This window comes from Microbispora sp. NBC_01389 (assembly GCF_045040095.1).
In the GTDB taxonomy this organism is placed as follows: Bacteria; Actinomycetota; Actinomycetes; order Streptosporangiales; family Streptosporangiaceae; genus Microbispora.
In genome coordinates this window covers 5,639,974-5,697,644 of record NZ_CP109552.1, presented here as the reverse complement: position 1 = coordinate 5,697,644, position 57,671 = coordinate 5,639,974, and the positions used below count along the sequence as shown (strand labels likewise).

Genomic DNA, 57,671 nt, shown 5'->3' with positions numbered 1-57,671 from the left:
GACTGACCAACGCTACAGCCCACGGAGGTTCAAGGTCCATCCCGACACAGGCATCCCCCACATCCCATCCTGATCACGAAAGAGGGAGCAGAGGTTAGCAGGGGTCAGCAGGGCTCAGCAGGAGCCGGCGGCCTGCTCGACCACGTGGGCCCAGCGTTCCAGGAGGGCCTGGGCGCCGTCCACGTCGTGGCCCTCGGCCCACAGGTGGGTGACGGCCTCGGCGGGGTCGGGCAGCACGAGCGCCCAGCTTCCGTCCTCCTCGACGACGCGGACGCCGTCGGTGGTGTCCAGGCGGTGGCCCTCGGCGGCCTCGACGACCGAGCGCATCACGGCCCCCTTGTGCGCCCACGGCGTCGGCACGGTCCGCTTCAGCAGCCTGGCCTCCGGGATGCGGGCGTCGATCTGGCTGAGCGACAGCCGGGTGCGCGCGACCAGGCCGAGCAGGCGCAGGAACACCGCCAGGCCGTCCAGGGTCGGCCCGAACTCCGGGACGATGAAGCCGCCCCGCCCGTCGCCCGCGAAGATCGTGTCGGGGTGCCGGGCCGCCCGGGTCAGCGTGTCGAGGCTGGTGGCCGTCCAGTCGACCTGCACGCCGTGGAAGCGGCACACCATCTCCGCCACCCTGGTCGTGGTGACCGGCAGCGCCACCCGGCCGCCGCGCCGCTCGGCCGCGACCAGGTCGAGCACGACGAGCAGCGCCCGCTCCTCGCTGATGAGCTGGCCCATCTCGTCGACCAGCGAGACCCGCTCCCCCACCGGGTCGAACCGTACGCCGAAGGCGGCCCGGGCGGAGGCGACCAGGTCCGCCAGGCGCTGCAGGTCGCGGCGGCGCTCGGCGAGGGTCTCGGTGGGCGAGGCGTCGTCGAGGCGGTTGTTCACGGTCAGCACGTCGACCCCGGCCCGGCCGAGCAGGCTGGGCAGCACGAGCGAGGACGTGCCGCCGGCGCAGTCGACCACGACCTTCATCTCGGCGTCCTTCACGCCGTACATGTCGACGCAGGCCAGCAGTTCCCTGGCGTAGGTGTCGACGGCCCTGGCCGGGAACGTCAGCTCGGCGATCTCGCCGGGGAAGGCCCGCCGGTACTCCTGCCGGGTGAAGACCCGCTCCAGCTTGCGCTGCGCCGCCTGCGACAGGTCAGAGCCCGTCTCGTCCATGAACACGATGTCCACGCTCTGCGGGTCGCCCGCGGTCGTGCGCAGGAAGATGCCGCCCTTGACGTTCTCGCGGGAGGTGTTGAACCGGGCCACCGGCAGGGCGGCGGCCTCCAGGTCGACGACGTTGATCGCGCTGGAGTTCAGCGCGCTGATCACCGCGCGCTTCAGCGCCCGCGCCGCGCGTGAGGCGTCGCGGGCGGTGACCACCGTGTCGCCCTTCTTCAGGGTCGTCGCGTACGCGCTGGCGAGCCGTACGCACAGCTCGGGGGTGATCTCCACGTTGACCAGCCCGGAGACGCCCCGGGGGCCGAACAGGCTGCGCTGGCCGCGCGACTCCCAGATCACGCTGGTGTTGACGACGGTGCCGGCCTCGATCGTCTTGAACGGGTAGATCTTCACCCCGGAGGAGACGTACGCCTCGGCCTCGATGACGCAATCGTCACCGACGACGGCGTTCTCCTCGATCCGGGCGCCGGTCATGACGTCGGTGTTCTTGCCGATCACGCACCCGCGCAGGTGCGCGGCGGGGCCGACGTACACGTTGTCGCTGACCACCGCGCGGTGCAGGAAGGCGCCCTCCTTGACCACCGCGTTGCTGCCGAGCACGGTGTACTCCCGCAGCTCGGCCCCGGCCTCGACCTTGGCGTAGTCGCCGATGTAGAGGGGCCCCTTGAGCACCGCCTCGGGGTCGACGGAGGCGCCCTCGGCGACCCACACGCCCGGGGCCAGCTCGAAGGCGTCGAAGTCGACCTTGACCTTGCCCTCCAGCACGTCGGCCTGCGCCTTGAGGTAGCTCTCGTGCGTGCCGACGTCCTCCCAGTAGCCCTCGGCGACGTAGCCGAACAGCCGGCAGCCCCGCTCCAGCAGGAGGGGGAAGATGTCGGACGACCAGTCGACCGGCTGGCCGGGGGCGATCTCGTCGAGGACCGACGGCTCCATGATGTAGACGCCGGTGTTGACCGTGTCGGAGAACACCTGCCCCCAGGTCGGCTTCTCCAGGAAGCGCTGGATGCGGCCGTTCTCGTCGACGATGATGATCCCGAACTCCAGCGGGTTGGGCACGCGCTTGAGCCCGATCGTGACCAGCGCCCGGTTCTCCCGGTGGAAGCGGAGCATGTCGGTCAGGTCGATGTCGGTGAGCGCGTCTCCGGAGATGACCAGGAACCGGTCCTCGCGGAGCTTGTCGGCGGCGTTCTTCACGCTGCCCGCCGTGCCGAGGGGGACGTCCTCCGTGGCGTAGTGGAGGGTCATGCCGAGCTCGTCGCCGTCGCCGAAGTAGTTGCGGATGAGCGCCGCGAGGAACTGCACGGTCACCACGACCTCGGTGTATCCGTGCCGTCTGAGCAGCCGCAGCACATGCTCCATGATCGGCCGGTTGATGATGGGCAGCAGGGGCTTGGGCTGGTTGGCGGTCATCGGCCGCAGCCGTGTCCCCTCCCCGCCCGCCATGACGACGGCCTTCACGGGTCACCCCTTCGTTAGCTGGCGCACCTGTACGACATACAACACCCCCGCCCACCAATACAGACCAGTTCCCCAGATGGCGAAGGCCCATCCGAAGATCGCGGCAATCTCGGCGTACCAGCCCTCGTGGGAGGCGAGGAACAGCAGCGGGAACGCGTACATGAGGGCGGCGGTGCCGGCCTTGCCGAGGAAGTGGACGGGCAGGGCCGGGCCGTAGCCGTGCCGCCGCAGGACGGGCGGCATCCACAGCAGCAGGATGTCGCGCAGCGGCACCGCGAGCGCCAGCCACCAGGGGATGACGCCCCGCAGGACCAGGCCGACCAGCGTGGCGAGGATGTAGAGCCGGTCGGCGAGCGGGTCGATGAGGCGGCCGAGCCTGCTGGTCTGGTTCCACGCGCGGGCGAGCTTGCCGTCGAGCCAGTCGCTGAAGCCCGCGAGCATCAGCAGCGCGACGGCCCATCCGTCGGCCCGGGGGCCCAGCACGAGCCAGAGGAAGACGGGGACGCCGAGCAGCCGCAGCGCGCTCAGCAGGTTGGGAACCGTCCAGATCCGGTCCTCGGCAGCGTTCACGCCCCAGACCCTACATGCCGGTATCCCGGCCGTTCCGCGGAGCGGCGGCCGGGGCGGGGGCCGTCTGCGCGGCGACGAGCCGGGTGTAGCGCCCGCGCAGGGCCAGCAGCTCCTCGTGGGTGCCCCGCTCCACCACCGTGCCGCCCTCGACGACCAGGATCAGGTCGGCGTCCCGCACCGTGCTCAGCCGGTGCGCGATCACGATGCGGGTCTGCGTCAGGCGGGACAGCCGCGCCTCGATGCCGGCCTCGGTCGCGCTGTCCAGGTTGCTGGTCGCCTCGTCGAGCAGCAGCACCCTGGGGCGGGGCAGCAGCGCGCGGGCCAGGGCGAGGCGCTGGCGCTGCCCACCCGACAGGCCGCCGCCCTCGACCAGGATCGTCTCGTAGCCCATCGGCATCGCCATGATCTCGTCGTGCAGGCCCGCGGTCCGGGCCGCCTCGGCGATCCGGTCCAGGCCGGCCTCGGGGAGGTTGAGCGCGATGTTCTCCCGGATCGTCCCGGTGAACAGCGACGGCTCCTGGGTGACCACACCGAACTGGCGGCGCAGCGATCGCGGGTTGAGCTCGGCCGCGGGAACGCCGTCGTACCGGATCTCCCCGGCCGTCGGCTGGTACAGGGCGAGCAGGAGGCGGGCGAGTGTGCTCTTGCCCGATCCCGAGGGACCGACCAGCGCGACCTTCTGCCCCGGCCGCACGACCAGTGAGACGTCGCGCAGGGTCCACGAGCCGCGCGGGTCGTGGCGGAAACACACCCCGCGCAGCTCGATGCCGCCGCGCAGCCGCAGCACCTCGATCCCCGTCGACGGCTCGGGCTCGGCGGCGAGGATGTCCGACAGCCGGTCGAAGTGCGCCCCGGCCTGCTGAAGGCCGCGCAGGCTGGTCATCAGCGAGCCGATCGGGGTGAGCGCGGCGGTGGCCAGGGCGTTCAGCGCGAGCAGCGTCCCGAGGCTCAGCGACCCGTCGAGCACCCGCCACGCGCCGACCCACAGCAGCCCCAGCGGCGCGAGATGGCGCACCGCCCCGAGCGCCGCCTCGACGAGCCCCCGGACGAGCCCTCCCCGCACGTCGGCGTCGAGTTGCCGGGCGAACAGGTCCGACCAGCGCCGCATCGCCCGCGGCTCGGCCCCGGACGCCTTGAGCGTCTCGATGCCGCCGACGGCCTCCATCAGCCGGCCCTGGGTGACGGCGAGAGCGGCCAGCTCGTGCCTGGTCAGCTCGCCCACCCGGCGGGCGGTGCCGAGCAGGAGGGCGGCCTGCCCCGCGGCGAGCAGCGCGAGGAAGGCGCCGAAGACCGGGTCCCGGGCGAAGACGAGCAGCAGGTAGACCAGGGCGAGCGGCCCGTCGAGCAACGACGAGAGGATCTGCCCGGTCAGCGTCTCGCGCAGGGCGATGACGCTGTTCGACCGGTTCACCAGATCTCCCTTGCCGCGCACCGCGAAGTACCGGTACGGCAGCGCGACAAGGTGCGACACCAGATTCCGCGTCACCTCGCCGTCGGTGCGCGAGCGGAGCGCGACGAGCAGCACCGAACGCAGGTAGCCCACCGCGAACTGGGTGACCACGGCGACCAGCACGGCCACGCCGAGGAGCGCGAGAAGCCCGGAGTCCCGGCGTGGGAGGACCCGGTCGACGACTACCTGGAACGCCGTCGCGAGCCCCAGGCCGAGCACCTGGAGCAGCACCGACGCCGCGAGCACCTGGGTGAGCAGGCCCTTCCTGCGGAACACCAGGGTGCGCAGGAAGTCGCGCCGCCACGCCCGCGCGGCGCCGGACCGGCCGCGGCGGAACCCGGGCTCCGGCTCGAACGCCAGCAGCACACCGGTGAACCCGGCGTCGAACTCGGCGGGCGTGAGCCGCCTGCGTCCCTGGCCGGGGTCCACGATGTCCACGTGATCGGGGGTCCACCGCTCCACCACCACGAAGTGCTGGAACTCCCAGTGGACGATCGCGGGCATGGGCACCCGCCCGAGGCCGGCCGGCTCCAGCGAGAACGCCCTGGCCTTCAGGCCGAACTCCCGCGCGGCGCGGACGACGGCCAGCGCGCTCAGGCCGTCCCGGCCCACCTGGAGGCGGTCGGCGACCTCCTGCACGGTGGTGCGGTGGCCGTGGAAGGACAGGATCACGGCCAGGCAGGCCGCGCCGCACTCGGTCGCCGAGCTCTGCAGAAGGACCGGGACCCGTCTCACCCGTCACCCCCCAGGACCGCAGCGGTGAGCACGGCCAGCCCCGAGGCGAGCACCGCGACCGCGCACCAGAGCAGGACGAGCGCACGGTCGCCGACCTCCTTCGCAGCGGCCGGGGCGGACGGCGGGGCGGCGTGGCGGCGCAGCGCCTCGGCGCGAAAGATCCGCCTGTTCACCGCGTGCCGGTCCGCGCCGTGGTTCCCCAGAACCATTCGATCTTCGCGGCCCGGCGGCGTTCGTCGATCCACAGGTCGAAGACCCGCCGTTCGACGCGGCGGCGCGTGCCCGCGTCGAGCTCGGCGCCGGCCACCGAGAGCACCTTGAGCAGGACGTCCGGGGCGGGCGAGACGACGTCGCCGGGGCGGGCGCCGCCCGTCTCGGCCGCGGGCACGTCCTCGACGACCAGCCGGGCGCCGCGCGCCCCCTCCGCCAGCGCGAAGAAGCCGGCTCCGGCGTCGATCTCGGCCGCCGCCCGCCGGGCCGCCTCGGAGCCGGGAAAGGTGAGGCGGGCGACCCGGGCCGTGCCGAACTCCTCCCGGTGCTCCTCGAAGTACGGCTCGACCCGTCCGGCCGTGACCCGCTCGCGGACGCGGGCGGCGGCCACCTCCCCCGCGACCAGCTCCTGGAGATCCACCGCAGTGAGGGAGCGGCGGTCCATCCACTCGCGCGTCCGTTCCGCGGTGAGCAGTCCCCGGGCGCGCCGGAACGCGTCCACCGCCTCCTGGACCTCGTCGCCGGAGAGCTCTACCGGCGCCTCCTCCATCTCCGCCTGGACAAGGGCGGCGGCGACGATCCGGTCCACCAGCCGGGCCTCGTCCCACAGGAAGTCGAGCCAGGCGACCGCGTCGGCCACCTTGACCCCGACTCCGTCGATCCGCAGCAGCAGCATCTCTCCGGCTCGCTGCACGCCCCGCAGGGGCCAGGGCAGGGCGCGGTCGGGGCACCAGGACAGCGACACGGTCCCCTCCCCCGGCCGTTTGATCAGAAGGTCGTAGTGGAGCGAGTCGTCGTAGTCCTCCCGCTGCCACAGCAGCCGGAAGCGCACACCGGGGTGGCGCTCCCGCAGCTCCCGCAGGCGCTCCCGGGCCTCCGACGGGTCGACGCCGTCCAGGCCGCGGAGGGTTTCAAGGGCGTCCGGCAGCATGCGCGGTCTCCTCTCCGACCGTGCCGTACATCAACAGATCACACAACGCCGCGCCGATCGGCAGGCCCGTGGCCTTCTCGATCCAGAGCCACTGGCCACTGGGGTTGACTTCGAGGAAGACGTAGCGCCCGTCGGGAGTGAGAATCAGATCGATCGCTCCGTAGCGCAGGCCGAGCCGCCGCACGATCCGCACGCAGCGCCCGGTCACCTCCGGCGGCAGCTCGTGCACCTCATGGCGGGTGCCGCCCGGGTCGTAGCGGCGCCAGTCGAGCCTCGTGTGATTGCTCTCCTGCGAGTGGATCTCCGCCGCGAAGACGGCCCGCCCCACGACGGTCACCCGGAGTTCGACCCGCTTGGGCACGTACTCCTGGATGACGACCGGGCCGAACCTGATCGCGTCCGCGTACGTCACGTCCCGGGTGGACACCGGCTCCGACATCCGGGCCACGCCCTCGCCGTCGGCGCGGGACCTCGTGGGAACGCCCAGGGGCTTGGTGATGACGCGGCCCCGGTGCCGGTTGTAGAAGTCCAGGAACTCGCCGGGGTCGTTGGTGATCAGCGTGTCCGGCAGCTCGAATCCGAGACGACCGGCCAGGACCAGCTGTGACGACTTGCGCTGGGCCAGCCTCACCCGCTCCCTGGGCGCGGGGACCATGCGGCAGCCGAGCTGCTCCCACAGGTCTCCGGCGAACGCCGCGCACTCCTGCTCGATGTGCGCACGTGCCACCGGGTCGGCGATCTCGGGGTGCGCGACGGGAGCCTGGGGACGGCGGAACCACAACGCCGTCAGGTGATCGAGATCGACGTCCGCCGTCTCCGTGCGCAGCCGCCGCCGCACCCGCCCGTCGCGGTGGTAAGCCGCGTCGAGCACCGCGCGGACCGGATAGCCGGCCGGGTCGAAGACGACCGCGGCCGCCCCCCGCGCGGTCAGCAGACGGGCCACGTGCTCCGCATGGGAGTCTCCGTCGATCGTGAGGATGAGTATTTCGCCGGACATCTCTCGCCCTTTCTGGGCCGGTTTCCTGATCGGGCTTCCCGATCGGGCGCGGGGCGCCGGAAGGGCGCCCCGCGCGGTCACTCGGAAACGGTCATTCGGAAGCGGTCGCTCAGAAGTCGAGGTCCTTGGCGTCGATGCTGCCGTCCGGGGTCATGACCTGGCTCGACCACTCGAACTTCCGGCCGCCGTTGACGAAGCGGAGGTCTCCCTCGTCGAGCTCCGGCCCGGCCGCCGCGATGTCGTCGATTCTGATCTTGGACATGGTGATCCCTCCCGCCGTCCGGGGACGGCGCGTTCTGCGATGGGGAGGCACCCGATCGGGCGCCTGACACAGACGCTAGGAGGGCCCTCTCGACGCCCGCTTCACACGACCTTGGGAGCGGCTAAACGGTCGCTTGTGGCCGATCACCGGCGGGGGCCCTCCCGCGAAGGAGCCACGGGGGTGAAGGCGGCGTCCACCAACCCGAACCGGTGCGCCATCACCGCCGCCTGCGCGCGGTTGCGCAGGCCCAGCTTCTCGATGAGCGCGGCGACGTGGCTCTTCACGGTCGTGACGCCCACGTGCAGCCGCCCGGCGATCTCCGCGTTGGACAGGCCCACACCGATCAGCGTCAGCACCTGCGCCTCGCGCTCGGTCAGGGCCGCGGGCGGCGGCAGCGTCTGCCGCTCGGCGGCCAGGGCCCGCTCGACGACCCGCCGCAGGACCGACGGCGCGAGCGGGGGCTCCCCCGCCGCGGCCCGCCGCACGGCCTCGACCATGTGGGCGGGCGGGTCGTCCTTGACGAGGAACCCGAGCGCGCCCGCGCCCAGCGCGGCGTAGAGGTTCTCGTCCTCGGCGAACGTGGTGAGCACGACGATCCGGGCGGACGGCCGGGCGGCGAGGATCCTGCGGGTGGCCTCCAGCCCGTCGACGCGCGGCATGCGCAGGTCCATCAGCACGACGTCGGGACGGTGCCGCTCGGCCAGCCGCACGGCCTCGGCGCCGTCGGCGGCCTCGCCGCACACCTCCATGTCCCCGGCCGCCTCCAGCATCATGCGGACGCCGGCCCGAACGAGGGCCTGGTCGTCGGCGACGACGACGCGGATCACGCGAGTCTCCCCCTCATACGGCGGTCGGGCGGGCTCTCACACGCACCTTCGGGCGGGATGGGCAGCGAGGCGGTCAGCCGCCACCCGCCGTCCCCGGCCGGGCCGGCGGTGACGCGCCCCCCGAAGGCGCGGGCACGCTCCCGCATGCCCGCGATGCCCTGGCCGTGGGACGGCAGCGCCTCCGGCGGGCGGGCCGGACCGGGGCCGTTGCGCACCTCCACCACCAGCGCGCCCTCGCGCGTCCGCACGCCGACCTCGGCGCGGGCGCCGGGCCCCGCGTGTTTCAGCACGTTGGTGAGCCCCTCCTGGACGATCCTGGCCGCCGCCGCGCGCAGCACCAGCGGGGCCAGGCCCGCCTCGGGCGACTGCCGCAGGTCCACCTGCAGGCCGGCCGCCGACATCCGCGCCACCGCGTCCCGCAGCACGTCGCCGGGGTCGGCGAGCATGTCCGCGAGCGGGAGGTCGTCGCGCAGCGCCTCGGCGGGATCGCGCAGCACGGTGAGCAGCCCGCGCAGGTCCTCCAGGACGCGGTGCCCGGTCTCCCGGATGTCGGCCAGCGCCTCGGCGGCCGGGCCGTCCGCCCCGGCGTACTGCGCCGCGCTCGCCCGCAGGACCATCGCCCCTACGTGGTGGGCCACGATGTCGTGGACCTCGCGGGCGATCCGCTCCCGCTCGGCCAGCCGCCCGGCTCTGGCCCGCTCGGCGGCCAGCTCGGCCGCGTGCCGGGCCTGCGCCTGCCGCGCGCCGGCGTACCGGCCGATCGCCACCGGTGCGGTCACCATGGTCATCAGCGCCACCACCCGGAACGGGGTGACGTCGGCGGGGTCGTCCACGGTCACGACGGCGGAGACCAAGCAGGTCAGCGCGTACGCCGCGGCGAGCCACGGCCAGGCGGCGCGGGTCGCGAACACGCCGAGGGCCACCAGGGCGAGCAGCTGCAGGCTGTTGCCGGTCCTCGGGACGTAATGGTCGGCGGCGACCAGCGTGAGGCTCTCCAGCAGCAGGACCGCGCCGGGCAGGTGCCGCACGACGCCCAGCGCGAGCCCCGCGAGCATGACCCCGAGCGCGACCGCCCACACCGGCGGCACCCCGCTGTGCCAGTACGGCCAGGTGGTGAGCACCGCCAGCGCCACCCCGCCGCCGGCGAGGAGGAGGTCGAGCAGCGGGGCCGGGTCCTCCCGGCGCCGCCCCGCCTGCGTGCGCAGATAACCGCCGATCAGCACCGGGGCGGCGATCAGGCCGACCGAGTAGAACCAGGTGTTCGCGGTGAGCGCGATGCCGGGGTCGGCGAGGTTCACGGCCGTCGCGGCGACGGCGAGCACGGCCACCGGCGCCGTCCAGCGCCGGCCGCGCCCCCGGGCCAGCACGCCGACGGCGATGGGCAGCAGGATCTGGACGGTGTTGACGGTGAACGCGCCGACCTGGTCGCAGACCACCAGCAGCGCGGCCAGGTAGACGGCCACCGGGCCGGGCCAGCGGCGCACCAGCCCCATCGGCAGCCCGGCCAGCAGCGCGAGCCCCAGCCCCACCCACACCGGGGCCGGACCGCTCTGGCCCGTCCAGGATCCCGCGCTGACCAGCACGTCGAGACCGGTCCCGCTCACCGCGAGGAAGACGTCGAGGACCGGGCCACGCGAGAAGGGCCGCCGCATGGGGGAACGCTACCGAACTCCCGGGGTGGCGCCGCTCCTCCGGCCGGAGGATCACGCCTCCTCCTTCTGGCCGCTCTCCGTACGCCGACCGGCCAGCCAGGTCGGCCCGTACCGCGGGCCGATCGGGCCGTGGCCCGGCCTAGCGTGACCGGCATGAACAGTGAGTCAGCGGTCCTCCTCGGCCAGTTCCTGCGCTCCCCGGCCGCGACCGGAGCGGTCGCGCCCAGTTCGCGCCGGCTGTCTCGGGCGGTGTGCGCACCGGTGCCCGAGGGGGGCGAACCCGTCGTGGTGGAGCTGGGACCGGGCACCGGGCCCTTCACCGCCGAGATCCGGCGGCGGCTCGCGGGACGGGGACGCCATCTGGCCGTCGAGATCAACCCGCTCCTGGCGGGACGGCTGTCGGCCCGCCACCCGGAGGTCGACCTGGTCGTCGGCAGCGCCGCGGACCTGCCCGCCCTGCTCGCCGAGCGGGGGCTGGCCGCGGCCGACGTGATCGTCAGCGGGCTGCCCTGGGCGGCGTTCTCCGCCGGTCACCAGGCCGCGCTGCTACGCGCGGCGGTCGGCGCGCTCGCCCCGGGCGGCGCGTTCACGACCTTCTCCTACGTCCACGCCCGCGCGCTGCCCGCCGCACTGCGCTTCCGCCGCGCGCTGACCGCCTCCTTCGAGGAGGTGGTGGCGGGCCGCACCGTATGGCGCAACCTGCCGCCCGCGTTCGTCTACCACGCCCGCCGCCCGCGGGCGGACGCCGCCCTCCGGTGACGGATCTACAGTGACGGCATGGACTTCACCCTGCCGGAGAGCGCGCAGGCGGTGCGGCGCGGCGTCGCGGACGTCTGCGCGCGGTACGACATGGCCTACTGGCAGCGCTGCGAGACGGAGAAGCGCTGGCCGGAGGAGGTGTGGGCGGATCTCGCCAAGGGCGGCTGGCTCGGCCTGGCCGTCCCGGAGGAATACGGCGGGGCGGGCCAGGGCCTGCTCGAACTCGCGGTGGCCACCGAGACCCTGTCGGCCTCGGGCTCGGCCGGGGGCTCGGCGTTCATGTACGTGCTGACGCCGGGGTTCGGGGCGCTCACGCTGGCCAGGCACGGCTCGGCCGGGCAGCGGGCCGCCCTGCTGCCGAAGCTGGCGACGGGGGAGATGGAGACGTGCTTCGCGCTGACCGAGCCGGACGCCGGGTCCAACTCCCTGGCGATCTCGACCTTCGCCCGGCGCGACGGCCCGGACTTCGTGGTCAACGGCCAGAAGGTGTGGATCACCGGGGTGCAGCGGGCCGCCCGGATGCTGCTGGTCACCCGGACGATCCCGGCGGAGCGGGCCCGGCCCCGCACCGACGGGCTGACGGTGTTCCTGGTCGACGTGCCCGAGGCGGTGCGGGCGGGCAGCCTGACCTACCGGCCCATCCCCAAGATGGGCGCGAACACCACGCCGTCCAACATGGTTTTCATCGACGACCTGCGGCTGCCCGCGTCCAGCGTGCTCGGCGAGGTGGACCGGGGCGTCGCGGTGCTGTGGGACGTGCTGAACCCCGAGCGGATCCTGCTGGCCGCGAGCGCGCTCGGCGCGGCCGAGGTGGCGTTGCGGGTGGGGGTGGACTACGCGAAGCAGCGGGAGGTCTTCGGCCGCCCGATCGGCGCCAACCAGGCGGTCGCGTTCCCGCTGGCGCGGGTCAAGGCCGAGATCGAGCTGGCCAGGCTGATGCTGTACAAGGCGGCCTGGTCCTTCGACAACGGGCTGCCCTGCGGCACCGAGGCCAACATCGCCAAGCTGGCCGCCTCGCGGGCCGCGTGGGAGGCGGCGGACGCCGCGTTCCAGACCCACGGCGGCATGGCCTACTCCCTGGAGTATCCCGTTGCCCGGCTGCTCGCCGACGCCAGGATCGGCAGGATCGCCCCGGTCACCGAGGAACTGCTGCTGAACCACCTGGCCACCCAGGTCCTCGGCCTGCCGAGAAGCTTCTGAGCGCTCGCGGGGGCGCGGGTCAGGCGAACGCCTCCTTGAGGCGCGCGGTGAGGAGGTCGCGGCCCTCGACCGCCTGGTCGAAGAACCCGGGCAGGCCGAGGAAGCCGTGCAGCGCGCCCTCGAAGCACCGGTGCTCCACCGGCACACCGGCCTCCGCGAGCGCCCGCGCGTAGGCGGCGCCCTCGTCGCGCAGCGGGTCGTACTCGGCCGTGATCACCGTCGCGGGCGCGAGGCCCGACTTGTCCGGCAGGTGGAGCGGCGCCAGACGGGGGTCGCGCGGATCGGCGCCGCCCGCGTACTGCTCGACGAACCACCTCATCTCCGCGGCTTCCAGCCCGAACCCCTTCTCGTTCGCCCGGTAGCTGGGCGTGTCGCCGGCGACGTCGGCGATCGGATAGATCAGCACCTGGTGGCGGAGACGGAGGCCCGCGTCCCGGGCGAGCCACGCGGCCACCGCCGCGAGGTTGCCGCCGGCGCTGTCGCCGACGACCGCGACCCGGCCGGCGTCGCCGCCGTAGAAGCCAGGCCGGTCGTGTACGTCGCGGACCACCGCGAAGGCGTCGTCGGCCGCCGCCGGGAACGGATGCTCGGGCGCGAGGCGGTAGTCCACGGAGACCACCACGGCGCCGGTGCGCGCGGCGAGATCCCGCGCGAGGGCGTCGTTGCGCTCGACGCTGCCGAAGACCCAGCCGCCGCCGTGGAAGTAGACGAGCACCGGCAGCGGGTGCCCGCCGGGCTCCGGGCGGTAGATCCGGACCGGGACCCCGGCCGCCGTCTCGTCCCTGACCACCGGCAGGCCGATCCCCGGCCCGCGCTGCTCGGCCACCCCGTCCGCCGTCCGCATTTCGGCGATCCGCTCGCGGGTGAGGGAGGCGAGGTCGGCGCCGAGGTCGGAGGGGAACAGCGCGAGGTAGGCCGCGGCCTGGGGATGCAACGCCATTCCCGAACAGTAGTCAGGGACGGGCGGCGTCCACCAGAGCCTCGATGAGGCGGTTGTCCGCGCCGCGCTCGGGGTGCCACTGGACGCCGACGGCGAAACGGTGGCCCTGGAGTTCGACGCCCTCGACGATCTGGTCGTCCGCCCAGGCCACGGCGAGCAGGCCGGTGCCGAGACGCCGTACGGCCCGGCCGTGCGCGCCGGTCACCTCGGCGCGGTCGCCGACCGCCTTGCCCAGCCGGCTCGTCACGCTGATGGTCACGACGTGCCTCGCGGTCGCGTGCCGGTCGTGGCCCACGGCCGCGGGCAGGGAGGTGATCAGAGTGCCGCCCTGCGCCACGTTGAGGACGTGCATGCCGCGCGAGATCCCGAGCAGCGGCACGTCGGCCTCCACCGCCGCCTGGGCGAGCGCCACCTCGAACCGGTCGCGGTGCGGCTGCGGCGCGGCGAGCGCGTCGCCGTCGTCCGCCTCGGCGGCGGGCCCCTCGCCGTACAGCGCGGGGTCGACGTCGACGCCGCCGGCGAGGATGACGGCGTCGACGCGGCGCGCGTGGTCGCCGGCGGACACCGGGCTCACCGGCGGCAGCAGGACGGGCGCGCCGCCCGCCTTCTCGACCGCACGCGCGTACGCGTGCGGCGACACCGCGGCCTCACGGACCCACGTCCCCCAGCGCGCGGCCTCAAGGTAGGTGGTGATGCCGACGATCGGACGCGCCATGGCGACTCCTGATGGTTCATGGGCGGGGCTGGGCCCATCATGGCGCAGCTTCTTTCCTGTTTGTCGATTTTTTGATCAGTAACCTCACCAGTCACACCAGTCACAAGGGAAGGATTACGAAAAATAACGAAGCGTTCACAGCTGGTCGCTGTGCCGTGAATCGGTTGTGACGCACCGGAGTGAGTGGAACACTCCGCAGTGAGCGCCCGGTCGGGCCGGGGCCTCCGGCGCTCGTCACCCGGAGCCGTCAGGGAGGTGGATCGACAGACCGGAGCACGCTTCCGGTCCCTAGGGTGGGACACAACCGATGTCGCCGAACACGCGCCTGATCAAGGAAAGCTTCGCGCTCGTCGAACCCGTCGCGGGGCGGGCCGCCGCGTACTTCTACGGACTGCTGTTCGCGCACTGCCCCAGCCTGCGCGGGATGTTCCCGCCGGACATGGCGGCGCCGCGCGGCCGGCTCTTCGACGTTCTCCGGAGGGTCGTCCGGGAGCTCGACAGCCCCGAGAGGCTGACGCCCTATCTCGCCCGGCTGGGCCGCGACCAGCGCAGGCACGGCTTCTCCCCCGAGCACCACACGGCCGCCGGCGCCGCCCTGCTCGCCACCATGAGGCGCTTCGCCGCGCGGATCTGGACCGAGGAGACCGAGGCCGCCTGGACCGAGGCGTACGCCATGGCCTCGCGGATCATCACGGACGCGGCCGCGGCGGAGACCACTCCCCCGTGGTGGCTGGCGGAGGTGATCGGCCACGAGCCGCGCTGCCGCGACCTCGCGGTCCTCACCCTCCGGCCGTCGCAGCCGATGGACTTCGTCCCCGGGCAGCACGTCACGGTGCAGACCGCCAGATGGCCGCGGGTGTGGCGGCGCTTCTCCATCGGCAACGCCCCCCGCGCGGACGGCACGCTGCGCCTGCACGTGCGGGCCGTGCCCGGCGGCTGGGTGAGCTCGGCCCTGGTGCGCCACACCCGCCCCGGCGACCAGCTGCTGCTCGGCCCGCCCGCGGGCGCCATGGCGCCGCCCGAGTCGGACCGCGACATCCTGTGCGTCGCCGGCGGCACCGGGCTCGCGCCGCTCAAGGCCGTCATGGAGCACGTCATCGCCTCCGGCCGCCGCCCCAACATCCACCTGCTGTTCGGGGTACGGCACGCGGGCGACCTGTACGACATGCCCGACCTGGCGCGGATGGCGGCGGGCTTCCCCTGGCTGCGGGTGCTGCCGGTGGTCTCGGACGACCCCGCCTACCGGGGGCTGCGCGGCCGGCTCCCCGACGTCGTGGACGCGTTCCCCTCCTGGGCCGGGCACGAGGTGTACGTCTGCGGCCCGCCCCCCATGGTGGACGAGACCGTACGTCGCCTGCGGTGCTCGGGGGTGCCGTTCGCGCGGATCCACCGCGACACCGATCCGGAGCGGGACCGCGACTGGAGGGACCCGACCGAAACGGCGAGCACGCCGGACCGATTCCTGGCAGGATTCGAATCGAAAACGTGATCGATATCCGGACAGGGAGGGCGCATGCCCACACTACTAGCGATCGGCACCCGAAAAGGATTGTTCCTGGCACACTCCTCGAACGGGGGGCCGTTCGAGGTCGACCCCGTGCGCTTCTCGACCATCGGCGTCCCCTCCCTCGCCGTCGACACGCGCGGGCCGGCGCCCCGGATCCTGGCCGGGATCGAGTACGGCCACTTCGGGCCGTCCGTCCTGTGGTCGGACGACCTCGGCGACACGTGGCAGGAGGCGGCCACCCCGCCGGTCGCCTTCCCCGAGCGCACGGGGGCCGCACTCGCCCGGGTGTGGCAGCTCCAGCCGTCGCCGGCCGAGCCGGGAGTGGTGTGGGCGGGCGCCGAGCCGGCCGCGCTTTTCCGCTCGGAGGACGGCGGGGCCACCTACACGCTGGTCGAGGGCCTGTGGGACCACCCCACCCGCCCTCGGTGGCAGGCGGGCGGCGGCGGGCTGTGCCTGCACACGGTGATCGCGCACCCCACCGATCCCGGCCGGCTCGGTGTCGCCGCCTCCGCCGTCGGCTTCTTCCGCAGCGACGACGCCGGGGCCACCTGGCGGCCGTCCAACTCCGACATCCGCGCGCCCTTCCTGCCGGAGGAAGCGCAGTATCCCGAGTTCGGGCAGTGCGTGCACAAGGTGGCCCAGCATCCCGCACGGCCCGAGCGGCTCTACCTCCAGCACCACTTCGGCGTCTACCGCTCCGACGACTTCGGCGGCTCCTGGACGGAGATCGGCGCCGGGCTGCCCTCCGACTTCGGCTTCCCGATCGCGGTCGGTGCGGACGACCCCGACCGGCTGTACGTCTTCCCGCTGCACGGCGACCTCGACCGCACCCCCGTCGGCCACCGGTGCCGGGTGTTCCGCAGCGACGACGCGGGAGCCACCTGGCAGGGCTTCTCGGAGGGCCTGCCCGAGGGCCCGGCGCACGCCACCGTGCTCAGGGACGCCCTGACCGCCGGGCCCGCCGGGGTGTTCTTCGGCACCCGGGACGGCGAGGTGTACGGCTCCGCCGACGCGGGCGAGACCTGGACGCTGATCGCCCGCCACCTGCCCGACGTCCTGTGCGTGCGGGCCGCCGTGCTGTGACTCCCGGGACGGCCACCCTTGGGACGGCCGCTCAGACCTTGCGGTAGCCGGGGATCCAGGCGCCGTCCTCGACCGTGTAGTCACCGAACAACGCCGGGGCCTCCGCCCGCATGATCTCCCCGATGTGGTTGAACACGAGGCGGATCTCCTCCTCCGCCCCGGCGGCCGTACGGGACTCGATCGTGTGGCGCAGCGTGCGCATGTTGGCCGTCCAGACCAGGCCCGTCGCGACGCCCTCGGGGGCGAAGCGCCGCATGAACGAGGTGCGGTGCTTCTTCTCGGAGAACGGCACGCCGTCGGCGTCCAGCCCGAAGTGGGCGGACATCCAGTTCTGGAACTCCTCCATCCGGTCGAGCATCTCGGTCGCCCGCTTCATCAGCTCGGCGTCCTCGCGCGCCCACTCGGGGAACCAGAACGGCAGGTCGTTCAGCCGGACGAAGCGCAGCGACTCCTGCGAGATCGCCACCCCCGGCCGGTGCCGGACCAGCTCGTGAGTCATCACGCGCGAGACGTTGTGCAGCACGAAGCTGAAGCTGGCGTGCTCCAGGACGCTGCCGTGCGCGCTGGCGAGGATGTTGCGCAGGTACGCCTCCTGGTCGGCGCGGACCCGCACCACGTTGGGGTTCAGCCCTGGCTCGAAGGAGCGGTAGCACAGCCGGCCGGCGAACTCGGCGAGGTCCTGCGCGTCGAACTCGCCGCGCTCCAGCCGCTCCAGCCAGCTCTCCCCGCCGACCTCCCGCAGATAGCGGGCCAGCTCGTCGTAGTCGACGGACGGCTTGGCGACGAGGAAGACCTCGGGCTCGACGCTGCGCATTCAGATCCCCGTTGAGTCGGTGCCGGTTGTGACGGGTCCAAGCAAACCAGCTCAGGCCCCACGATCGCGACTCGGGGGTGGGACCCGGAACCGACGCCTTTACCTTGTAGATTCGGTTCAGAGGCGGTAGACGCGGCGGGCGTTGGCCGAGCCGATCATGTGGGCGATCCGGGCCGCGTCGGAGACGCTCCACTCGCCGTCGGCGATCCGGCCGGCCAGCAGCCGGGCCAGGCCGCGGCGGTGATAGAGGGCGGCCAGATAACACAGCTCGGCGGCGCCGTGGCAGCCGGAGCCGTACATCTGCTTGTGGAACGGCGCGAGCTCCAGCAGCTCGCGCAGGATGTGGGCCGAGCCCGCCCCGGTGAGCGCCACGGCGAGCCCGGCGTCCACGTAGACGTGCGGGAAGACGCTCGCGAGGTACGCCGCCTGGCGGTGGTGGGGATAGCAGTGCACCAGCACGACCGGCACGCCGAGCGGGGCGAGGGCGCGGACGAACCCCGTGAGCCCCGCCGGGTCGGACGTGTGGATCTGGATCGGCAGGCTCCGCTCCCTGGCCACGTCGGCGGCGGCCCACAGCAGGTGCCGTACGAGGACCGGGTCGGCCAGGTGGGCCTTGGGGTCGGCGAGCCTGCGGCCGGCCGCGGCGATCACACTGCCGCGGGAGGGCCGGGACGGGTCGGACCCGGGCCAGCGGCGGTGCGCGGCGAGCGTCTTCAGCCCGGCGGCGCGGGCCGCGCGGGCCGTGAGCTCGTCCCGCAGCGCGCCCGCGTAGTCGACGGCGGGCAGGCCCGCCTCGGCGACGTCCCGCTCGACCTGCTCCAGCCGGACGATCTCGTCGGCGGCGGCACCGCCGAGCCGCCCCATCTCGGCGGGGCCGAGCAGGTCGGGGGCCTCCGGGCCGGTGTCCACCAGGAAGGCCGAGACGCCGGCGCCGCGCAGCAGCCGCCGGTTGACCTCGACGGCGCCGAGCTCGGTGCGGCGGGACAGGTACACCGCGGCCGACGCGTGCGGTTCCAGGCCGAGGACCGGCGCGCACCAGCGCCGGATGGCCGCGCCCGCCGGGGTGTCGAAGTGGGTGGTCCCGGGCGGCGCGGGCGCGCCGCCCTCGGCGACCAGCTGCTCGAACCCCGAACGCGGCGGGTCGTCGCGCCGCACGCCGTGGCAGTGCTGGTCGACCATCGGCGCGAGCAGGGCCGCGCGCACCGTGTCGGGCACGGGCACGGGCAGCGGGTCCCCGAAAAGCAACGGGTCCGCGGGAAGCGGCGGGGCATCGGGTCGCGTCTCCGGCACGGCAGAGGACTCTACGGCTCCCCCGCCGCACCGGCGCCGCCCGAGGACGGCTCTTTACCCGCCGTCTACCGGGCGCAGAGACGCAGCACGTTGGCGATGATCCGCGCGCCCGCGCGGCCCTCGGTAGTCAGGATCGACTCAGGGTGGAACTGGACGCCGAAGCGCAGGTTCTCGGTGTCCTCCACGGCCATCGCCGCGCCGTCCGGCGTGAACGCCGTGACGCGGAAGCCGGTGACCCCCGGCTCCTTGGCGTGCAGGGAGTGGTAGCGGGCCGCGACGAACTCGCCGGGCAGGCCGTCGAGCAGCGCGCTGTCGCCCTCGCGCCGGACCCGCCCGCGCTTGCCGTGCTCGGGGTACGGCAGCAGCTCCAGCGTGCCGCCGGCCTGCTCGACCATCGCCTGCAGGCCGAGGCACACCCCGAAGACCGGCAGCCTCCGGGCGTACAGCGCCTCCAGCAGGGCGGCGCAGCCGAAGTCGGACGGCCAGCCGGGGCCGGGCGACAGCACCACGAGCGTGGGCGCGATCTCGTCGAGCTTCTCCATCGGGAAGCCGTGCCGCAGCGTGACCACCGACGCGCCCTGCTGCCGGAAGTAGTCGGCGAGCGTGTTGACGAAGGAGTCCTCGTGGTCGACGATCAGCACCCGGTGGCCCTCCCCCGGCAGGTCGGCGGGGGGCGCCGCCGGGGCGTCCTCCCGCGGGCGGGTGGCTGCGGCGAGCGCGCCGAGCAGGGCGCTGGCCTTGAGCTCGGTCTCCCGCTCCTCGGCCTCGGGGTCGGAGTCGTAGAGCAGCGTGGCCCCAGCGCGCACGGTGGCCACGCCGTCGCGGATCTGCGCGGTGCGCAGGGTCAGGCCGGTGTTCATCGAGCCGTCGAAACCGATGAAGCCGACCGCCCCGCCGTACCAGCGCCGGGTGGTCTCCTCGTGGTCCTCGATGAACTGCATGGCCCACGTCTTGGGGGCGCCGGTGACCGTGACCGCCCACATGTGGGTGAGGAACGCGTCGAGCGCGTCGAACTCGGGGCGGAGGCGGCCCTCGATGTGGTCGACGGTGTGGATCAGCCGGGAGTACATCTCGATCTGCCGGCGGCCGATCACCCGGACGCTGCCGGGAACGCAGATGCGCGACTTGTCGTTGCGGTCCACGTCCGTGCACATGGTCAGCTCCGACTCCTCCTTCACGCTGGACAGGAGGGTGCGGATCGCCTCGGCGTCCTCGACCGGGTCGGCCCCGCGCGCGATGGTGCCGGAGATCGGGCAGGTCTCGATCCGGTCGCCGGTCACCCGAACGTACATCTCGGGCGAGGCGCCGACGAGGTGCTCTCCGTCGCCGAGGTTCAGCAGGAACTCGTACGGCGCGGGGTTGGCGGTGCGCAGGGACCGGTAGAAGGCGGCGGGATCGGTGCAGACCGAGTGGAAGACCTGGCCGGGGACGACCTCGAACAGGTCGCCGCGCCGGAACCTCTCCTTGGCCTCGGCGACGACGCGGGAGTAGGTGCCCAGGACCGGGTCGGGCGGGACCGCGCCGGGCGTGACGAGGGGCGTCGTCTCGCCGGAGCGCTCCATGCCGTGGGTGGAGGCGCCGTCCACGGTGAACTCGTAGCGGTACTCCATGGTGCTCTCGCGGACCCGGTCGATCACGACGAGCCGGTCCGGGAGATGGAGCACCAGGTCGCGCTGATCACCCGGGCGGGTGAGGCGGTAGCGGATCGGCTCGAACTGGAAGGCGAGGTCGTAGCCGAAGGCGCCGTACAGGCCGAGGTGCGGGTCGTCGCCGCGGAAGGCGGCGATGACCTCGCGAATGGCGGTGAAGACGGTGGGCCGGCGGCTGCGCATCTCCTCCGGGAGCAGGTCCTCCGACTCGGGGACGTGCACCTCGACGAAGCCGGGCGTCGGCTCCGACACCGGCTTGCCCGCCGCCAGCAGGCAGGAGGCGACCACGGGCAGCACGACCTGGCCGCGCTCGTTGAGCGCCCGCGCGGAGATCCGGCGCCCCCGCGCGACGATCTCCAGGCAGGGGTCCGCATAGCCGAAGGCCCATCGGCTGTAGCGCCCGGGGTAGTCCATGCCGGAGGAGAAGGCTCCGCCGCGCCGCTCGGCGAGCGACGTGATGATCTCCTCCAGCGCCTCCTCGGGCACCTCGCGCACGGTTCGCTCGACCGCGATGCCGCCCGCGGTGGTATATCCGCTGATCTCCACTGTCCACGCCCCTTTTTTCGTATGCCCCGGGGCGGACATACAGAAGGCCGCCACTCACGGGGCGGCCGGTCTCCTCGATGCGAAGAATGCGAAAACGCCGCCAGCTAGCGGCGCCACCACTGGGAGGGTGCAGAAGTTCGCATGGGAAAAGCGTAGCGGCGCGGACCGCGATCATGCAACGCGACGTGGCTGGAAGCACGGCTACCGGATAGATATTCTGTTACTGAGCAGGAAACCCGCTCTCGGCTCGGCCGGGGAGGGAGGTCGGCATGGTCCGGGTTCCGGTCAGAGCGCCGGTCAGAGTGCCGGTGCGGACACCGGTGGGCCGCCGCGCTCCCGGAGACCCGTACGGGCCGCCCGGCCTGCGGGTCCGGGTCCGCCGCGACGTGCCCGTGCCGATGCCGGACGGCGTGACCCTGCTGGCCGACCACTACGCCCCGGTCGGCTCCGGCCGGCCGCCGACGATCCTGATCCGCACGCCGTACGGGCGGGCCGGGGTGGTCGGCTGGATGTACGGCTGGACCTTCGCCCGGCACGGCTTCCAGGTCCTGCTGCAGAGCTGCCGGGGCGGCTTCGGCTCCGGCGGCGTGCTCGACCCCCTCGTCCACGAGCAGGCGGACGGGCTGGCGACGGTCGAGTGGATGCGGGCGCAGTCGTGGTACGGCGGCTCGTTCGCCATGCACGGGCCCTCCTACCTCGGGTACACGCAGTGGGCCATCGCCGCCGACGCGCCGGACCTGCGGGCGATGGCCGTCCAGGTCACCGCCTCGTGCTTCCGCGACGCGGCGTACGTCGGGGGATCGTTCGCCCTGGAGTCCACCCTGATCTGGACGACACTCACCGCCCACCTGGAGGGCAGGCTGGGCGGCGCGGCCGCGTTCGTCGCGCCCCGGCGCACGCGGCGGGCCGTGCTGTCGGCCCTGGCGGGCCACCCGCTGCCAGAGCTCGACCTGCTGTCGGCGGGCCGCCCGCTGCCGTTCTTCCGGGAGCTGCTGGCCCATCACGGCGAGGCCCTCTGCGCCTACTGGGACAAGAGGGACTTCTCGGCGTCGGTGGGCGAGGTCGGCGCGGAGATCACGATGACCGGCGGCTGGTACGACGTGTTCCTGCCCTGGCAGCTCAAGGACTACGCGGCGCTGCGGGCGGCCGGGCGGCGGCCGCACCTGACGATCGGGCCGTGGTATCACGCCGACATCCGGCACGGGCGGGCGGCCAACGCCGACGCGCTCGCCTGGTTCCGCGCCCATCTGCTCGGCGACCCGTCGGGGCTGCGCCCCTCCCCTGTCCGGCTGTACGTCACCGGCGCCGGTGAGTGGCGGGACGAGCCGGACTGGCCGCCGCCGGGCATGCGGCCCGAGCGCTGGCACCTGCAGCCGGATTTCGCCCTGTCCACCGCGAACCCGGCGGGCGGCGAGCCGGACCGCTACCGCTACGACCCGGCGCACCCCACGCCGGTGATCGGCGGCCCGGTGCTGATCGGCAACTCCGAGCCCAGGGACAACCGGCGGCTGGAGGCCCGGCGGGACGTGCTCGTCTACACCTCCGGCCCGCTCGGCCGGGACACCGAGATGATCGGCCCGGTGACCGCCGAGCTGTTCGTCCGCACCGGCAGGGAGCACACGGACTTCGTCGTACGGGTGTGCGACGTCCATCCCGGCGGCGCGTCGATGAACGTCTGCGAGGGCGTGCGGCGCCTGACCCCCGCCGACCGCGGCGACGAGGACGGCGTGCGGCGGGTGGAGATCGACCTGTGGCCGATGGGCCACCGGTTCCGCCGGGGGCACCGGATCCGGGTGCAGGTGGCGAGCGGGGCCTATCCGCGCATCGCCCGCAACCCCGGCACGGGGGCGCCGCTCACCGCCGGCAGCACGATGGTCGCCTCCGACCAGGAGGTGCTGCACGACCCCGCCCACCCCTCGGCGGTGATCCTCCCCGCCGTCACCCCCACCTGACCACACCTCCCGACCACACCTCCCGACCACACCTCCCGACCGCCTCTCCTGACGACGCGCCTGACCGGCTGTCACTGGGCGCGCCGACACGACCGTTCGCCGATCGGTGATCCCCCCTGTGACTCGCGCGTCCCTAATCTGCCGCGGAGTAACCGTCCCGCTGATCCCCGTGACCGGCCGTCGCGGGGATCCGCCGTGCACCCCTGGTCCGTGTCCGACCGGAGAACGCCGTCCGACCGGAGAACGCCGTCCGAGAGAAGAACGCCGTCCGAGAGAAGAACGTCGTCCGATAGGAGAACGTCTTGACGACTCCCGATCGCCGCGATGGTCGCAGCGGCGCCCCCACCGGCGACCGCAGCCCGCTGAACTGGCTGTTGCTGCTCCCCATCGCGATCCCGCTCCTGCCGCCCCTGTTCAACGCCGTGGAACCACGCCTGTTCGGCATCCCGCTGTTCTACTGGCTGCAACTCGCCTTCATCGTGCTCGGCGTCACCACGACCACCCTCGTCCACCGCGCGACGAGGAGGAACCGGTGAAGACCACCGAGATCGTCATCTTCACGGTCCTCTTCCTGCTCGTCAGCGGCCTGGGCTTCGTGGCCGCGCGCTGGCGCCGCCCCGACGACCTCGCGAACCTGAACGAGTGGGGCCTCGGCGGGCGCGGCTTCGGCGGCTGGATCACCTGGTTCCTGGTCGGCGGCGACCTCTACACGGCCTACACGTTCGTGGCCGTACCCGCCCTGATCTTCGGCGCCGGCGCCATGGGGTTCTACGCCGTGCCGTACACCGTGATCGTGTATCCCATGGTGATGCTCGTGCTGGTGCGGCTGTGGTCGGTCTCGCACGTGCACAACCTCGTCACCCCGGCCGATTTCGTCCGGGTCCGCTTCGGCTCCCCCACGCTGGCCCTGCTGGTCGCGATCACCGGCATCGTCGCGACGATGCCGTACATCGCGCTGCAGCTCATCGGCATCGAGGCGGTGCTGAAGACGATGGGCGTGACCGGCGATCTGCCGCTGGTCATCGCGTTCGCGATCCTCGCGGCCTACACCTATCAGTCCGGGCTGCGGGCGCCCGCGCTGATCGCGTTCGTCAAGGACTCGCTGATCTACCTGGTGATCCTGGTCGCGATCGTCTACATCCCGGCGAAGCTGGGCGGCTGGGCGTCGGTCTTCGACGCCGCCAGGGCGAAGTTCGACGCGACCCCCGCGCCCAGCGACGGCATCACGCTCAACGCCAACAACCAGCTGCAGTACGTCACGCTGGCCCTCGGCTCGGCGCTGGCGCTGTTCCTCTATCCCCACAGCGTCACCGGGATCCTCGCCTCCCGCGACCGGAACGTGATCAAGCGGAACATGTCGGCCCTGCCGGCCTACAGCCTGCTGCTCGGCCTGATCGCGCTGCTCGGCTACATGGCGATCGCGGCCGGGGTCGCGCCGATCGGCAAGGACAACAACACGATCACGCCACAGCTGTTCGACAAGCTGTTCCCCGACTGGTTCGCGGGGGTGGCGTTCGCGGCCATCGGCATCGGCGCGCTCGTGCCCGCCGCCATCATGTCGATCGCGGCGGCCAACCTGTTCGCCCGCAACATCTACCGGGAGTACCTCAACCGGGACGCCACCCCGGCGCAGGAGGCCAGGGTCAGCAAGATCGCGTCGCTGGTCGTGAAGGTCGGCGCGGTGCTGGTCATCCTGGGCATCGACCCGCAGTTCTCGATCGACCTCCAGCTGATCGGCGGTGTGATCATCCTGCAGACCCTGCCGTCGGTGGGTCTCGGCCTCTACACCCGCTGGTTCCACCGCGGCGGCCTGATCGCGGGCTGGGCCGCGGGCATGGCGGCCGGGATGCTGCTGCTCTCCACCATCGCCAACCCCGCCACCAAGCACGAGCACTTCGGCGGCTCGGCCTTCCCGCTGGAGAAGCTCGGCTTCGACACCAAGATCACGATCTACGCCGGGTTCCTCGCGCTGGTCGTCAACCTGGTCGCCGCCGTGCTCGGGACCCTCGTGGCCCGCGCGCTCAGGAGCGCCGACGGCCCCGACGGGACCCGGCCGGAGGACTACTTCGCCGACAAGGGCGACCCGCGCGTCCACGAACTGGAGACCGCCGCGCCCGCGTCCTGACCGGTCGCGTACGAAGCATCACCGCGAACAGCAGGGGCCGCCCGCTCCGGATGGCCATCGCCGGCGGCGCGGCGGTGGCCGGTCTCGGGGCAGAGGGGCACCCGGCGGGTGATCAGCAGGGGCGGATCAGCGGCCGGGCCGCACGGCGCGGAAAAGGATTGCCCGCCGAGCAGTGCGGCGGTGAGGCGGGTGCCCGGGAGGATGCCTCGCGGCCGGCCGGGCGGCCAGCCCGGAAAAGGGTTGCCCACCGAGCGGGCCAACCGTGAAACTTTCAGCGCCGCCCGGCGGCGACGAGGCGGCGACACCCGGCAGGACGCCGCACGCCCGCCCGCGCCTCATCCCGGCATTGACAGATCCTCACGGCGTCGTGTTTTCTCCCATCCACCACCACCCAGACCCGGCAGAGGGTCCGTCCGGTCCTCTGTGTTAGCGCTAACACCTCCCTCCGCGGGCCCTTCCGGTTGACTCGCGGCGGCGGATGTCAGCGCTAACCGAGGATGCCCGGCCGCCCCTGCCGTGACCTTCAGGAGGCCTCATGCCGTCCCCGTCGCTCAGCCGCCGTCAGCTGCTGCAGGCGGCCGGTGTCGCCGTCGTCGCGTCCACCGCCGGCGGGGTCGCCGGCGCCTCGGCGGCGGCCGCCGCGGTCGCGCCGGCCCGGCCCGACATCGGCGTCTCGGCGTACCCGTTCGAGCTGGGCCAGGTGCGGCTGACGACCAGCCGCTGGCTGGACAACCAGAACCGCACGCTCTCCTATCTGCAGTTCGTCGACGTCAACCGGATGCTGTACAACTTCCGAGCCAACCACAGGCTGTCCACCAACGGCGCCGCCACGAACGGCGGGTGGGACGCTCCCTCGTTCCCGTTCCGCACCCACATGCAGGGCCACCTCCTCACCGCGTGGGCCCAGGCGTACGCCGTGCTCGGCGACACCACCTGCCGGGACAAGGCCACCACCATGGTCGCCGAGCTGGCCAAGTGCCAGGCGAACAACGGCGCCGCCGGGTTCAACACCGGCTACCTGTCCGGCTTCCCCGAGTCGGACTTCACCGCCCTCGAAGCCCGCACGCTGAGCAACGGCAACGTCCCGTACTACTGCGTCCACAAGACCCTGACGGGCCTGCTGGACGTGTGGCGCCTCATCGGCAGCACCCAGGCCCGCGACGTGCTGCTGGCGCTCGCCGGCTGGGTCGACTGGCGGACGAGCAGGCTGAGCGGCAGCCAGATGCAGAACATGCTGGGCACCGAGTTCGGCGGGATGAACGCGGTGCTGACCGACATCTACCAGCAGACCGGCGACGGGCGCTGGCTCACCGTCGCGCAGCGGTTCGACCACGCCGCCGTGTTCAACCCCCTGGCGTCGAACCAGGACCAGCTGAACGGCCTCCACGCCAACACCCAGGTGCCCAAGTGGATCGGCGCGGCCAGGGAGTACAAGGCCACCGGCACGACCCGCTACCGGGACATCGCCGTCAACGCCTGGAACTTCACCACCGGCGCGCACACCTACGCGATCGGCGGCAACAGCCAGGCCGAGCACTTCCGGGCGCCCAACGCGATCGCCGGGTATCTCAACAACGACACCTGCGAGCACTGCAACAGCGTCAACATGCTCAACCTGACCCGCGAACTGTGGACGCTCAACCCCGACCGGGTCGCGTACGTGGACTTCTACGAGCAGGCGCTGCTCAACCACGTCATCGGCGCGCAGAACCCGGCCGACGGCCACGGGCACATCACCTACTTCACCCCGCTCAAGCCGGGCGGCCGCCGCGGCGTGGGCCCGGCGTGGGGCGGCGGCACGTGGAGCACCGACTACAACTCGTTCTGGTGCTGCCAGGGGACGGGGGTGGAAGTCAACACGAGGCTGATGGACTCCATCTACTTCTACAACGGCACCACGCTGACGGTGAACCTGTTCATGCCGTCGACGCTGAACTGGACCCAGCGCGGCATCACGGTCACCCAGACGACCTCCTATCCGGCGAGTGACACCACGACGCTGCAGGTCACCGGCAACGTGAGCGGCTCGTGGTCGATGCGCGTCCGCATCCCGTCGTGGGCCTCCGGCGCCACGATCAGCGTGAACGGCGCCCAGCAGGACGTGGCCGCCACCCCCGGCACGTACGCCGTCATCACCCGGTCGTGGACGTCCGGCGACACCGTCACCGTGCGCCTGCCCATGCGCGTGGTCATGAAGGCGGCCAACGACAACGCCAACGTCGCGGCGGTCACGTACGGTCCTGTCGTGCTGTCGGGCAACTACGGCAACACCTCGCTGTCGGCGCTGCCCTCCCTGAACACCGGGTCGATCACCCGCACCAGCACCACGGCGCTCGCCTTCACGGCCACGGCCAACGGCTCGACCGTCAACCTGGGCCCGTTCTACGACGCGCACGGCTACAACTACACCGTCTACTGGAGCACCAGCGGGCAGGGCAACGGCGGAGCGGGAAGCTACCGGCTGGTCAACGCGGCCAGCGGCCTGGTCCTCGGCATCCAGAACATGTCCACGGCGGACGGCGGTCTCGCGCTGCAGTGGACCGACAACGGCACCGCGGACCACAACTGGGTGATGGTGACCGACGGCAACGCCGTGCGGTTCCGCAACGTCAACAGCGGCAAGGTGCTGGGCGTGGAGAACATGTCCGCCGCCGACGGCGCCCGCGTCCTGCAGTGGGCCGACAACGGCACCGCCGACCACCGGTGGACTCTGGTCGACAACGGCGACGGAACCTACAAGATCCGCAACGTGAACAGCGGCAAGCTGCTCGGCATCCAGAACAACTCGACCGCCAACGGCGCCCAGGCCGTCCAGGACTCCGACAACGGAACCGCCGACAACCGGTGGCGACTGGTGGCCAACAACTAGAACCCGACCGGCAGGCCGCCGCCGGGACGCGGAACATGCCCGCCGCCGGCGGCGGCCTGGTGGGCCCGTCAGGGCCGGGGCTCCCGCGTGTCCGGGGCGTCCGCCCGGCGGGCGTCGAACTCCTCGTCCGGGATCACCAGCTCGTTGCCGGCCAGGCCCGCCTCGCCCGAGACCGCGGCCAGCTCCGAGCCGAGCGTCTCGTGCGCGGCGGCGCGGTGGCCGCGGCCGAGGCGGCCGGTCAGCAGCGACGACAGAGCGGCCACCAGGCACGCGGCCACGGCGAACCAGAAGGCGATGACCAGGCCCTGGTGGAAGGGACCCGCGATGAGGTGCGGGAAGAACTCCTTGCCGGTCAGGTGGGCGCCGCCGTCGGGCAGCCGGTCGAGGACCCCGCCGAGGAGCTCGCGGAACGGGTTGTAGCCGAGGAACGCCGCGAACAGCACGGCGATCGGCGGCAGCTGCGCGATGCCCTCGGCCTGCGCCGCGGGCACCCCCTGGGCGACGAGCTCGTCGTGCATGGTGTGCGGCAGCGACTGCGCCAGACCGGCGATCATCAGGCTGAAGAAGACGCCGATCGACAGCACCATCGAGGAGTTCTGGAAGGTCGCGGTCATGCCCGCGCCCACGCCGCGCGACTCCGCCGGGACCGCGTTCATGATCTCCGCCCGGTTGGGCGAGGAGAACAGGCCGGAGCCCACCCCGTTGATCAGGATCAGCAGCGCGAACACGCCGTAGCCGAAGTCGGTCGGCAGGGTCATCAGCGCATAGAAGCTCGCCGCCGTGACCAGCGCGCCGCCCACGGTGAACATGCGCGGGCCGAACCGGTCCGACAGCCAGCCGGAGACCGGCGCCGACAGCAGGAAGCCCACGGTCAGCGGGATCATGTAGATGCCCGCCCACAGGGGCGTCTCCTCGAAGCTGTATCCGTGCAGCGGCAGCCAGATGCCCTGCAGCCAGATGATCAGCATGAACTGCAGGCCGCCGCGTCCGAGCGCCGTGAGCAGGCTGGCGATGTTGCCCGCGAGGAACGCGCGCTGCCGGAACAAGGTGAGCCGGAACAGCGGCTCGGCCACCCTGGTCTCGATCCAGGCGAACAGCGCGAGCAGCAGCACGCCCCCGCCGAGCGCGGCGATCACCCAGGGGTTGCCCCAGCCCATCACGCCGGTCCCGTACGGCTGGATGCCGTAGGTGATGCCGACCAGCAGTGAGATCAGGCCGACGGCGAAGGTCGCGTTGCCCCACCAGTCCATCCGGGCCCGGCGCCGCACCCCGTTGTCGCGCAGTTTCAGGTACGCCCAGATCGTGCCGAACACCCCGAACGGCACGGAGACCAGGAAGATCGCCTTCCAGTTGACCGGCGCGAGGACGCCGCCGACGACCAGGCCGAGGAAGGAGCCCGCGATGGCGGCGATGGAGTTGATGCCGAGCGCGGTGCCGCGCTGGCGCACGGGGAAGGCGTCGGTCAGGATCGCCGTCGAGTTGGCGAACAGCAGCGCGCCGCCGACGCCCTGCACGATGCGCCAGCCGATCAGCCACATGGCCCCGGCGTCGCCGTCCATCCAGCTCAGCGACAGCATGATCGAGCACAGGCTGAAGACCGCAAAGCCCAGGTTGTACATGCGGACCCGGCCGAACATGTCGCCCAGGCGGCCGAACATCACGACCAGGACGGCCGTGACGACCATGAAGCCCATCATCATCCACAGCAGGTAACCCGTGTTGCCCGGGTCGAGCGGGTTGAGGTGGATGCCCCGGAAGACGTCCGGGAGGGCGATCAGGACGATGGACTGGTTGATCGTCACCATCAGGACGCCGAGAGTGGTGTTGGACAGCGCGATCCACCTGTACCGCGAGGACGACGCCGGCTGCGGCGACGCCCCCGCCCGGGACTGGTTCGCTACGGCCACGGAGTGGTTCCCCTCCTCGTGTTCCCGCGCGCGCACGGCGGAAGAACAGTTAGTTAGAGGAACTAAGTTACCCCCACCGGATGTACTTGATGTTTCCCGGCATGGTCGACATGCGTAACCGGGGTGCGACCCCTACTGCCAAATCAGGCCGTGAGCGGAGATCAGGCCGTGAGCGGAGATCAGGACGTGAGCGCCCCGGCGATGACGTCGGCGAGGCCGTCCACGACCGTGTCGCGGTCGAGCCCGGGGTCCTCCAGCCACCAGTCGCCGATCGCCTGGACCATGCCGACGAACGCGTGCCCGAGCACCCGTGCCCGCGCCGCGTCGGCCACCCCCGCCTCGGCGAGCACCGCACCCAGTTCTTCCCCGACGCCGCGGACGATGGCGGCCATCCGCGAGTGGGTGCGGCTGTCCTCCGCGCTCGCCCGGTGGAAGAGGAACCGGTAGAGGTTGGGGTTGGCCGAGATGGTCTCCAGGTAGGCGTCGACCGTGGCCCTGGCCCGCTCGCGGGGATCGGCCACCGCCGAGGCGAACTCGGGGCGCAGCAGGTCGATCACGACGCGGGTGTGGCGCTCCGCGAGCGCCTGGTAGAGGCCGCTCTTGTCGCCGAAGTGACGGTAGAGGATCGGCTTGGTGATGCCCGCCTCCGCCGCGATCGCGGCCATCGACGCCTGCGGGCCCTCCCGGCGGATCACCCGGTCGGCCGCGTCGAGCAGGTCCCTGCGCCGCTCCGGACTCCGGCCACGCTCCCCCGTCCCGCCCTCCCTGCCGCCCGTCATGGGGACCAGGATAGGGCGGCCGGTCACGCTCGGGCCGCGTCCTGATCACGAGGCGGACCGCCGGGCGATCACTCCGGTAGTCTGCCGCACGCGGGCTCTCGGGCACTTTCAGCCGAGGCCATCGAGAGGGGTCCGGAGGCGCCGGGTCTGGAGGTGTCGGGTGGGCGAGGCGGGCGGGCCGCTGGTGCCGGGCTACGAGATGCTCGGCATCCTGGGCCAGGGCGGCTTCGGCGTCGTGTACCGGGCCAGGCAGCTCGCGGTGGGCCGGGAGGTCGCGCTCAAGGTCGACAACCGGGTGCTCGTCTCCGACCGCGACCGGCGCAGGTTCATGCGGGAGGTCACCTCGGCCGGGGCGCTGTCGGGCCATCCGCACGTGGCCGACGTGTACGACGCCGGGGTGCTCGGCGACGGCAGGCCGTACATGGTGCTGGAGTTGTGCCCGAACGGGTCGCTCGCCGACCGGCTGCGCGACGGCGGGCCGCTCGGCCCCCGTGAGGTGCGCGACATCGGCGTCCGGATCGCCGACGCGCTGGCCGCCGCCCACGCCCTGGGCGTGCTGCACCGCGACGTCAAGCCCGCCAACATCCTGGTCAACTCGTACGGCATGGTCGCGCTCTCGGACTTCGGCCTCGCCACCATGCCGGGGGCGGGCGGAGCCGTCCCGGGCGAGGTGTCGGTGACCCGCGAGTCCCTCACCCCGGCGTACGCCCCTCCGGAGGCGTTCGACCTGACCGAGCCGACGGCCGCGGGAGACGTGTACTCGCTCGCCGCCACGCTGTACGCCCTGCTGCACGGCAGGCCGCCGCGGTTCCCCGAGCACGGCGTGGTGAACATCGCGGTCGTCATGGCCCTGCACCGGCTGCCGATCCCCGACATTCCCGGCGTGCCGGCCGCGCTCACCGCCGTCCTGCGCCACGGCATGGCGAGCGATCCGGCCCAGCGGATCAGGTCCGCCGCCGGACTGCGCGACGCGCTGTCGGCCCTCGCCCCCGACGGCTCCGCCGGAGACCCCCACCCCCCGAACGTTCACCCCCCGAACGGCCACAACGGGAACGACCACCCCGGGAACAGCCAGCCCGGGAATGCGCAGACCGGGAACAGCCATTATGGGAGCGCCCGCCCTGCGAATGTTTACCCGGGGATCGCGCAGACGGGGAACGCGCAGACGGGGAACGCGCAGACGGGGAACGACCGCTTGGCCTACGGCGGGCCGGGCCACGTCGCGCGTCCGCACGCCCACCCAGGCGTCCGCACGCCCACCCAGGCGCCCGGCTCCCTGCCGGGCCCAGGGCCGGGGGTCGGGCCGGGCGTCGGGTCGGCACCGGTGCCACGCGGCCTCCACCAGGCTCCCACGCTGCCGCCGCGCCCGGCACCGGCGGTGTCGCGGCAGTCGATGGTGTTCGGCATGGTCGCCGCCGTCTTCGCCCTGCTGCTGGCGGCCGGGCTCGTGGCCCTGCTGCTGGAGGGCGGCCAGGGCCCGGGAACCTTCCCCCGCCCCGGCAGCGCCCCCGCCAGGAGCGTCCAGGGGAGCGCGGTGGGCGGCGCCGGCTGACAGCCGCGGGTGACGCCGCCGGGTGACGCCGGGTGAGGCGGCCGGGTGACGTGGCCGGGTGACGTGGCCGGGTGACGTGGCCGGGTGACGTGGCCGAGCCACGGCTGTGACGGCCCCCTTCGGGAGGTCGGGAGACTCCGTGCGGCGGGTCAGCCGGCCGCCTTCCTGGTCCTGGCGCTCCTGCCTGCTTTCGGGGGCCTCTCGGTCTTCTCAGTGCTCTTCTCGGCGGCCTTGTCCAAGGCCTTCTCCGCGGATTTCTCCGCGGACTTCTCCGCGTCCTTCTTTCCCCGCCGGCGTGGTTGGGGGACGGGCGGTTCGGCGGGGCCGGCCATCGCGCCGTAATCGGCGAGCGAGTCCCGCAGGTAGTCGATGAGGTTCCAGACGTCGGGCACCATGTCGCGGTCGGCGACGATGCCGAAGTCGAGCCGGCCGTCGTAGGAGAACACGGTGATGTTCACGCCGCCGCTGACATCCGTGATCACCGACATCGGATGGAGCGCGACGACCCGCGCCCCGCACACGTACAGCGGTGACTGCGGGCCCGGCACGTTGGAGATCATCAGGTTCATCGCGGGAGCCCGGCGCGAGGCGATCCGGAAGGCCGACCTGGCGGCCAGCGCGCTCAGCGCGGCCGGCATCGCCTGGCTGAACTCCAGGAGCCAGGCCGCCGGCGCGGCGGCGAGCCGTTCCTTGACCAGTCTCATCGAGCGGTTCACCGACCGCAGCCGCTCACCGGGGTCGGCCGTGTTGGTGGGCAGGCTGGTCATGGTCAGCATGACCTCGTTGGCGGCCGAGCCGTTGAGCGCCTGACCCCGGGTGGAGACCGGGATCCCGGCCACCAGCGGCTGACGAGGCAGCTCGTCCCGGCTGGCCAGCCAGCGCCGCAACGCCGTCGCGCACATCGCCATGACGACGTCGTTCACGGTCACGCCGAAGGCGTTCTTGACCCGCTTGACCTCGTCCAGCGGCAGCTCGCCGAAGGCGAAGCGCCGATGCTCCGAGATCGGCCCGGAGAAGGGCGTGCGCGGCACCACCATCCGGGGCAGCTCCGGCGGGTTCACGTCGGCGTCGGAGCCGATGCTCCGGACGAACCGCGAGACCCGCCCCGCCCCCGGAAGCTGGGAGACGAACGGCACCTCGTCCAGCCGGGGCACCGCCTCGGCGACGAAACGCAGCAGGGCCAGCGGGTTGTCCAGCACCCGCGCGACGCCCCTGACCACCATCTCCACCACGTCGGGGGCCCGCTGCGGCTCGGCCGCGTCCTCCGGGGGAGGCGTGTCGGACACCTGCGGCCCGAAGTCCATCAGCGCCGCCAGCACCTCCGCTCCGGTGACCCCGTCCACGGCGGCGTGATGGACCTTCGTGTAAACCGCCATCCGGCCCTCGGCGAGGCCGTGGATCAGGTAGAGCTCCCACAGCGGACGCCCCCGGTCGAGCCGCCTCCCGTGCAACCGGGCGACCTGCTCGGCCAGCTTGTGCTCGTCGCCCGGAGGAGGCAGCGCCAGCTCGCGCACGTGGTAGTCGAAGTCGACCTCCCGGTCCTCCGCCCAGTAGGGGTGGTCGAGCCCGAAGGGCACCTCGACCAGCCGCCTGCGCAGCGGCGGCGCGAGGTGGAGCCTCCGCCGGAGCAGCGCGATCAGTTCCTCACGGGTCGGCGCGCCGCCCGGCCTGTCCGACGGGTCGAGAATCGTGAGCGCCGCGATGTGCGCGAGATTCGTGGGCGTCTCGAAGTTGAGGAACTGCGCGTCGAAGGCGCTGACTTGCTGTGCCATGTCTACTCACCTGCCCCGAAACGTCCAGGTCCGACCACCGCGCGACCGGGTGGTGCGCCCCGATTCGAGCCTGGTGGCTATGCCGCCCTTCTGGAGATTAGTCGGCGGGCGGGCCGATGCGGACGCGCGGTCAGCGGCCGCCGCACGCGCAGCCGGACGCGCCGCACCCTGTTTCGCCGCACCCTGTTTCGCCACACCCTGTTTCGCCACACCCTGTTTCGGCGCCCCGCGCGGCGGCCGTGGTCCTGCGCCGGTGCAGCCACCACATGCCCCCGGCGGCGGCCGGCAGCAGCGCGGCCACGGCGAGGAGGGTCTGCTCGGCCAGCGCCGCGCCCGCGCCGTTCAGCAGCCCGCCGCCGATCAGCATCGGCAGCGCGCAGCAGGCCGCGCAGGCGAGCACGGCCAGCGCGGCGGCGACCTTGCTGCGCAGCGGCGGCTCGCCCTCCCCGGCGGTGCGGTTCTTCGACACGTGCGCGGCGGCGGTGAGCGACACCGCGACCGGCGTCGCCGGACCCCTCGCCGGACCCCTCGCCGGAAGCGTGGAGGGGCCGGGCGCCGGGACCGGGATGCGGTGGTCGTCGTGGGTGCTCACGGGTCAGCTCTCCCTGGGAGGGCGGCCCTCGGCCAGGTCGGCGAAGGGCAGCGGGCAGTCGGGGCAGGTGCAGTGGGTCAGGCTGTCGCATCCGGCGCTGACCACCTGGGCCAGCGCCTGCCGGATGGTGGTCAGATCGGCGATCTTCGCGTCCACTTCGACGATCTTGGCTTGGGCGCGGGCCCGCAGATCGGGGGTGGGGTGGCCACGCCTGCCGGTGTCGAGCAGCTCGGCCACCTCCTCCAGCGTGAAACCGAGCCGCTGCGCGGCTTTGATCACCGTCAGCAGGGCGACGGTCTCGGGCGGGTAGGAGCGGTGCCCGCCGGGGCTGCGCCCCGGTTCGGCGATCAGGCCGCGCCGCTCGTAGTAGCGCAGCGTCTGGACGTTGACCCCGGCCTGCTCGGCCACCTGCCCGGTGCGCAGGCAGGGTCCGCCCTGACCCCGCAGCTCGACGTCCTGCTTCACGCCGGCCGCCCCGCCTCGGCCGGTGCCGTGGATCGGGCGGCCGCGCCGGCGCGGGCCTGCAGCGCGTCCAGCACGCCGGCATGCCCGGGCGGGACCGCCACGTCCAGCGTCAGGCCGCCGCCGGCGATGGTGAGCGTGAAGGTGAAGAAGGAGCAGCAGCCGTTTTCCCGCGCCGTCAGCTCGGCCGCCCGCGCCGCGTGCTCCGGGCTGAAGGCGAGCTCCAGCCGCAGGCGCGCACGCTCCTCACGCCGTACGGCCCGGACTGTCTCGGCGAACAACGCGTCGAACTCGGCCACCCGCAGCGGCCGTTCGGCGGTGGGCAGCGTGCACGCCGGTGGCGCCCACCCCTGATCGAGGACGATGTCGTGGGTCATGCCTCGACGGTAAACCTGTACCCGGGTACCGGATGCAACCCCCAATCCTGCGTGCCGCGCGTGGCCCGGGGTGGCGGCCGTGAAAGTTTCCAGACGTACGGCTGGTGACGCGTGTCCGTAGGTGGCGTCGGTTGACCCGAAAATCCCTTGATTCCTACGGTCAGCAGGAAGATGAGGGAGGACCCATGACATCCCGGCTGAGATCCCCGTGGATCATCGCGCTCGTGACGCTGCTCGCCGCGGCGCTGGGCGTCGTCCCCGCCGCCGGCCGCGGCGTCGCCCGGGCGGCGGATGCCCCCTACAAGGATCCGAGCCTGCCCGTGGCCACCCGGGTGGACGACCTGTTGTCCCGGATGTCCCTGGACGACAAGGCCGGCCAGATGACCCAGGCCGACCGGGGCGCCCTGACGACGGTCTCCGACGTCGCGGCGTACCGGCTGGGCTCGATCCTTTCCGGCGGCGGCTCCGCGCCCTCCCCCAACACCCCGTCGTCCTGGGCCGACATGTACGACAACTTCCAGCGGCAGGCGTTGTCCACTCCGCTCGGCATTCCGATGATCTACGGGATCGACGCGGTGCACGGGCACAACAACGTCGTCGGCGCGACGATCTTCCCGCACAACATCGGGCTCGGCGCGACCCGCGACCCCGACCTGGTCGAACGGGTCGGCCGGGCGACCGCCGAGGAGGTCTCCGGCACCGGCATCGACTGGACCTTCGCCCCCTGCCTGTGTGTGGCCCGCAACGACCGCTGGGGCCGCACGTACGAGTCGTTCAGCGAGGACCCCCAGCTCGTCACGCAGATGACCACGATCGTGGACGGCTTCCAGAAGGCCGGGAACGCCTCCATCCTCGCCACCGCCAAGCACTACGTGGGTGACGGCGGCACCACGGGAGGCAGGGACCAGGGCAACACCGAACTGAGCGAGGCCGACCTCCGGGCCATCCATCTCGCACCGTTCAAGGCGGCCGTACAGCGCGGCGTGGGCAGCGTGATGGTCAGCTACAGCAGCTGGAACGGCGCCCGGATGCACGGCAACAAGTACCTGATCACGGACGTGCTGAAGGGCGAGCTGGGCTTCAAGGGCTTCGTGGTGACCGACTGGGCGGGCATCGACCAGCTCGACGGCCAGACCGGGTTCACCGCGAACGAGATCACCACAGCGGTCAACGCGGGCGTCGACATGGTGATGGTGCCGAACGACTACAAGAAGTTCGTCTCGCTCCTGAAGCAGGAGGTGCAGGCGGGCCGCATCCCGACGTCCCGGATCGACGACGCGAACCGGCGCATCCTGACCAAGAAGTTCGAGCTCGGGCTGTTCGAGAAGCCGCTGACCGACCGCTCCTACACCTCCACCGTCGGCAGCGCCGCGCACCGGGCCGTGGCCCGCGAGGCCGTGCGCAAGTCGCTGGTGCTGCTGAAGAACGCGGGGAACGTGCTCCCGCTGGCGAAGACAGGCGGAAAGATCTTCGTGGCCGGCAAGAGCGCCGACGACATCGGCAACCAGAGCGGCGGCTGGACGATCAGCTGGCAGGGCTCGTCGGGGAACATCACCACCGGCACCACCATCCTGCAGGGCATCCGCGACCTCGTCGGCTCCGGCGCCCAGATCACCTACAACCGCGACGGCAGCGGAATCGACTCCTCCTACCGCGCGGCGGTCGCCGTCGTCGGCGAGACGCCGTACGCCGAGGGCCAGGGCGACCGGACCGGGTCGATGGGTCTCGACTCCACCGACCTCGCGACGCTGCAGCGGCTCAAGGCGTCGGGCGTGCCGCTGGTCGTGGTGCTCGTCTCCGGCCGCCCGCTGGACATCGCGGGCCAGCTCGACCAGTGGAACGCGCTGGTGGCGGCCTGGCTGCCGGGCACCGAGGGGCGCGGCGTGGCCGACGTGCTGTTCGGCGACTCCGCCCCGAGCGGGCGGCTGCCGATGACCTGGCCGCGCAGCGCCGACCAGCAGCCGATCAACGACGGAGACGGCAAGGACGCCCTGTTCAAGTACGGCTACGGGCTCGACTACACGGTGCCGCCGCCCCAGTCCCCTCCCGCGTCCCCCAGCCCCTCGCCCAGCCCGTCGCCGTCGCGGTCTCCCTCGCCTTCGCCTTCGCCCAGCCCGTCGCCCAGCCCGTCGCCCTCGCCGAGCGCCAGCCCACCGGCCGGCGGATGCCTGGTGACCTACCGGACGAACGACTGGGGCGGCGGATTCACCGCGGACGTTACGATCACCAACAGGTCGTCCAGCGCCGTGAACGGCTGGCGGCTCCAGTGGACGTACACGGGGAACCAGAAGATCACCGGCTACTGGAACGCGACCGTCACCCAGTCGGGCCAGCAGGTCACGGCGTCGAACGCCTCCTACAACGGGACGATCGGCGCGAACGGCGGCACGGCGAGCTTCGGCTTCCAGGGCACCTACAGCGGCGCCAACGCCACCCCTGCGGCGTTCACGCTGAACGGCGCGGCCTGCGCCGTCGGGTGACAGGGTGACCGTCGGGTGACAGGGTGACCGGATGACCGGCCCCGCCGCGCCGTAGTCCGGCGCTCCGGCGCTCGGGACCCAGGTGGACGTCTCTCCCTGGGTCCCGAGGGGCGGGGCACGACGGTGAGACGCGGCCTTCGGGGTGTTCAGAACGTCTGCGCGAGGGCGACGCCCGCTCCCACGGTGAACAGGACGACCCCCACCGCGAGGAAGATCCCGCCGAGTAGCGTGCCGCTCCCCGCCACGCTGTCGATGCGGATCCGCGTGGGCTTCGCCGGGTCGTACAGCACCGGCACCTCCTGCCCGGGCCTGGCCGGCGGCGGGTTGCTCCCGTAGATGCTCTCGGCCTCGACCTGCTGGCCGTACAGAGTGACGAAGCGAATGGTCGGGTAATAGACGGTGCCGTCGTCGGAACGGCTCGCCCGCAGCCGCACGACCAGGCCGCTGGCCCGCTGCGCCCGGCGGCGGAACTCCCGGGCGTTGACCAGGATCCCTCCGCCGATGAGGCCGAAGACGAGCCCGAGGCCGGACAGGATCAAAGTGATGAGAGCGGTTTGTGACACGCCCCGGACTCTAGGACGCCCAGCTTGACATCGGCTTGCACCTCTTTTGCCGGCTTTCCCAGAGCGTGCGCGGCCCGGGCCGGCCGACGCGCCCGGTCACGTGCGCACGGTCACAGCAGGTGCGTGAGCACGGTCACAGCAGGTGCGTGAGCACGTCCGCCGTCCCCAGGGCCACCGCGAGGACGCCGATCGCGAGGCAGATGCCGCCGTGCATCGTCCCGTCGTGGGCGGCGCCACCGAGGCGCACTCGCGCGGGCCGGGCGGGATCGTACACGACCGGCACGAACGCGCCCGGCCGTCCGGGCGGAGGGTTGCCCCCGAACCGCGCCTCGGCCTCGACCTGCCGGCCGCACGCCGTGGTGAAGCGGACCGTGGAGTAGTACACCGTGGTCCGGCCGGACCGGCGGATCCGCAACCGTACGACCTGGCCCCGGGCGCGCGCGCCCCGCCTCCGGAAGCGGCGGGCGTCCAGCACGAGCACCGCTCCCGGCAGCGCGAAACCCGCGCCGACGCCGAAGAAAACCAGTGCGATCGAGACCGAGTTGGACACGTCCGTACCGTAGTGTCCGCGGCCGGGGATCCGCATGCCGGTTCGCCGCGAAGCGGCCCGCGAGCCGGGCCGGTCGCCCGGTCAGGGGCGCAGCCGCATGAGCGCCTCGGCCACGGCGACCACGGGCTCGCCGAGGTCGTACCGGCTGAAGAGGTGGATCTGCTCCCCGGCGTCGATCTCCAGCAGTTCGGTGGTCAGGCCGTACCTGCGGTTGGTGTTGACCCGGATGCGGTCCACGTCGTTCCAGGAGATCCGCTCCCTGCCGCCGAGCCCGCTGACGACGAGGCCGTCCTCCCCCGCCGTGAGCCGTACGGGTGCCACCAGGTCGCGCCCGGCCAGCACGGCGAAGCCCAGGGCGGCCACGCCGGCGAGGAGGAGCAGCCAGCCGTCGCCGGTGAGCGCCAGCACCGCGCACAGCACGGCGCCGGCGGCCTTCAACGCGACGATCCCCCGGGGCACCCGCCACTGGTGCCGCGTCTCCTGAACATCCGCCATCGGGGCAGCGTAACGAATCAGGGTCCTCCTCGCCGCCCCCACCGGACACGACCCAGGGTGTGATCCCAGGCCTGATCCCGGCCGCACAGAGCCGTTCAGGGGCCCTCGTCCTCCAGGTGCATCGCCTGCTCTTCGGCGGTGTATCCGCCGGAGTCGGGCCCCACGTCCTCGGCGATCATGTCCTTCTCGGTGTCCACACCCATGCCGCCGTCGGGGTCGACGAGCCGCCCGGCCCGGCCCGGCTCGTCGGTGCCGTACCTGCCCGCCTGGGCCGGATTCACGGTGGCGTAGCCGTCGGGGTCCTCCGACCCGTACCCGCCGGCCTCGTCCCCGGTCAGCCCCTCATACTCGTCGTACGGCCGCTCGCCGCCCTCGCCGAGCACGTCGGTGTCGGGGACCTCGCGGGACAGGCGGAGGTCGAGCGACTCACCCTCGCGCATCTCGTTCGGGGTGGTGCCGTATTCGTCGAGGCCCAGCGGCCGGTCACCGGGCAGCGGCATCTCCTGCGGGTCGGACGCCCACTGCTGCTCGGGCGTGCCCTCCTGCAGGTCCGGAATGCCCTCGTCCTCGAACGGCGAACGCGGATCGGGCTGTGGTCTGTTCTCTCTCATACCGGCCCCATGCCCCGCCGTACGGTCCTTAGGCAGGTCTCCCGACGAAGCGGCGCCGCATCCGGGCGGTCCGCCCGGTGGTCTGGCCGCTGTCGTGGATCATCCCCACCCGCGGGCCGCCGAGGTCGAGTTCGAGCGTCTCGGGGGCGCCCCAGGCCGCCACGTCGGGACCGTCGTTGTTGCCGAGCACCGCGCGCACCGGCGCGTAGGCCGACAGCTCCACCAGCACCTCCGCCGTGCAGACGTCGCCGGCGTGCAGGATCAGGTCCGCCCTCCGCAGGTGCCGGGCGACGGCGGGCGGGCACGACTTCCAGCGCCGGGGGGCGTGGGTGTCCGCCAGCACGACGACGTTCATTCCTTCATCTTCGCCCGCGAGAAGAGGTGCCAAGCGACGTATTCCGGGAATAGAAAGGCAGGTCCCCGACAACCCTCGGCCCACCCCCAATGCCGGTTCCCCTATCGGCGCCGTTCGGGAGGACATATGAGCAGGCAGATCGCCGACGGCTTCCAGGCCCCCACGCTGGTCGAGCTGGAGGCGCGCGTGCGCGGGCTGGAAAGCCAGGTCGCCCGCCTGACCCAGCTGGTCAAGGAGCTGTCCGGGCAGGGCGGCGACACCCGCTGAGCCGGCGGGAGGCCGCGCGGAACCTCCGCGCGACACACCCGCGCGAAGCTGCGCGGAGGTCCGGGAAACGAGGCGTCCCCGCCAGGAGGGGCCTGACGGGGACGCCGGGTGAGTTGTGCGCTCCGCGCGTTGTCACGCGCCGCGTACGGAGGCGGCACGGGCGGCGGCACCCGCGCGCACACGGTGCTCGCGCACCGCAGCGCCGTCCTTCGCGCCACGCGCGGCGCCACGTGAAGCGCCACGATTCGCAGTGCCCTCGGCGGCGCCGTCCCGCGAGACCGCGCCGCGGGCCGGCTCGCCCGAGCCCTCACCGGCCGGGACGGGCGGCACCTGGCTGTAGGACTCGCGCCCGGTGCTCGCCGCCAGCGCGCCCAGCGCGACGAGGGTCACGACCGCGATCGTCACCAGCGCCCCGAGCGCGAGCACCGCCACCGCCGCCAGGGAGACCACGGCTCCCAGCAGCTCCACCATTCCGATTCCTCCAGAGGTCGACCCCGATACGGCACTCCAGTGACCGGCGGTCCAATCACCGGCCATGCGGTAGGAGTGGGAAATTGCCGAATATTGGTGCCTTGCCCCGTTTGGCGGGCGCTCATACCTTACTGATCGGCCACCGGGGAGCGCCCCATGGGCAGGTTGTCGAGCCTGCGCAGGATGACTCCCTCCCGCAGGGCCCACGGGCAGATCTCCAGGACCGGCAGCTCGAACAGGTCCATCGCGGCGTCCGCGACGATCGCCCCGGCGAGCAGCTGCCCGGCCCGCCCCACGGACACGCCGGGCAGCTCCGCGCGCCGGGCCGCCGGCATCGCGGCCAGCCGGGCCGTCCACTCCACCAGATGCTCGTGCGTCAGCGTCCGCCTGACGTACGGCCCCTCGGTGGAGGACGCCGCCCCCGCGATCCTGGCGAGCTGGCGGAACGTCTTGGACGTCGCGACCGCGTGGTCCGGCCTGCCGTACCTGGTCACCGTTCCGACGGTCCGGGCGATCTCGGTGCGGACGTGCCGCCGCAGTGCCCGTACCTCCTCGGCGCCGGGCGGGTCGGCGGTGAACCAGTCGCGGGTGAGGCGTCCCGCGCCGAGCGGGAGCGACACGGCGACGTCCGGCTCCTCGTCGATACCGGAGGCGATCTCCAGCGAGCCGCCCCCGATGTCGGTGACCAGCAGCCGTCCCGAGGACCAGCCGAACCAGCGGCGCACGGCCAGGAAGGTCAGCCGGGCCTCGTCGTCCCCCGACAGCACCTGGACGTCCACCCTGGTCTCGGCCTTGATGCGGGCCAGCACGTCGACGCCGTTCACCGCGTCGCGCACCGCGGAGGTGGCGAAGGCCACGAGGTCCTCCACACCCTTGTCCTCCGCGATCCGGGCGGCCTCCCGTACGAAGGCCCGCAGCCGCGCGGCCCCCTCCTCACCGAGCCTGTCGCCGTCGACGAGGTGCTCGGCCAGGCGCAGCTCCTCCTTGTGCGAGAAGGCGGGCAGGGGCCTTGCTCCCTGGTGCGCGTCCATGACCAGCAGGTGCACCGTGTTGGAACCGACGTCCAGGACTCCGAGTCGCATGCCCCGACCGTACAGCCTGCTCCCGGCCCCGCTCCGTACGGCCGATCACTCGGCGGCGTACTCCGGTTCGACCCATGTCCGGTGGGTAGTGGCAGCCCGATCGGGCGACGGAGCCCGATCGGCGAGGGAGCGGCGGCATGAGCGTCAGGCAGCGGTACGGCGGCCTGTCCGGAGGCAGGCCCGGTGACCGGCTCGGCGGGACGTCGGGCGGCTGGTCGAGGGACTGGTCGGGCGGCTGGTCCAGGGGGTGGGCGGGCGGCCGGTTCGGCCGCCGCTTCGGGCGCAGGGGCAGGCGGCTGCGCGCCACGGCGCGGGAGGCGTTCGGCTGGGAGCAGCTGCGCCCGGGACAGCAGGAGGCGATGGAGCACCTGCTCGCCGGGCGTGACGTGCTGCTCGTGATGCCGACCGGCGGTGGCAAGTCCGCCGTCTACCAGGTGCCCGGCCTGCTGCTCGACGGCCCGACGATCGTCGTCTCGCCGCTCATCGCCCTGCAGCGCGACCAGGTCATGAGCCTGCTCAAGGCGGGTGCGGCGGGCGCGGTGGCGGTCAACTCGGCCGGCTCCGTGGAGGCGGGCCTCGACGAGGTCACCGCCGGGAACGCCGAATACGTGTTCCTGTCGCCCGAGCAGCTCGCCAAGCCCGAGGTGGTCGAGCGCCTGGCCGCCGCCCGGCCCTCGCTGATCGCGGTGGACGAGGCGCACTGCGTCTCCTCCTGGGGGCACGACTTCCGGCCGGAGTACCTGCGCCTGGCCAAGGTCATCGAGCGCCTGGGCCACCCTCCGGTCATCGCGATGACGGCCACCGCCGCGCCCACGGTCCGCGAGGAGATCGTCGAGTCGCTGGGCCTGACCGGGGCGCAGCAGATCGTCCGGGGTTTCGACCGCCCGAATCTCCACCTGGAGGTGCGGCGGTTCGTCGGCGAGGACGACAAGCGCGCGGCCCTGGCCGACCACGCCGCCGCGCTGGAGGGGGTCGGGCTGGTCTATGTGGCGACGCGGCGGCAGGCCGAGGAGTACGCCGATCTGCTGAAGGAGCGGGGCCGCCGGGCCGAGGCCTATCACGCGGGGATGAAGACCACCGACCGCCGCAGCATCCACGAGCGGTTCCAGGACGACGACCTGGACACCGTCGTGGCGACGTCGGCGTTCGGGATGGGGATCGACAAGCCGGACGTGCGTTACGTGCTGCACGCGGCGCCGCCCGAGTCGATCGACTCCTACTACCAGGAGATCGGCCGGGCGGGGCGGGACGGCAACCCGGCCGACGTCGTGCTGTTCTACCGGCCCGAGGACCTCGGGCTGCGCAAGTTCTTCGCGGGCGGCCGGGCGGACGGCGACCTGATCCGGCGTGTCGCGACGCTGGTCCGCGAGCACGGCGGCGAGGTGGCCGCCGCGGAGCTGCGCGAGCTGCTCGGCGTGGGAGCCGCCAAGCTCACCTCGCAGGTCAACCTGCTGGAGCGGGCCGGCGCGGTCGAGGTCGCCCACGGCGGCGCGCTGCGGTACTCCCCCGGCGGCCCGCCGCCGGACGAGGCCGCCGCCCGGGCGGTGGAGCTCGACGACCTCAGGCACCGGATGGAGGACTCCCGGCTGGAGATGATGCGCGGCTACGCCGAGACGACCGGATGCCGCCGCCGGTTCCTGCTGGAGTACTTCGGCGAGCCGTACGAGCGGACGTGCGGCGACTGCGACACCTGCCGGTCCGGGACGGCGGCCGCGCCGGCGTCCGGGGACGGCCCGTTCGCGATGCACGCGAACGTCCGGCACGCGGAGTGGGGGCGCGGCATCGTGATGAGCCGGGAGCAGGACCGGATCACGGTCCTGTTCGACTCGGTGGGCTACAAGACGCTGGCGCTCGGGGTCGTCGACGAGTTGCTCGAAGTGGTCTGAGCGGCACGGCGGCGGGCACGGCGGCGAGGGTGCTGACGTCGCGGTGTGGGCCCGGGAGGGCGTCGCGGGCCGTCGTCCACAGGCGGACCGAGAGTGTCGGCCGGATCCGGCAGAATGAGCCCCCGGAGAGGGCGGACCCGGAAGAAGGCGGATCAGGATCGTGACGACGTCCATTCAGCGGCGGATCGCCGAAGAGCTCGGTGTGCGCGAGAGCCAGGTGGCCTCGGCGGTCGGCCTGCTCGACGGCGGCGCCACCGTGCCGTTCATCGCCCGCTACCGCAAGGAGGCGACGGGCGCGCTGGACGACGTCCAGTTGCGCGCGCTGGAGGAGCGCCTGCGCTACCTGCGTGAGCTGGAGGAGCGGCGCGCGGCCATCCTCGAGTCGATCCGGTCCCAGGGCAAGCTCGACGAGGCCCTGGAAGCGCGGATCATGGAGGCCGACTCGAAGGCCCGGCTGGAGGACATCTACCTGCCCTTCAAGCCCAAGCGCCGGACCAAGGCGCAGATCGCCAGGGAGCTCGGGCTGGAGCCGCTGGCCGACGCGCTGCTCGCCGATCCCTCGCTCGACCCCCAGGCGACCGCCGAGGCGTACGTGCGCGAGGGCGTGGCCGACGCCGGCGCGGCGCTGGAGGGGGCCAGGGCGATCCTGGTCGAGCGCTTCGCGGAGGACGCCGACCTGATCGGCGACCTGCGCGAGCGCATGTGGAGCCGGGGCCGGCTGGTCTCCCTGGTGCGGGAGGACAAGCAGGAGGCGGGGGCCAAGTTCTCCGACTACTTCGACTTCTCCGAGCCGTTCACGCGGCTGCCCTCGCACCGGATCCTCGCGATGTTCCGTGGGGAGAAGGAGGAGGTCCTCACCCTCACCCTCGACCCGGAGGCCGAGGAGCCGAACGACTACGAGGCGCGGATCGCGCGCCGGTTCGGCGTCGCCGACCTGGGCCGCCCCGGCGACAGGTGGCTGCTCGACACGGTCCGCTGGGCCTGGCGGACGCGGGTCCTCGTGCACCTCGGCATCGACCTGCGCACCCGCCTGTGGCAGGCGGCCGAGGAGGAGGCCGTGCGCGTGTTCGCGGCGAACCTGCGCGACCTGCTGCTGGCCGCCCCCGCCGGGGCCCGGGCCACGATGGGCCTCGACCCGGGGCTGCGCACCGGCGTGAAGGTCGCGGTGGTCGACGGCACCGGCAAGGTCGTGGCGACCGAGACGATCTACCCGCACGAGCCCAGGCGGCAGTGGGACCAGTCGCTCGCCGTGCTCGCCCGGCTCGCCACCGAGCACAACGTGGAACTGGTCGCGATCGGCAACGGCACGGCCTCGCGGGAGACCGACAAGCTCGCCGGAGAGCTCGTCAGGCACCTGCCGCAGCTCACCAAGATCGTTGTCTCCGAGGCCGGGGCGTCGGTGTACTCCGCCTCGGCCTACGCCTCGCAGGAATTGCCCGGTCTCGACGTCTCGCTGCGCGGCGCGGTCTCGATCGCGCGGCGGCTGCAGGACCCGCTGGCCGAGCTGGTCAAGATCGACCCCAAGTCGATCGGCGTCGGACAGTACCAGCACGACGTGTCCGAGGTGAAGCTGTCGCGCTCGCTCGACGCGGTCGTGGAAGACTGCGTGAACGGGGTGGGGGTGGACGTCAACACCGCCTCCGCTCCTCTGCTGACCCGGGTCTCCGGCATCGGCGCCGGGCTCGCCGAGAACATCGTCGCCCACCGGGACGCCAACGGCCCGTTCCGCTCCCGGAAGGGCTTGAAGGGGGTGCCCCGGCTCGGCCCGAAGGCGTTCGAGCAGTGCGCGGGCTTCCTCCGCATCCCCGGCGGGGACGACCCGCTCGACGCGTCCAGCGTGCACCCCGAGGCGTACCCGGTGGTGCGCCGCATCCTCGACTTCTCGAAGAGCGACCTGCGCTCGCTGATCGGCAACGCCTCGGCGCTCCGCACGCTGAAGCCGTCGGACTTCGTCGACGACACCTTCGGGCTGCCCACTGTCACCGACATCCTCAGGGAGCTGGAGAAGCCCGGCCGCGACCCGCGGCCCGCGTTCAAGGCCGCCACGTTCAAGGAGGGCGTCGAGAAGCCGTCCGACCTGTCTCCCGGGATGATCCTGGAGGGCGTCGTCACCAACGTCGCCGCGTTCGGGGCGTTCGTGGACGTCGGCGTGCACCAGGACGGCCTCGTCCACGTGTCCGCCATGTCCACCTCGTTCGTGAAGGACCCGCGTGAGGTGGTCAAGCCCGGCGACATCGTGCGGGTCAAGGTGCTCGACGTGGATCTCCAGCGCAAGCGCATCTCCCTGACGCTGCGCCTGGACGACGAGGCGGCGGGCAGCGGCCGCAGGGGCGGCCCCGGCGGCGAGTCCCGCGACGGCTCGCGCGACGACCGGCCGAACGGCCGGCGCGGCCAGGGCGGGCAGAGCGGGCAGAGCGGCCAGGGCGGGCAGAACCAGTCCCGCCAGGGCCGCCAGGGTCAGGGCGGCGGCCGGGGCGGCTCGGGCCAGGGTGGCGGCCGGGGCGACAGCCGGGGTTCGGGCGGGGCGCCGGCCGGCGGATCCATGGCCGAGGCCCTCCGCCGGGCCGGTCTCGGCGACTCCGGCGGCGACCGCCGCTCCCGCTGACGACCGCCGCTCCCGCGCGGCGCCCTCGCCCGCCGCTTGCGGTGGTGGGAGAGGTGGAGGGGCAGGCATCGGGCTGCCGGGTCAGCGGCGGCCCGTGCCGCTGGCTGGGCTCCCGGCGGCCTACGCGGGAGACGCCGGCGAGATCGGCCGGGTCTGCGGGACCGGCGCGGCCGGCTACATCTGCGGGGTCGTGAGCAGGTCCGCGAGCACGGCGGCGAGGGCCGCGACACCGGCGAGGCAGTCGGACTCCTCCGCGTGCTCCTGCGGCGAGTGGGAGACGCCGGTGGGGTTGCGGACGAACAGCAGGGCGGCCGGGACCTCGGCCGAGAGGATGCCCGAGTCGTGTCCCGCGCCCGTGGGCAGCGTGGGCGCGCCGCCGAGAACGCGGACGGCACGCTCACGCAGCGCTTCGTCGAAGGTCACGACCGGGGTGTAGGACTCCCGGCTCACCTCGGCCCCCGCGGCCGCCCGCGTCGTCTCCTCGACGAGTCTGTCCAGGACACCGGGGTCGGGCGCCCGTCCGTCGAGCCAGGCGGTCACCCGCGAGGGGATGGCGTTGGTTCCGTTGGGCTCCACCCGGACCCGGCCGAAGGTGGCCAGGGCTCCCAGGCGTGCGGCCTCGGCGCGGGCCGCGAGCACGGCCGCGGCGTAGGACGGCATGGGATCACGCCGGTCCTCCATCCTGGTGGTCCCCGCGTGGTTGGCCTCGCCGCGGAAGTCGAAGCGCCAGCGGCCGTGCGGCCAGATGGCGGAGGCGACGCCCACCCGGTGCGGGGTGCCGGCGAGGTGCCGGCCCTGCTCCACGTGCAACTCCACGACGACGCCGACGAGGGCGAGGCGCTCGTCGTCACGCCCCGCGGCTTCCGGATCGCGCCCGGCCCGCTCCATGGCCGCCGCGAGACAGACGCCGTCCGCGTCACGCAGCGCCAGGGCCGTCTCCGGCGCGACGGCCCCGGTCATCAGCCGCGATCCGAGGCAGGCCAGGCCGAACCGGGCGCCCTCCTCCTCGGTGAAGTTCACCAGGGCCAGCGGCCGCCGCGGACGAAGACCACGGGCCCGTAGGGCGTCGAGCGCCGCGAAGGCCCCCACCACCCCCAGCGGGCCGTCGTACGCTCCGCCGTCGGGCACCGAGTCGAGATGCGACCCGGTGACCACGGCGTCTCCCGCCGCCGGGTCGCCCAGCCAGGCCCACTGGTTGCCGTTGCGGTCGGTCTCGTACGTCAGCCCCCGCGCCCGGGCCTGCCCGGCGAACCAGGCGCGGCAGTCGGCGTCGGCCGCCGTCCACCCGTGCCGGCGGTAGCCGCCGGTCGCGGCGTCCAGCCCGATGGGCAGCAGGTCGCGCCACATCGCGCGGAACCCGTCCTCGGCCTCCTCCACGATCTCAGCCCGCCATCCCGCCCGCGGGCCGGCCTTCTCTCCCACCTGCTCTCCGGCCTGCGACGCGGGGTGGCCGGCGCCGCCCGGGGCCGCGGCGCCGGGCGGGTCAGACGCGGGCATCGGGGTGCTCCGTCCCGGCCATCGGGACCCGCACGCCGCGCTCACGCGCGACCTCGGCGGCCCGGTCGTACCCGGCGTCCACGTGCCGGATCACCCCCATGCCGGGGTCGTTGGTCAGCACCCGGCGGATCTTCTCCCCGGCCAGCCGTGTGCCGTCGGCGACGGTGACCTGCCCGGCGTGGATGGAACGGCCGATGCCGACCCCGCCGCCGTGGTGGATCGACACCCAGGACGCGCCCGAGGCCACGTTGACCATGGCGTTCAGCAGCGGCCAGTCGGCGATCGCGTCGGAGCCGTCCAGCATCCCCTCCGTCTCGCGGTACGGCGAGGCGACCGACCCGCAGTCGAGGTGGTCACGGCCGATGACGAGGGGAGCCGAGACCTCCCCCGATGCGACGAGGTCGTTGAACCGCTCCCCCGCGCGGTCGCGCTCGCCGTACCCCAGCCAGCAGATACGCGCGGGCAGGCCCTGGTAGCGCACCCGCTCCCCCGCCATTCTGATCCACCGGGCCAGTGGTTCGTTGTCCGGGAACAGATCGAGCACCGCGCGGTCGGTCGCCGCGATGTCGGCCGGGTCGCCGGACAGCGCCGCCCACCGGAACGGGCCCTTCCCCTCGCAGAACAACGGCCGGATGTAGGCGGGTACGAACCCGGGGAAGTCGAACGCCCGCGCGTACCCGGCGAGGCTCGCCTCTCCCCTGATCGAGTTGCCGTAGTCGAACACCTCCGCGCCGGCGTCCCGGAAGCCGACCATCGCCTCGACGTGCCGGGCCATCGACTCCCGCGCCCGCCGGGTGAAGCCCTCGGGGTCCTCGCGCGCGAGCGCGGCCATGTCCTCGAACGCGACGCCCAGCGGCAGGTACGCCAGGGGATCGTGGGCACTGGTCTGGTCGGTGACGACGTCGATCTCCGCGCCGCGCGCCAGCAGGGCGGGCACGGCCTCGGCCGCGTTGGCCACCACGCCGATCGACAGCGGGCGCCGCGCGTCCCTGGCCTCGTACGCCAGGCGCAGCGCCTCGTCCAGATCGCCGGCGCGCACGTCCAGGTAGCCGTGGCCGATCCGGCGCTCGACGCCGCGCGGGTCGCAGTCGACGCAGACGGCCACGCCGCCGTTCATGGTCACGGCCAGCGGCTGCGCGCCGCCCATGCCGCCGAGCCCGGCGGTCAGGGTGATCGTCCCCGCGAGGCTGCCGCCGAACCTCTTGGCCGCGACCGCGGCGAACGTCTCGTACGTGCCCTGCAGGATCCCCTGGGTGCCGATGTAGATCCACGAACCGGCGGTCATCTGGCCGTACATCGTGAGCCCGAGCTGTTCGAGCCGCCGGAACTCGGGCCACGTCGCCCAGTCGCCGACCAGGTTGGAGTTGGCGATGAGCACCCGGGGAGCCCACTCGTGGGTGGTCATCATCCCGACGGGCCGGCCCGACTGCACGAGCAGCGTCTCGTCGGCGCGCAGGGTGGTGAGCTCCCGCACGATCGCGTCGAAGGAGGGCCAGTCGCGCGCCGCCCTGCCGCTGCCGCCGTAGACGACGAGCCGATCGGGATGCTCGGCGACCTCGGGGTCGAGGTTGTTCATCAGCATGCGCAGGGCCGCCTCCTGCGGCCAGCCGCGCGCGTTCAGGGTGGCGCCGCGCGGGGCCCGTACGGGGCCACGGCCGCCGCCGGGAGCCGCGGGTGCCTGAAGGGATCTCGGGGTGGAGGTGCTGTCATCGTCGTCGGCCACGAGTGCTCCTTCCGCCGGCGCGCCGGACGCGCCTGTCCCGTCCTGCGTGTCCGGTCCTGCGCTCTCGGTCCTACCCTGCCCCCTTCTCCTGGTCGCGCGGTGAGCGGGGCGGGGTGAAAAACGACCGGGAGGCGTGGTGCGCGCGCGGGCGCCGCGATTGCCTAGGCTGATCGGCAGAACCCAGCAAGGAGATTGCCGTTGAAGACCGGTGGACAGAAGAACGGTGCGTGGGGCCGTCGGGTGGGCCTGCTCGCGGGAGCGGCGGCCCTGGCGGCCGCCGGGTGGACGTTGCGGGAGGTTCCCGCCGCACTGGGGGCGCGGCCGTCGGGCGGGCGGGCACAGCGGGTGCGCCGCTCAAAGCAGTTCCGCGACGGCGCGTTCCGGAACACGGCGCCCACGTCGATCCTCCCGCCCGGGACGTCCCGGCAGGTCGTCCGTGAGCTGCTGTTCGGCAGGGCCCCGCGCAAGCCCAGGCTGCCGGTGCCGCTGGTGACCCCGGGCGCGTCCGCCGGAGGCGACCTCGACGCGATCTGGTACGGCCACTCCTCGGCCCTGATCGAGATCGAGGGCCGGCGGGTGCTGCTCGACCCGGTGTGGAGCGAGCGCTGCTCACCGGCGTCGTTCACCGGGCCCCGCCGGCTGCATCCCCCGCCGGTGCCGGTGTACGAGCTGCCCGAACTCGACGCGATCGTCATCTCGCACGACCACTACGACCATCTCGACATGGCGACGGTTCGTCTGCTGACCCGGACGCAGACCGCGCCGTTCCTCGTGCCGCTGGGGGTGGGCGCCCATCTGGAGCGGTGGAAGGTGCCGGCGGCACGGATCGTCGAGCTGGACTGGGACGAGGAGACCACGGTCTCCGGCATCCGGTTCGTCGCGACCGCCGGACGCCATTTCTCGGGCCGCGCCTTCCGCCGCGACCAGACGCTCTGGGCGTCGTGGGTCATCGCGGGCGAGCGCAGGAAGGTCTTCTACACCGGTGACTCCGGCTACTTCGACGGGTACGCCGCGATCGGCGCGGCGCACGGGCCCTTCGATCTCTCGGTGGTCCAGATCGGCGCCTACAGCAGGGGCTGGCCGGACATCCACATGACGCCCGAGGAGGCGATCCTCACCCACCTGGACGTGCGCGCCGGGGTGCTGCTGCCGGTGCACTGGGGCACCTTCTCCCTCGCCCCGCACGCGTGGAGCGAGCCGATCGACCAGTTGTGGCGTGAGGCGAAGGAGCGCGACGTGCGACTGGTGGTCCCGCGGCCGGGCGAGCGGGTCACCGTCGACGACCCGCCTGCGGTCGACGGATGGTGGCAGACGATCGTGTGAGGGTCACGCCACGTGGCCGCGCCCCGGCGGCAGCCGCGCCGGGCGCGGGCGGGTGGTGCGGAAGCGCGTTCAGCCGAGGGGGGCGGCGTGGCGCCTGATGTCCACGGGGTGGTCGAGTGCGTCGGCGAGGGTCTGATAGGCGGTGAACCGCTCGATGAGACCGAGCATGCCGAACAGGTGCCGCAGGTGACCGCTGAGACCGCACACCGCCCCGTCGCCGCCCTCCGGAGGCGTCCGGACGCAGGCGTCGATGAGCACGCGCATGCCCGCGCTGTCGATGAAGCGCAGCTTCTCGAGGTCGAACAGGATGCGCGTGCCGGGCCGGGCCAGCAGAGGAGCCACCTGCTCCCGCAGCCTCGGCACGGTGAGCACGTCGAGCTCACCGCTGAGCGTGACCACGGTGAACGGCGGCGCCTGCGTCACCACGACCTGGAAATCGTGCAAAGGGTCCCACCTCCGTCGGAGTGACGACCCTCAGGAAGACCTTCGGGACTCGCTCATACTACGTTTTCTCCGGCGCCCCGCGGGCCGCGAGCCCCGGCCGGGCGACCCGCACTCCGCGAGGGCGTCCTCCGGCTGATCCTCGCACGCCACCGGATGCCAATCTCGGCCAAAAAGCTCCAAATAGCGACGTTTGTCGCATTCCATGGCCTGGGTACGCCCTGCGCGAATCGTGGGGAGGAGCACCGAGATGACGTTCAATCCACTGCGTGAGCGCGGAATCCCACTGGACCGGCAGGTGCGGAACTGGCGTGAGCTGGACGTCACGCCGATCGACCCCGACCACGCCGACCCCTACACGCGGTGCCGGATCATCACGATGAACGGCATCGAGATCGAAGCGATCATGTTCAGCCACCACTTCGCCCGTCGTTGCCCCGACCTCGGCGTCCGGCAGCGCCTCGCGGAGGTGCGCTACGTCGAGCAGCAGCAGCAGAAGGCGGTCAACTGGCTGCTGCCGGGGGTCGCCTCCGTGCTGGAGACGACGATCGCGTACGAGCAGGTGGCGGTGGACCTGACGGCGTGGGTGGCGCGGATGGAGCCCGACCCCTACCTGAGGAAGGCCTACGAGTTCGGCGTGCTGGAGGACTTCGACCACCTCTACCGGTACGCCAACCTGTACGAGATGATCGAGCACCGGAAGGCCGAGAAGATCGTCGACCAGCTGACCGAGGTCATGCCGGGCCGGCCGACGAAGATGCACCACCGCCACCCCGTCGACAACGTCCGCGAACACTACGACCGGGAGAAGGCGAAGCCGGTCTCGAAGCTGCACGCCCTGACGATCATGTCGGCCGAGCAGCAGACGATGAACTTCTACATGAACGTCGGCCCGACCTACATGGAGCCGATCGCGCGGCAGCTGTACCAGGAGATCGGGCTCATCGAGGAGGAGCACGTCACCCACTACGAGTCGCTGCTCGACCCGCGGGAGACGTGGTGGGAGCAGTGGCTCAACCACGAGTACAACGAGTGCTACCTGTACCACTCGTTCATGGAGACCGAGCCGGACCCGAAGGTGCGGGCGATCTGGGAGCTGCACCTGAACATGGAGCTGGAACACCTGCGGATCGCCGCGGACCTGTTCCGGGAGCACGACGGCCGGGAGCCGGAGCAGGTGCTGGCCCCCACGCTGCCCACGCCGGTCGCCTTCGAGCCGAACAAGGGTTACCTGCGCGAGCTCATCTCCACCCAGATCGACCACACCACCCTGGGCACCGGCTACGTCCAGGAGGCCCACGAGCGGTTCCAGCGCTGGCAGGAGCAGATCCACGACGACGTCGAGCCGGCCAGCGAGCGCGTCATCGACGACAACCGCGCGAGGTCGGGCGAGGAGTACCGCCTGGAGATCGAGGGCGGCCACCCTCTCTACAGCCTGCGCTCCCACTGAAAGGGCGCCCGGTCCGGCCCGCACGCGTGCGGGCCGGACCGGGCCGGCGTCAGCCCCTCCGGCCCAGCGCCTGGCGGATCAGGTCGCGGGCCCGGTCGACGATCGCCGCGGGCGGGCCGAACAACAGGTTTCTCGTCATCGACTCGACGCCCGGATGCGGCCGTGTGGGGGCCATCGCGAGCGCCGCCCGCACGCCCAGGGCCATCGCGCGCCGCTCGGCCGTCGTCGTCTCGGCGCGCAGACGGGTGAACTCGTACCGCTCCTCGGCCCGCGCGTGCGCGAGCACGGCCGTACGCAGCCCTTTGAGGCCCGGCAGGAACTCGGAGTGCTCGGGGCCCAGGTCGTCCAGCATGGCCAGCATGCGTTTGGCCTCGCGTTCCTCCCTGAGCCGGTCGGCCACGATCTCTCCTCCCCCGTCGACCCGCAGCCGGGTGTAGGGGTGGACGATCTCCTCCTCCGCCGTCTCGTGCACGGCCAGCATCCGCACCAGCCGCCGGAAGGGCTCGTGACGCTCGCCGGGCGCTGCCCGCTCCACCTCCTCGAACATGTCCCTGATCACGGCGTGCTGATGGACGAGGAGGTCGACGACGTCCCCCTCCTTCATCAGTTCGGGCACCGGGTGCACGTCGGTCATGTACTTCTCCCCTCGGATGCGGTGTCCGGCCTCCCGGAGGAGGCCGGACACCGGGACGAACGGGATCGTCAGCCGTCCCGCGCCACGGCGGGCACTCAGCTACTTACCCTTTTCGGTCACCGTCCGTCACCAAGGGAGCCACCGAGGGATCCGTTCAGCAGCCGACGGGGCTGGAGCCGAGGGCCACGTCGTCGTACCAGATCGTGTCCGAGTCGCTGCCGTAGCTCTCCCAGCCGAGGCGCAGCGTCGTGGGCCGCGGCGCGGTGGTGCGCCGCAGCCACTGGGCGTCCACGTTCTGGGTGGGCGTGCCGTCCACCCGGAGGCCGGCGACCTCCTGATCGTCCAGGTACGTACGCATCGCCTGCTGGGTGGTGTCGATCTGGAAGCGCAGGCAGACCCAGCGGTTGGTGGGCAGCGGGGTGCTCAGCGCGACGCCGGCCGGGCTCTGCTCGGGCAGCGTGGCGTCGTCGGACTCCCGGTTCCACTGGAGCGCGTTGTTCTGGCCGCCGATCCGCAGGTCCTTGCCGCCGTCCCGGGAGTCCGCCATGGTGATCATGCTGACGTGACCGGCCGGGAGCGCGGTCGTGTGCCGCACCCACATGCGGCCGTACACCACGGGCGCGATCCCCGAGACGTTCTTGGTGGTCCCGACGAACATGTGGTTGCAGTAGTTGCCGCCGCCGATGACCTTGAGCGACTTGCCACCGCTGTGCGCGGTGGAGGTGTCGATCGTGGCCGTGCCGCTGCCCGAGCAGTTCGGCGTGCTGACCTGCCATTCACCCGACGGCGCGCCCGACTGGTCCTCGAACCCCGAGCAGACCACCAGGCCGCTGCCCGAGCAACCGGTCGACGGCGTCGTCGAAGGCGACGGAGACGGTGAAGGGGAAGGGGAGGCCGACGGGGACGGTGACGGCGAGGGAGAGGCCGAAGGGGACGGGGACGGCGAGGGCGACCGCGAAGGGGACGCCGACGGGGACGGCGAGGGCGAGGGAGAGGCCGACGGCGAGGGCGAGGACGTGCCCCCGCACGGCACGCCGTTCAGCGAGTAGTCGGACGGCGGCGTGAGGCTGCCCGACCAGGTGCCCTGGAAGCCGAAGTCGGCCGTGCCGCCCGTGGCGAGCGAGCCGTTGTAGGAGACGTTGGTGGCGGTCACCGTCGCGCCCGACTGGCTGACCTGCGCGTTCCAGGCGCTGGTGATCTGCTGGCTGGTGCCCGCCGTCCAGCGCAGCGTCCACGAGCTGACCGCGGAGCCGAGGTTGGTGAGCCGCACCGAGGCGGTGAAGCCGCCCTGCCACTGGTTGACCGTGTAGTCCACCTTGCAGACGGGGGCCGCGGAGGCGGCGGTGGGCACCAGCACGACCACGAGCCCGGCCACCAGCGCGGCCAGGGCCGCGACCAGGCGCCCCGCCGGGGAGCCCGGCAGGCCGCGACCGGCGCGCGCACCCCTCCGGATGCCCGCACGCCGGTCACCGGGTGCGGGACGGAACTGCTTCATGCGTACCTCGCTTCCTGCGCATCTGTCGTGTGACGCTTCGCGCGGCCCGCGTCGGCCCGCGTCGGCCCGCCTCGCCCGGATCGGCGGATCGGCCCGGATCGGACCGGGCCGGCCGGAGGCGGCGGCAGGGCGGGCGCCGCCGCTCGGGCCGCGGTGGACGCCGCGCGTACGCGGGCGACGGGAGCGGCGCCGGCCGGCGTGGCCGGGCGCATGGGTCGCGACGCTGCGGCCCCGGACGCCGATGTTTTCCCCCGGTCGTACGGCAGGTCAACGGACGCCGCCGCGCCCCCGCCCGGCCGCGCGTCCGGCGACGGCGTGCGGCCCAGCTCACGGGCGCGGGGCGGCCGGAGGCGGCCGGGCCCGGGGAGGTGGCCGAACTGAATCTTTCACCATGCCGTGATGTGACGAAGGCCGCCGTACCCTCCGCCTGTGCGCCCTCCGGCCGGTCGCGGCCGGGCGACTGCCCGCCGGGCGCCGGCTCTCGTAGTGTTCGCTCTGACACGCTCGAACAAAGGACATCCCCCAATGGCAGAAGCAGGGTCCTGGGTCGTCGTCGGGCTCGACAACGGCGGGACAAGCAACAACGCGACCGTCCTCGACGCCTCCGGCCGTTTCCTCGTGGACCGCATGGTCGAGACCCCGAGCCTCGTGCGGGAGGGCCCCGAGGTCGCGGTCGAGCAGCTCCTCCTCGCCCTCGGCAACGTGCTGGAGCTGACCGGCACACCCCGGTCCACGGTGCGCGCGGTGGGCCTCGACACCCCTGGCCCGGCCAGCGCCCGCGGGGTGATCTCCTCCAAGGGCGCGACAAACTTCGTCGACCCCGGCTGGTTCGGCTTCGACTTCCGCGCCGCCCTGGAGGCCCGGCTCGGGCTTCCGGTCGTCTACAACAACGACGGCAACGCGGCGGCCCTCTACTCCCACCACGTACGCTTCGGCGCGGACGCCTGGCAGCACTCGTCGGTCTCCGCGATCGTCGGCACCGGTCTCGGCGGCGGCGTGATCCAGTCGGGGCACGTCGTGAAGGGCGCGGCCGGGATGGCCGGCGAGCTCGGGCACGTCCACATCCCCCTGCAGGGCCTCCTGGAGGAGGACCAGCCGCTGCCGGAGTGCAACTGCGGCTTCACCGGGGACGCCGAGAGCGTCGCCTCGCTGACCGGCATCGAGAAGAACCTGCTGCCCTACTGGCTGACCCGCTTCCCCGGCCACGAGCTCGCCGGGATCGAGCCCGTCGCGAAGGCGGCCCGGCTGCTGCGCGGCTACGCCGAGAACGGCGACGCGCTCGCCCTCAAGGTCTTCGAACAGCAGGCGATGGCCATCGGCAGGCTGTTCACCGTCGCGGCCAACTTCACCGACCCCGACGCGTACTTCCTGGGCGGCGGGGTGGTCGAGGCGGCCCCGCACTTCCGGGAGTGGTTCCTGGAGAAGGTCCGCGAGCACACCCTGCTGCGGGACGAGCAGCGGCAGGTGGCGAGTGTCACACTGGTGGAGGACCTCGACATGGCCGGAGCCCGGGGCGCCGCGCTGGCCGCGCTCTCCGAGATCGTCGGCCGCTGACACCGCCAGCGCCGTACGGAGGCGACTCTCGGCGCGGTTCGCGAAACCCCCGGCAAGAGTGGGCAAATTGTCGCTATCCACACCAGCAACCCCAGGAGGCTCGATAGAGGATAGAAAGGTCATTTTCGTAGTGACGTTCCCGCGGGGCGTCCGCGACGGGGGACATCTCGTCGCGGAGGATCGCCGGGACGGATCTATCGGGGAAGGATCACGGGGGAGGATCCATGACCACGACCGAGGCGACACCGGGCCCGACGGCCGGAGGAACGACGACCACCCGGGCCCGGGCATCCCGTGCCCGCACGACGACGACCACGCCGCCCGTACCCGCGACGCCCACACCCGGCCCGTCCACGGGCCCGGGGACCAAGGAGGAGCACCCGCCGCGACTGGACCTGGACCTGCCGTTCATGAGCCTCCAGCTTCGCGCGCCCGAGATGCACCTGCCGCACGTCGGCCTGCCACACATCAGCGGGCGGGAGGTCGGGCACGCCATGGACGTCGCCCGGACCTTCCTGCCGCCGCCGGAGCGCATCATGTACTACGGCGGTCTCGGCGCGCTCGCGGTCCTCGGCATCTTGGAGTGGCCGGTGGCGGCGGCGATCGGCGCGGGAACCATGATCGCCCAGCGGGCCAGGTCGCGCGAGCAGCGCTGGTCGCCGCTCGGCGGGCAGCAGCAGAAGGGCGCCCGGGGAACGGCCTCGCCGGCGCCGGGGATGCCCACACCGGGAGCGACCATGCCGGGAATGCCCGGAGCCGGGGCCGGCACGGGGACCATGGAGACGGTCCCTGGAGCCGCCAGGCAGGCGTCCGGACGGCGGGCCGCGGCGAAGGGCGAGCCGAAGACGCCCGCCACCGGCACCACCCGGCGCGGCCGGGCCGCCGCCAAGTAAGCGCCGCCAGGCAACCGGCGCCCTGGAGTCGCCGCCCTGGATTCGCCACGGGCGGCGCGGCCGGCAGACGCCGCACGGGCACGGCCGTCAGGCACCCGTGCGGCCACGGCCTGGGCGTGTGATCAGGGAAGCATCCGGAACGGCCACCCGCTG

49 protein-coding genes are annotated in these 57,671 nt (G+C 72.8%); 17 read left to right on the top strand and 32 right to left on the bottom strand.

Translation table 11 applies throughout. The annotated features are described in order from the left end of the window. Positions 1-114: 114 nt before the first annotated feature. From OG344_RS25105 to OG344_RS25065, 9 genes are all read right to left on the bottom strand, one after another. Positions 115-2,619: a sugar phosphate nucleotidyltransferase gene (locus OG344_RS25105; RefSeq protein ID WP_405085188.1), complete on the bottom strand. Its 2,505-nt coding sequence runs from the start codon at positions 2,617-2,619 to the stop codon at positions 115-117. A gap of 3 nt (positions 2,620-2,622) precedes the next feature. Next, positions 2,623-3,189 (bottom strand): CDP-alcohol phosphatidyltransferase family protein, encoded by a 567-nt coding sequence (locus OG344_RS25100; protein WP_225311523.1) that lies wholly within the window; start codon positions 3,187-3,189, stop codon positions 2,623-2,625. Positions 3,190-3,199: 10 nt separating this feature from the next. Then, the gene (locus OG344_RS25095; RefSeq protein WP_405085187.1) at positions 3,200-5,374 is read right to left on the bottom strand and encodes a peptidase domain-containing ABC transporter; all 2,175 of its coding nucleotides are present in this window, start codon (positions 5,372-5,374) and stop codon (positions 3,200-3,202) included. Beyond that, positions 5,371-5,547 (bottom strand): hypothetical protein, encoded by a 177-nt coding sequence (locus OG344_RS25090; protein WP_405085186.1) that lies wholly within the window; start codon positions 5,545-5,547, stop codon positions 5,371-5,373. The genes OG344_RS25095 and OG344_RS25090 overlap by 4 nt, the downstream gene beginning before the upstream one ends. Further along, a complete protein-coding gene (locus tag OG344_RS25085; protein ID WP_405085185.1) occupies positions 5,544-6,515 on the bottom strand; it encodes a TIGR04500 family putative peptide maturation system protein in 972 nt (323 codons plus the stop codon). The genes OG344_RS25090 and OG344_RS25085 overlap by 4 nt, the downstream gene beginning before the upstream one ends. Next, positions 6,496-7,512 (bottom strand): MvdC/MvdD family ATP grasp protein, encoded by a 1,017-nt coding sequence (locus OG344_RS25080; protein ID WP_405085184.1) that lies wholly within the window; start codon positions 7,510-7,512, stop codon positions 6,496-6,498. Before OG344_RS25080 ends, OG344_RS25085 begins: the two co-directional genes overlap by 20 nt. A gap of 109 nt (positions 7,513-7,621) precedes the next feature. Further along, complete coding sequence (locus OG344_RS25075) at positions 7,622-7,774, bottom strand: putative ATP-grasp target RiPP (RefSeq protein WP_327045734.1); 153 nt, start codon at positions 7,772-7,774, stop codon at positions 7,622-7,624. Positions 7,775-7,917: 143 nt separating this feature from the next. Beyond that, entirely contained in the window at positions 7,918-8,601 is a 684-nt protein-coding gene (locus tag OG344_RS25070) for a response regulator (protein ID WP_405085183.1), read from the bottom strand. Then, entirely contained in the window at positions 8,598-10,253 is a 1,656-nt protein-coding gene (locus OG344_RS25065; RefSeq protein ID WP_405085182.1) for a sensor histidine kinase, read from the bottom strand. The genes OG344_RS25070 and OG344_RS25065 overlap by 4 nt, the downstream gene beginning before the upstream one ends. Positions 10,254-10,406: 153 nt before the next feature. On the opposite strand from OG344_RS25065, the gene OG344_RS25060 reads away from it, so the two are divergent. Both OG344_RS25060 and OG344_RS25055 read left to right on the top strand, forming a co-directional pair. Then, complete coding sequence (locus OG344_RS25060) at positions 10,407-11,012, top strand: class I SAM-dependent methyltransferase (protein ID WP_405085181.1); 606 nt, start codon at positions 10,407-10,409, stop codon at positions 11,010-11,012. Positions 11,013-11,030: 18 nt separating this feature from the next. Next, positions 11,031-12,212, top strand: coding sequence for an acyl-CoA dehydrogenase family protein (locus tag OG344_RS25055; protein ID WP_405085180.1), 1,182 nt, complete (start codon positions 11,031-11,033; stop codon positions 12,210-12,212). 19 nt (positions 12,213-12,231) lie between these two features. On the opposite strand, the gene OG344_RS25050 is transcribed toward OG344_RS25055, so the two are convergent. Together OG344_RS25050 and OG344_RS25045 are read right to left on the bottom strand one after the other, a co-directional pair. Continuing rightward, positions 12,232-13,152, bottom strand: coding sequence for an alpha/beta hydrolase (locus tag OG344_RS25050; protein WP_405085179.1), 921 nt, complete (start codon positions 13,150-13,152; stop codon positions 12,232-12,234). 13 nt (positions 13,153-13,165) lie between these two features. Beyond that, positions 13,166-13,867 (bottom strand): gamma-glutamyl-gamma-aminobutyrate hydrolase family protein, encoded by a 702-nt coding sequence (locus OG344_RS25045; RefSeq protein ID WP_327045728.1) that lies wholly within the window; start codon positions 13,865-13,867, stop codon positions 13,166-13,168. Between the two features lie 307 nt (positions 13,868-14,174). On the opposite strand from OG344_RS25045, the gene OG344_RS25040 reads away from it, so the two are divergent. After that, positions 14,175-15,356: an FAD-binding oxidoreductase gene (locus OG344_RS25040; RefSeq protein WP_405085178.1), complete on the top strand. Its 1,182-nt coding sequence runs from the start codon at positions 14,175-14,177 to the stop codon at positions 15,354-15,356. A 24-nt stretch (positions 15,357-15,380) separates the two neighbouring features. After that, the gene (locus tag OG344_RS25035) at positions 15,381-16,457 is read left to right on the top strand and encodes a WD40/YVTN/BNR-like repeat-containing protein (protein ID WP_405085177.1); all 1,077 of its coding nucleotides are present in this window, start codon (positions 15,381-15,383) and stop codon (positions 16,455-16,457) included. A 31-nt stretch (positions 16,458-16,488) separates the two neighbouring features. Here OG344_RS25035 and thyX read toward each other — a convergent pair whose 3' ends face one another. The 3 genes from thyX to OG344_RS25020 all read right to left on the bottom strand — a co-directional run bounded on the left by thyX (position 16,489) and on the right by OG344_RS25020 (position 20,795). After that, positions 16,489-17,271 (bottom strand): FAD-dependent thymidylate synthase, encoded by a 783-nt coding sequence (thyX, locus tag OG344_RS25030; RefSeq protein ID WP_405085176.1) that lies wholly within the window; start codon positions 17,269-17,271, stop codon positions 16,489-16,491. Positions 17,272-17,388: 117 nt separating this feature from the next. After that, positions 17,389-18,561, bottom strand: a complete 1,173-nt coding sequence (locus tag OG344_RS25025; protein WP_405085175.1) for an amidohydrolase — start codon at positions 18,559-18,561, stop codon at positions 17,389-17,391. A gap of 65 nt (positions 18,562-18,626) precedes the next feature. Further along, a complete protein-coding gene (locus OG344_RS25020) occupies positions 18,627-20,795 on the bottom strand; it encodes an anthranilate synthase component I (protein ID WP_405085174.1) in 2,169 nt (722 codons plus the stop codon). A gap of 230 nt (positions 20,796-21,025) precedes the next feature. Between OG344_RS25020 and OG344_RS25015 the strand changes: the two genes are divergently transcribed. The 4 genes from OG344_RS25015 to OG344_RS25000 all read left to right on the top strand — a co-directional run bounded on the left by OG344_RS25015 (position 21,026) and on the right by OG344_RS25000 (position 27,702). After that, complete coding sequence (locus OG344_RS25015) at positions 21,026-22,708, top strand: CocE/NonD family hydrolase (protein ID WP_405085173.1); 1,683 nt, start codon at positions 21,026-21,028, stop codon at positions 22,706-22,708. Positions 22,709-23,010: 302 nt separating this feature from the next. Then, positions 23,011-23,244, top strand: a complete 234-nt coding sequence (locus OG344_RS25010) for a DUF3311 domain-containing protein (RefSeq protein WP_405085172.1) — start codon at positions 23,011-23,013, stop codon at positions 23,242-23,244. Beyond that, entirely contained in the window at positions 23,241-24,833 is a 1,593-nt protein-coding gene (gene mctP / locus OG344_RS25005) for a monocarboxylate uptake permease MctP (RefSeq protein WP_405085171.1), read from the top strand. The genes OG344_RS25010 and mctP overlap by 4 nt, the downstream gene beginning before the upstream one ends. Before the next feature lie 535 nt (positions 24,834-25,368). Beyond that, positions 25,369-27,702 (top strand): beta-L-arabinofuranosidase domain-containing protein, encoded by a 2,334-nt coding sequence (locus tag OG344_RS25000; RefSeq protein ID WP_405085170.1) that lies wholly within the window; start codon positions 25,369-25,371, stop codon positions 27,700-27,702. 68 nt (positions 27,703-27,770) lie between these two features. On the opposite strand, the gene OG344_RS24995 is transcribed toward OG344_RS25000, so the two are convergent. Both OG344_RS24995 and OG344_RS24990 read right to left on the bottom strand, forming a co-directional pair. Further along, positions 27,771-29,609 carry an MFS transporter gene (locus OG344_RS24995; protein WP_405085169.1) on the bottom strand — a complete coding sequence of 613 codons (1,839 nt, stop codon included), beginning with the start codon at positions 29,607-29,609 and terminating at the stop codon, positions 27,771-27,773. 179 nt (positions 29,610-29,788) lie between these two features. After that, on the bottom strand, positions 29,789-30,388 hold the full coding sequence (locus OG344_RS24990) for a TetR family transcriptional regulator (RefSeq protein ID WP_405085168.1): 600 nt from the start codon (positions 30,386-30,388) through the stop codon (positions 29,789-29,791). 160 nt (positions 30,389-30,548) lie between these two features. Between OG344_RS24990 and OG344_RS24985 the strand changes: the two genes are divergently transcribed. Then, entirely contained in the window at positions 30,549-31,940 is a 1,392-nt protein-coding gene (locus OG344_RS24985; RefSeq protein ID WP_405085167.1) for a protein kinase domain-containing protein, read from the top strand. A 149-nt stretch (positions 31,941-32,089) separates the two neighbouring features. Here OG344_RS24985 and OG344_RS24980 read toward each other — a convergent pair whose 3' ends face one another. The 4 genes from OG344_RS24980 to OG344_RS24965 all read right to left on the bottom strand — a co-directional run bounded on the left by OG344_RS24980 (position 32,090) and on the right by OG344_RS24965 (position 35,143). Then, complete coding sequence (locus tag OG344_RS24980; protein WP_405085166.1) at positions 32,090-33,712, bottom strand: WS/DGAT/MGAT family O-acyltransferase; 1,623 nt, start codon at positions 33,710-33,712, stop codon at positions 32,090-32,092. A gap of 130 nt (positions 33,713-33,842) precedes the next feature. Next, positions 33,843-34,304 (bottom strand): hypothetical protein, encoded by a 462-nt coding sequence (locus tag OG344_RS24975; protein ID WP_405085165.1) that lies wholly within the window; start codon positions 34,302-34,304, stop codon positions 33,843-33,845. A 3-nt stretch (positions 34,305-34,307) separates the two neighbouring features. Further along, the gene (locus OG344_RS24970) at positions 34,308-34,769 is read right to left on the bottom strand and encodes a MerR family transcriptional regulator (protein ID WP_405085164.1); all 462 of its coding nucleotides are present in this window, start codon (positions 34,767-34,769) and stop codon (positions 34,308-34,310) included. After that, a complete protein-coding gene (locus OG344_RS24965) occupies positions 34,766-35,143 on the bottom strand; it encodes a hypothetical protein (RefSeq protein WP_405085163.1) in 378 nt (125 codons plus the stop codon). Before OG344_RS24965 ends, OG344_RS24970 begins: the two co-directional genes overlap by 4 nt. Before the next feature lie 185 nt (positions 35,144-35,328). Between OG344_RS24965 and OG344_RS24960 the strand changes: the two genes are divergently transcribed. Then, on the top strand, positions 35,329-37,623 hold the full coding sequence (locus tag OG344_RS24960; RefSeq protein WP_405085162.1) for a glycoside hydrolase family 3 N-terminal domain-containing protein: 2,295 nt from the start codon (positions 35,329-35,331) through the stop codon (positions 37,621-37,623). Between the two features lie 146 nt (positions 37,624-37,769). On the opposite strand, the gene OG344_RS24955 is transcribed toward OG344_RS24960, so the two are convergent. The 5 genes from OG344_RS24955 to OG344_RS24935 form a co-directional block, all read right to left on the bottom strand. Then, a complete protein-coding gene (locus tag OG344_RS24955) occupies positions 37,770-38,186 on the bottom strand; it encodes a DUF3592 domain-containing protein (RefSeq protein ID WP_405085161.1) in 417 nt (138 codons plus the stop codon). Positions 38,187-38,319: 133 nt separating this feature from the next. Continuing rightward, positions 38,320-38,736: a DUF3592 domain-containing protein gene (locus tag OG344_RS24950; RefSeq protein WP_327045709.1), complete on the bottom strand. Its 417-nt coding sequence runs from the start codon at positions 38,734-38,736 to the stop codon at positions 38,320-38,322. Between the two features lie 81 nt (positions 38,737-38,817). Next, the gene (locus OG344_RS24945) at positions 38,818-39,231 is read right to left on the bottom strand and encodes a PH domain-containing protein (RefSeq protein WP_405085160.1); all 414 of its coding nucleotides are present in this window, start codon (positions 39,229-39,231) and stop codon (positions 38,818-38,820) included. Positions 39,232-39,326: 95 nt separating this feature from the next. Continuing rightward, complete coding sequence (locus OG344_RS24940; protein WP_405085159.1) at positions 39,327-39,842, bottom strand: DUF5709 domain-containing protein; 516 nt, start codon at positions 39,840-39,842, stop codon at positions 39,327-39,329. Positions 39,843-39,870: 28 nt separating this feature from the next. Further along, positions 39,871-40,197 (bottom strand): metallophosphoesterase family protein, encoded by a 327-nt coding sequence (locus OG344_RS24935; RefSeq protein ID WP_405085158.1) that lies wholly within the window; start codon positions 40,195-40,197, stop codon positions 39,871-39,873. Between the two features lie 126 nt (positions 40,198-40,323). Between OG344_RS24935 and OG344_RS24930 the strand changes: the two genes are divergently transcribed. Next, positions 40,324-40,464 (top strand): hypothetical protein, encoded by a 141-nt coding sequence (locus OG344_RS24930; RefSeq protein ID WP_327045705.1) that lies wholly within the window; start codon positions 40,324-40,326, stop codon positions 40,462-40,464. Positions 40,465-40,596: 132 nt separating this feature from the next. On the opposite strand, the gene OG344_RS24925 is transcribed toward OG344_RS24930, so the two are convergent. Continuing rightward, positions 40,597-40,935 (bottom strand): hypothetical protein, encoded by a 339-nt coding sequence (locus tag OG344_RS24925; RefSeq protein WP_405085157.1) that lies wholly within the window; start codon positions 40,933-40,935, stop codon positions 40,597-40,599. A gap of 128 nt (positions 40,936-41,063) precedes the next feature. Next, positions 41,064-42,017, bottom strand: a complete 954-nt coding sequence (locus OG344_RS24920; protein ID WP_405085156.1) for a Ppx/GppA family phosphatase — start codon at positions 42,015-42,017, stop codon at positions 41,064-41,066. Positions 42,018-42,154: 137 nt separating this feature from the next. On the opposite strand from OG344_RS24920, the gene OG344_RS24915 reads away from it, so the two are divergent. Both OG344_RS24915 and OG344_RS24910 read left to right on the top strand, forming a co-directional pair. After that, entirely contained in the window at positions 42,155-43,903 is a 1,749-nt protein-coding gene (locus OG344_RS24915; protein WP_405085155.1) for a RecQ family ATP-dependent DNA helicase, read from the top strand. Between the two features lie 160 nt (positions 43,904-44,063). Next, positions 44,064-46,508 carry a Tex family protein gene (locus OG344_RS24910; RefSeq protein ID WP_405085154.1) on the top strand — a complete coding sequence of 815 codons (2,445 nt, stop codon included), beginning with the start codon at positions 44,064-44,066 and terminating at the stop codon, positions 46,506-46,508. 174 nt (positions 46,509-46,682) lie between these two features. Here the strand turns inward: OG344_RS24910 and OG344_RS24905 are convergent, their stop codons facing one another. Next, positions 46,683-47,855: an allantoate amidohydrolase gene (locus OG344_RS24905; RefSeq protein ID WP_405089169.1), complete on the bottom strand. Its 1,173-nt coding sequence runs from the start codon at positions 47,853-47,855 to the stop codon at positions 46,683-46,685. A gap of 136 nt (positions 47,856-47,991) precedes the next feature. Then, a complete protein-coding gene (gene hutU / locus OG344_RS24900) occupies positions 47,992-49,728 on the bottom strand; it encodes a urocanate hydratase (protein ID WP_405085153.1) in 1,737 nt (578 codons plus the stop codon). A 198-nt stretch (positions 49,729-49,926) separates the two neighbouring features. Here hutU and OG344_RS24895 point away from each other — a divergent pair, with 198 nt between their 5' ends. After that, a complete protein-coding gene (locus OG344_RS24895; protein WP_405085152.1) occupies positions 49,927-51,051 on the top strand; it encodes an MBL fold metallo-hydrolase in 1,125 nt (374 codons plus the stop codon). A gap of 69 nt (positions 51,052-51,120) precedes the next feature. Here the strand turns inward: OG344_RS24895 and OG344_RS24890 are convergent, their stop codons facing one another. After that, a complete protein-coding gene (locus OG344_RS24890) occupies positions 51,121-51,495 on the bottom strand; it encodes an STAS domain-containing protein (RefSeq protein WP_405085151.1) in 375 nt (124 codons plus the stop codon). Between the two features lie 247 nt (positions 51,496-51,742). Between OG344_RS24890 and OG344_RS24885 the strand changes: the two genes are divergently transcribed. Further along, positions 51,743-52,942: a hypothetical protein gene (locus tag OG344_RS24885; RefSeq protein ID WP_327045697.1), complete on the top strand. Its 1,200-nt coding sequence runs from the start codon at positions 51,743-51,745 to the stop codon at positions 52,940-52,942. A gap of 49 nt (positions 52,943-52,991) precedes the next feature. Here OG344_RS24885 and OG344_RS24880 read toward each other — a convergent pair whose 3' ends face one another. Then, entirely contained in the window at positions 52,992-53,576 is a 585-nt protein-coding gene (locus OG344_RS24880) for a hemerythrin domain-containing protein (RefSeq protein WP_405085150.1), read from the bottom strand. Between the two features lie 154 nt (positions 53,577-53,730). Next, positions 53,731-55,071, bottom strand: coding sequence for a cellulose-binding domain-containing protein (locus OG344_RS24875; RefSeq protein ID WP_327045695.1), 1,341 nt, complete (start codon positions 55,069-55,071; stop codon positions 53,731-53,733). Between the two features lie 525 nt (positions 55,072-55,596). Between OG344_RS24875 and OG344_RS24870 the strand changes: the two genes are divergently transcribed. Further along, the gene (locus OG344_RS24870; RefSeq protein ID WP_405085149.1) at positions 55,597-56,625 is read left to right on the top strand and encodes an ROK family protein; all 1,029 of its coding nucleotides are present in this window, start codon (positions 55,597-55,599) and stop codon (positions 56,623-56,625) included. 224 nt (positions 56,626-56,849) lie between these two features. Next, positions 56,850-57,518 (top strand): hypothetical protein, encoded by a 669-nt coding sequence (locus OG344_RS24865; RefSeq protein ID WP_405085148.1) that lies wholly within the window; start codon positions 56,850-56,852, stop codon positions 57,516-57,518. Positions 57,519-57,671 lie beyond the last annotated feature (153 nt).

Coding starts and splice junctions, on each gene's coding strand:
- OG344_RS25085 (WP_405085185.1), bottom strand. CDS start 6,515: ATGCTGCCGGACGCCCTTGAAACCCTCCGCGGCCTGGACGGCGTCGAC.
- OG344_RS25080 (WP_405085184.1), bottom strand. CDS start 7,512: ATGTCCGGCGAAATACTCATCCTCACGATCGACGGAGACTCCCATGCG.
- OG344_RS25075 (WP_327045734.1), bottom strand. CDS start 7,774: ATGTCCAAGATCAGAATCGACGACATCGCGGCGGCCGGGCCGGAGCTC.
- OG344_RS25065 (WP_405085182.1), bottom strand. CDS start 10,253: ATGCGGCGGCCCTTCTCGCGTGGCCCGGTCCTCGACGTCTTCCTCGCG.
- OG344_RS25060 (WP_405085181.1), top strand. CDS start 10,407: ATGAACAGTGAGTCAGCGGTCCTCCTCGGCCAGTTCCTGCGCTCCCCG.
- OG344_RS25055 (WP_405085180.1), top strand. CDS start 11,031: ATGGACTTCACCCTGCCGGAGAGCGCGCAGGCGGTGCGGCGCGGCGTC.
- OG344_RS25050 (WP_405085179.1), bottom strand. CDS start 13,152: ATGGCGTTGCATCCCCAGGCCGCGGCCTACCTCGCGCTGTTCCCCTCC.
- OG344_RS25045 (WP_327045728.1), bottom strand. CDS start 13,867: ATGGCGCGTCCGATCGTCGGCATCACCACCTACCTTGAGGCCGCGCGC.
- OG344_RS25040 (WP_405085178.1), top strand. CDS start 14,175: ATGTCGCCGAACACGCGCCTGATCAAGGAAAGCTTCGCGCTCGTCGAA.
- OG344_RS25035 (WP_405085177.1), top strand. CDS start 15,381: ATGCCCACACTACTAGCGATCGGCACCCGAAAAGGATTGTTCCTGGCA.
- thyX (WP_405085176.1), bottom strand. CDS start 17,271: ATGCGCAGCGTCGAGCCCGAGGTCTTCCTCGTCGCCAAGCCGTCCGTC.
- OG344_RS25020 (WP_405085174.1), bottom strand. CDS start 20,795: ATGTCCGCCCCGGGGCATACGAAAAAAGGGGCGTGGACAGTGGAGATC.
- OG344_RS25015 (WP_405085173.1), top strand. CDS start 21,026: ATGGTCCGGGTTCCGGTCAGAGCGCCGGTCAGAGTGCCGGTGCGGACA.
- OG344_RS25000 (WP_405085170.1), top strand. CDS start 25,369: ATGCCGTCCCCGTCGCTCAGCCGCCGTCAGCTGCTGCAGGCGGCCGGT.
- OG344_RS24990 (WP_405085168.1), bottom strand. CDS start 30,388: ATGACGGGCGGCAGGGAGGGCGGGACGGGGGAGCGTGGCCGGAGTCCG.
- OG344_RS24980 (WP_405085166.1), bottom strand. CDS start 33,712: ATGGCACAGCAAGTCAGCGCCTTCGACGCGCAGTTCCTCAACTTCGAG.
- OG344_RS24965 (WP_405085163.1), bottom strand. CDS start 35,143: ATGACCCACGACATCGTCCTCGATCAGGGGTGGGCGCCACCGGCGTGC.
- OG344_RS24960 (WP_405085162.1), top strand. CDS start 35,329: ATGACATCCCGGCTGAGATCCCCGTGGATCATCGCGCTCGTGACGCTG.
- OG344_RS24945 (WP_405085160.1), bottom strand. CDS start 39,231: ATGGCGGATGTTCAGGAGACGCGGCACCAGTGGCGGGTGCCCCGGGGG.
- OG344_RS24940 (WP_405085159.1), bottom strand. CDS start 39,842: ATGAGAGAGAACAGACCACAGCCCGATCCGCGTTCGCCGTTCGAGGAC.
- OG344_RS24935 (WP_405085158.1), bottom strand. CDS start 40,197: ATGAACGTCGTCGTGCTGGCGGACACCCACGCCCCCCGGCGCTGGAAG.
- OG344_RS24930 (WP_327045705.1), top strand. CDS start 40,324: ATGAGCAGGCAGATCGCCGACGGCTTCCAGGCCCCCACGCTGGTCGAG.
- OG344_RS24925 (WP_405085157.1), bottom strand. CDS start 40,935: ATGGTGGAGCTGCTGGGAGCCGTGGTCTCCCTGGCGGCGGTGGCGGTG.
- OG344_RS24920 (WP_405085156.1), bottom strand. CDS start 42,017: ATGCGACTCGGAGTCCTGGACGTCGGTTCCAACACGGTGCACCTGCTG.
- OG344_RS24915 (WP_405085155.1), top strand. CDS start 42,155: ATGAGCGTCAGGCAGCGGTACGGCGGCCTGTCCGGAGGCAGGCCCGGT.
- OG344_RS24905 (WP_405089169.1), bottom strand. CDS start 47,855: ATGTGGCGCGACCTGCTGCCCATCGGGCTGGACGCCGCGACCGGCGGC.
- OG344_RS24885 (WP_327045697.1), top strand. CDS start 51,743: ATGACGTTCAATCCACTGCGTGAGCGCGGAATCCCACTGGACCGGCAG.
- OG344_RS24880 (WP_405085150.1), bottom strand. CDS start 53,576: ATGACCGACGTGCACCCGGTGCCCGAACTGATGAAGGAGGGGGACGTC.
- OG344_RS24875 (WP_327045695.1), bottom strand. CDS start 55,071: ATGAAGCAGTTCCGTCCCGCACCCGGTGACCGGCGTGCGGGCATCCGG.
- OG344_RS24870 (WP_405085149.1), top strand. CDS start 55,597: ATGGCAGAAGCAGGGTCCTGGGTCGTCGTCGGGCTCGACAACGGCGGG.
- OG344_RS24865 (WP_405085148.1), top strand. CDS start 56,850: ATGACCACGACCGAGGCGACACCGGGCCCGACGGCCGGAGGAACGACG.